This window comes from Cytobacillus solani, from assembly GCF_006704205.1.
In the GTDB taxonomy this organism is placed as follows: domain Bacteria; phylum Bacillota; class Bacilli; order Bacillales; family Cytobacillaceae; genus Cytobacillus; species Cytobacillus solani.
Genome location: NZ_CP041305.1, coordinates 1,095,759 through 1,153,429 on the forward strand (window position 1 = coordinate 1,095,759; position 57,671 = coordinate 1,153,429).

Consider the following 57,671-nt stretch of genomic DNA (forward strand, 5'->3'; position numbering starts at 1 on the left):
AAAAGGGTTTGATGATATTTTGCTCGGCTACCCTTGCTGGGACATGGATGCACTTATTAAAATTGCTAAAATCAATCAAACAGAAAAGAAAATTATTTTAATGGTAGATTCTTCTGAGCATATCGATCATTTACAAAGGATCGCTTTGGAGACAGACGGAAAATTCTACGTTTGTATTGATGTTGACATGAGTACTGCTTTTGCCAATCTGCATTTTGGCGTCAGACGATCCCCGCTAAATAATGAAGACGCAGTCTTACAGCTTGCAAAAAAAATTAAACAATCTACTAAGCTTGAGATTACAGGCATGATGGGATATGAAGCACAAATAGCCGGTGTGGGTGACCTCATGCCCTCACAATTCTTAAAGAACACATTCATTTCTTATTTGAAAAAGAAATCGATTCCTGAAATTGCTGTGCGTCGAACAAAGGTTATTCAGAAACTCATGGATGAAGACATCCCCTTATCACTTGTTAATGGCGGCGGAACAGGCAGTCTGCATACGACTTCATTGGAAGATTACGTAACAGAGGTAACAGTCGGGTCCGGCTTTTATTCCCCGCTTTTATTTGATTATTATCAAAGCTTTAGCTATAAGCCTTCCCTCTTCTTTGCCTTGCCTATTGTAAGAAAACCAGCCCCAAACATATATACATGTCTTGGCGGTGGCTATATAGCATCAGGAGCAGCTGGAAAAGACAAAATGCCAAAGCCTGTCTATCCCATGGGAGGAAAACTCTTGCCGTTAGAGGGAGCAGGCGAAGTGCAAACCCCAGTATATTATGAGAACTTATCCCTTGATATAGGGGATGCAATCGTCTTTCGGGCAGCAAAAGCCGGAGAGATTTGCGAGCGCTTTAAGGAAATTATTTGTATTTCCAATCAGCAGATTGTTTATCTCTTTAATACTTATCGCGGGGAAGGAGCATGCTTTCTATGATGAAAACAGAGCAAGGCCATACATTGAAAAACTGGGCACATACATTTGAGAGCCAGCCTGAAAAAATTTTTTACCCAACCTCTATAAATGAGGTTAGTGCCATTGTAAAAGAAGCTGTAATTGAGGGAAAAACCATTCGAGTTATCGGAGCTGGACATTCATTTACAAGACTTGTTGAATCAGATGAATGGCTCATTTCACTTGATTCTTTATCTGGGATTGAATCCATTGATAAAGACAAGGGCACTGTGACAGTCTTTGGCGGTACACGACTATATCAAGTAGGTGAAGAACTGGGAAGGAAAGGCTTTTCCCAAGAAAATCTGGGAGACATCAATGTACAAAGTATTGCTGGAGCGATTTCTACAGGAACACACGGTACAGGGCTTCAATTTGGCAATATTTCCACTCAAGTAACAAGAATATGGCTAGTTACAGCAACTGGAGAAGTCCTGCCTATATCCAAAACAGAAAATGCTCATTATTTTAATGCATGTCTTGTATCGTTAGGGACTTTAGGCATCATTGTAAAAGTTACCTTAAAAATAATCGAAAGCCCTATTTACGAATATATAAGTGATCAAGTAGAGTTTCCAATCCTCGAGAAGAATCTTACCCAATTAATCGAAACAAATCGTCACTTTGAGTTTTATCTATTCCCATATTCAGATTTAGTACAAATTAAGACGATGAATATTTCCAATCAAAAACCTAAAAGCTTACGTCTTCACCATTTTAAAAATCTTCTATTAGAAAACTATTTGTTCTTTATTCTCTCAGAAATTTGCCGATTATTTCCGAAAACCTGTCGTTTTATAAGCAGACTTTCTTCAAAAAGTGTTGGACGCACGTCAATTGCAGCACATAGTTATCAGCTATTTGCAACACCAAGAATCGTTAAATTTAGAGAAATTGAATATTGCATCCCCCTACAGCACCTCCTGCCAGCTATCCAAGAGATTCGGGAATGCATTGAGGTGCAAAAGCATAAAGTTCATTTTCCTATTGAATGCCGCATGGTCAAGGCTGATGATATATGGCTAAGTCCTTCCTACAAAAGAGAATCAGCCTATATTGCCTTTCACATGTATAAAGGTATGCCATATGAAGATTATTTTCATGATATGGAACAAATTATGAAAAAATACGATGGCAGACCCCATTGGGGAAAAATGCATAACCGCAGTAATAATGACCTGTACAATCTTTATCCTATGCTTACTGACTTTTTAACCATTAGAAATGAACTGGATCCATTTGGATTGTTTTTAAACGGCTATTTGAAGGATTTACTGACTGAAAAAGAATTAAATTATATGCAAGAAGTTCAATAGATAATATATAGATTAACAACCTAAAAACAGACTCCGAAAATTTTCAGAGTCTGTTTTTTTATTTCTTATTGTTTTACAACGTTAGCCGCTTGAGGTCCACGAGCGCCTTCTTCGATATCAAAAGAAACCTCTTGTCCTTCATCAAGTGATTTAAAGCCTTCGCCTTGAATCGCTGAAAAATGAACAAATACATCTTGTCCTTCTGAAGTTTCGATGAATCCAAATCCTTTTTCTGCATTAAACCATTTTACTTTACCTGTTGCCATTTCTGTTTCCTCCTTGTGTATACATACACATTTTGAAATTTACTATTCTTGCTCAAAGTCATATTCAGGCGAAAAGTATCAACTTATTCTTTCCTTTCAAACCGAACAAAAATAATTCTCTAGATAATACCAAATACAGGAAGGAAATGCAAATCGCTAGTTTTCCTTTCAATAAAACCATTCCGCAAAAAGAGACAAAAAGCTTATGTTTATTTTTACGTTTTGGACATATATTTGTACAAATGACCCAATGAACATAAATGAATTCATTTTCAGAGCTACTAACAGCCAATGGATAAACGTAAAAAGAAATGAGTGAGAACTTCACTTGAAATGGGAGGTTATCCTTTGCTTAGAAAAGTAAAAGTACGAAGGAGACGAAGTTTTAAAGGCCCTTTGCCATTTAAATATGTATTATTTATTTCTTTTATCATTTTTCTCTTATTAACGTTTGGAAGTTTAATCATTATTAACAAGAATATAGAACCGACCTTAATTGGCATTGCCGAATCAAGGGCTCGTCAATTTGCAGCCCAAGCGATCAATGATGCCATTGACAAGGATATTTCTGAAAGCATCGATATCAATGAATTAATTGTTAAGCATGAAAACGCAGGGGAACCAAGCTATAGCTTCAACCCACAAATCTATAATAAAGCCATATCCGAGTCCCAGAAAAGGGTTCAAAAGTATTTAAACTTAGTAGAGGCAGGAGATATGGAACAATTAGAAAACTTTAAAAACGATATTGAAATTGATGTAGACAAGACAAAAAATGAAACAGGCATCATTTATTACGTCCCACTTGGCATGGCCACAAAAATGACCTTACTTTCAAACTTAGGTCCTAAGATTCCAGTACGATTAGAAATTATCGGAGATGTAACATCTGACGTAGAAGCAAAAATGGCTGAGTCAGGTATCAATAATACATTTCTAGAAGTCTATATCAATGTAAAGGTTCATATGAATGTCATTATTCCACTTATCGAAAGTCCGATTGAAGTTTCTAATCAGGTGCGCATTGGTGATTTGTTTCATCCTGGCAAAGTGCCTCAATATTATAATGGCTCTGGCCAGGGAATTCCTGCGGTCATTCCGCCTCCACAATAAAGCCTGATCCCTTTTTTGAGATCAGGCTTTTGCTTTGAAGATTATTTGTTCCCTTTTCCTTGATTAGATTGATAATAAAATTTTGCTGTAATCGATCCATCTTTATTTTCAACGATGTCAGTTACATGGATACCAGAATCAGCAGGTGTTGAGTTTTGACCTTTCCAGAAGTAATACGAACCTGTATGAACTTTTCCAGAAACAGGTGTCAGCTTACTGCCTGTTTTGAAGAAGTCTCCTGCATCTCCGCGATTCACATTTTTCTCAAGGTCATATTTCCCATCCGCCTGAAGAATAGATAATCCATAGTGAGTCACAACCGTTCCGTCTGCAGCTGTTTCTGATTGATTGTATTGGAAGCGCTTGTTTTGCCAATTCTCCACATTGTTCGGACGGAATCCAGCTGTTTGATAGAGGTTAATAATATTTTCATCCACATGCCAGGCGACTAATCCATGTGCATCCTCCCCTTGACGAACTAACCCTTTATTAAACCCATCCTGTTGAATATTCTCAAATAAGAAATATTCTGTTCCGTTTGATCCCGGCACTTCCATTTTAACAATGCCATTTTGGCTATTTGCTTGATTAATAGGAGGAAGCGTAATTGTCTTTACTCCATCTTCCTCTGTAACTTCCATTGGTTCAGCCCAGCCTAAGAATACCTTTGAGAATGGATCAAAATGTGTTGGCGAATTTCCAGAATAAGCCGCATGATCCGGATATCGCATCCATGAACCGCCTGCCATCATTGAATAGTTCCCAACACCTTCAGAAGTGTAGACTGTATCATAAAAGTCAGGCAGCCCTAGAGCATGTCCAAATTCATGGGCGTAGACACCTGTTTGTGCAGGGAATGGTCCCGTTTTTAACGATTCATTATAGGAATTTGTTGCTGCATCATAACCAGCAACATTGCCTCCAATTCCAGGCTGGATATTGTAGTTATTCACAAGTACACCATCATAAGTCATCTCTTCAGCAATGGTTTTGTTAATCCACTCTTCCTCACTCAAACCAGAATATTCTGGAGCCGTTATGCCAGTTTCATAGTATTTTCCATAATATAAAGCACTTAATATATTCCACTTATGCGACCAAAATTGTGCTGGATCACGGCTGAATTCCGCTCCTGTTCCTTCATGTACAACGAACACATTTGGAACTTCCCCATTCTCTGCATACTTGGAAAAATCTACTTGATCATCAGCAGCTTTAAGCAAATCTCGAATAAATTCACCTGTATGTGCATCACCATTCACGTTGCCATTTACGTACTTGCCATTTTCAGCATATTTCCCCTCTTGATCCAAATAGTACGAAGCACCATGAGGCAATTCTACCCAAACAAATTCAGTATTTTCCTTACGTACGAGATTCACTTTCCCATTGCTTGATTCCTTGTAAGCATTCTGCATTGTACGATCTGTTGGAGCCTTGACCCCGTTATACTCCGCATACTGCTTAAATTCATCTAACTCGTACGGATTATATTCCGTACCAAAGATTAAATCTTCATAATAATGGGCAGGGACTTGTCCTTTCATATCCCCTATTGGCTCATCCCCATCCTTATACTTAGCTAAAATAACGAGGACAGGAACGTCCCCCAGTGCTTTTTTATAGGCAACATGATTATCCCCGGCCTGTTGAAACTTTTTCCCATGGTTTGCCACTTTTTCGGCTGGGTCTACTTTTGAAAGGTCAATGCCTAACCGTTTTGCCTGCTCAGCAAGCTCTGGTGATACCCCTACATGGTGGGCTAAATTAATATCATATGTACTTTTGTCTTTACTAGCAGAATCTGCGGTTTGAATGCCTGCAAAAATCGTACTGCCTGTTAACGCTAATGCTAATGCTGAACTAGATAGGACCTTTAACACATGCAACACCCCTTTAAAATAATTATTATTACAACCTAAATATTAATTAATTTTCAGTATTTTCTGAATAGGGAGGAAGCACTTATTTTTATTCATCAATCAAGCATGTCCAATGGCATATTTTTCTGGGTTTTTATAGAATTTATCCACTTCAAATGGATTCCTTTGAAATGTTTCTTAGCTCTTTCTTTACTTCTATTTCCCCCATCCACTCTCTACTATCAAGATGATCGCTTATCAATTATAATTAAATGTATAAACTATACATCAAAGGGAGTATTTATATATGATGGGACTTATTAGTGTACAAATCATTATTTCCGTTCTTTTCATCCTTTTGGGATGGGCGATTCGTTATAAGAAAGCGTATTGGCTTATTTCGGGTTTTGCCTCTAGGGCTGAACATGAAAAGGAGCAGCTAATTGCAAAGGGTTCACCGCAAAGAACAGGTATGCTGCTGTTATCAGCCGGTATCGGGATGCTAGTCTTGCTTCCACTTCTCTTTACATCTTTTACATATGCGGTTGAAGTTCAATTTGGTTTTATGCTCCTTTACTTACTGGGAGGACTGGTGTATTTATCAAAATATGAAATTCCAAGTAAACGGAAACGCAGTTATACAATAAGTACAATTCTATTTATTGTCGTTATTGGGTCATTAACAGCCCTAACTATTTCGAGCTATCAAGGTTATGAATTAATCATAAAGAAAGACCACTTCGAAATTACAGGTATGTATGGGGATGAATGGAATCTCAAAGAGATTAAACGAATTGAATTAATGGAAGAAATGCCTGAAGTTTTAGCAAGAACGAATGGTGTTGGGCTGCCTACTCTGTCAAAGGGACATTTTAAAGTAAAGGATTACGGAAAAAGTTTACTTTTTATTCAGAAAGGCTCATCGCCATATATCTATATTGAATTAACTAACAGAAAAATTTTTATTAATGATAAGGATCCAGAACAAACGAATAGATGGTATGAGGAATTACGAACAAAATGGAAAGTTATTAATTAATAAAGATTGCTCATACTTTGAAAATGGAATACTCCCGCTGAATTTAGAATAGATTTTCATGGAAAGCATCTTAAGAAAATGATTAAAAGGAGCGGGAATGAATGACATGTTTTAGACAACAAGTGGAAGTAAATGTACCGATACGTTTTGTTTGGGAATTCGTAAGTAACATAAATCATTGGGCACCACTTGTCCCAGGTTATATTGATCACAATATTATCAATAAAAAAGAGTCTACATGGTGCTTTAAAAGTGATATCGGAATTATGAAGAAAAAAATTGAATTAAAGGTTGATATTACTAGTTGGCAGGAGCCTTCTAAGGTGACCTTTAACTTGACTGGATTAAATGAAAAGTTTTCAGGGCATGGTTTTTTTACCGTTGAAGCCATTAATCAGCAGAAAAGTCTTATGACTGGTCACCTTGAAATGAAAGCCGAAGGAATAATGGCAAAAATGGCGAATGCTATTATACAGTCATCACTTCCCGAAACGACAGCTGAATTAACTGAGGCTGTCGCAGCCAAAATTCAAGATAATTATCTAATTCATACAACAAAATAACAACAAAGCCTGCCAGCACAATGAAAAAATTCATTGTGCTTTTTGTTTCTCACCAACTTTATTTTGTATATCGGTTTGCGTAACTGGATGCAACAAATGCATCTGGTTTTATTTTCGGCTCTACACCGATTGATTCCATTCTTGTCACCATCTCATTGACAAACTCCCTTGTCTTATTTCTTTTTCCCGCACCGATGTCTAGATGTCCCTCCATCGAAAAGGTTGCACCTTGATAAATATAAGGGAGCACAATATTAATCATCTCGTTTTTCCGCTCTGTCGTAAACAATGATACGATCTCTTCTGTGAGAGATGTCTCATAAGAAATGCGTTCATGTAAATGAAGCATTTTTCGTGGAACAATGTTTTTTCGTATACAAGCCCATGCCCCCTTCCCTTCATTTTGAATGACAATTCCTGTAATAAAAACGGTTCGGTTACAATGAACTTGAGAATCTGTCCCAACCATTAACCGGAAATTTCCCCGGGGATTTCTGTTCATAAACTTAAGGATCCGATTAAAGACATGCTCAAATGTCAAATGGCTCTCTTGTAGATTTTGAAACAAATACGTATGATTTTGATCAGTTTTCACCTGATATCACCACATTATGATTTGATTGGTAACAATAGCAGCATATGAACCCATTTATCTTCTTTAAAATCACCTTGGTACAATTAGTATATTGAGCCCAACCTTGCATGTTGTTTATTTTTTTCAATTCTTCGGAAAATGTATTTTTCACTGTAAGCATTTTTTAATGGATTCACCTTCGGTTATGCTACTATTAAGGGAATCTAATTAAGAAAGTAGGGGTCATATGAAAATAGAGGTATGGTCAGATTATGTTTGTCCGTTTTGTTATATTGGGAAGCGCAGATTAGAAAATGCACTAGCTCAATTTCCATATAAAGATCAAGTTGAGGTTGAATTCAAAAGCTTTGAGCTTGATCCAAATTCTCCTAAGTACAGTGGAAAAAATATTCACGAAGCACTTGCATCGAAGTATGGGATGAGTGTAGAACAAGCAAAGAAGACGAACGAAGGAATCGGACAGCATGCAGCTAGTGTTGGCTTAACGTTTAACTTTGATGACATGAAGCCAACAAATACCTTTGATGCACACCGCTTAGCGAAGTATGCAAAAGCAAAGGGAAAAGAGGCTGTTCTTACAGAGAAGCTTCTTCACGCTTATTTCACACAATCAAAGGAAATTAGTGAACATAATACATTGGCAGATATCGCAGAAGATGCTGGATTAGACCGTCAAGAAGCTTTAAATACGCTTCAAGATAAAAATGCTTTTGCTAATGATGTTCGCATTGATGAAGCTATTGCCCAGCAATATGGCATAAGTGGCGTTCCATATTTTATCATTAATCAGAAATATGCCATATCAGGAGCACAGACTCCAGAAACCTTCGCTAATGCACTGCAGAAAGTCTGGGAAGAAGAATCAGCGGCAGCACCTAAATTCCAAGATTTATCAGGAGCAGATGCAGAGGATGCAAGCTGTGTAGACGGGAACTGTGCGATACCGAGTAAAGATAAATAATGTAAAAATAAAAATGCAGATCACCTAAGTGATCTGCATTTTTATTCAGGTAAATTTTACAGAAAATTCGGAATTAAATATACATCAAATGGGTTTCTTTATTAAAAATAGGATCAAATACTTACTTTCACTGTTTTTAAGGTTAAAACGATACAAAATAAAATAAATTAAATATGGATTTTCTGTGACAAGGGTCACGCTTAATTGTGTCTAAATTTTGTATTCTAATATCGCCATAAATGGGGATATGGTGCAATTTATCTATAAAAAAGTGGAGTATTTGGGGGAGGTATTAGAAATGGTTCAAACAGTAGCATGGATTGTCAGTTTAATTTTTATGCTTTTAATCACAGCAGTTTTTGGATTTGTCGCCTTCAAATCAAAAGAAAAACGTGATTATGAGCCTATCAAAAAGAAGTGGTATAAGGCACGAACTTTTTATGGGGCAACATTAGTTGTAGTCATGCTTATTATTACAATTTATACCCTTCGCGAATTGCCGTATAACCAGCCTGTTTATGGGGCAGGAAATGATCCAACAATCGTGGATGTCGAAGCTATTCAATTCGGCTGGAAAATGAGTGAAACGGAATTTAAAGTGGGAGAACCGATAGAATTTCATGTCACAAGCACAGATGTCACTCACGGGTTTGGTATTTATGATTCAGAGTTGAATTTAATTGCTCAAACACAAGCAATGCCAGATTACACAAATAAAGTTTACATCACTTTTGATAAGCCAGGTACGTATGACGTTCTATGTTTAGAATATTGCGGATTAGCTCATCATTTAATGATCGGCAAAATCGTAATAACTGAATAAAAAGGTGGAGGTGTTGAAAAATGGTTACGACTATCAATAAAGGAGAATTTAAATCCAGAAATAATCTGATAGCGACTTATTTAATCATTGGTGGATTAGTGATTGCTGCTATGATGGTTTTTGGTATTTTAATGCTTTTGGCTCAAGGCGGCGTGCTGGATCTTCCCCCTGCAGCATTCTATCAATTCTTAACAATTCATGGAACCGGAATGATTGGGGGAGCAGCATTAGCCGCTTCAGCAGTTATGTGGTATTTCCTATCAAACTATGTTGAGTTGTCTAAAAAAGTATTCAAGTTAAATCTTATATTGTCTTTAATTGGCGTGGTTATGGTTATTATTGGTGTATTTTCTTTTAAATATGCAAGTGCATGGACATTCCTGTATCCGCTTCCAGCATTATCTGGAGGAGCTTGGGGTGTTACCGGCGCCCTATTATATCTTGTAGGTATGCTTATTCTTGGTGTTGGTTTCTTGCTTCTTTACATTGATACAGGCAGAGCCATTATTAAAAAACATGGAAGTTTAGGAAAAGGATTAGGATGGGATGTTATCTCTGGAAAAAGAGCAGAAAAAGATGCACCATCACCAACAGTTGTTGCAAGTACGATGGTAACGATTGTTAACGTATCAGCATTAACAGCTGGAGCAACAGTTTTGATAATGAATATTATTAATGTCGTTAATCCCGCTTTTACATTCGATCCACTATTAGCAAAAAACTTAACTTATGCTTTCGGCCATATTTTTGCTAACTCCATTATTTATATGGGCGTTATTGCAGTTTATGAAATTTTGCCGCGCTATACAAACCGTCCATGGAAATCTAATCGACCATTTCTAATTGCTTGGACGATGTCAACGGCATTTACATTAGTCATCTATACTCACCATATGCTAATGGATTCAGTCATGCCAAAATGGATGCTCATCATGGGACAAGTATTATCTTATGCAAACGGCTTGCCAGTTCTCGTTATTACTGCTTATGGCGCATTAATGATTGTTTATAAATCAGGAGTTAAATGGGATATGGCATCAGGTTTAATCTTCTTATCCATGTTTGGATGGGTTGTAGGTGTCGTTCCTGCAATAGTCGATGCAACGATTGTTGTCAATCATGTGATGCATAATACGAAGTGGGTACCTGGACATTTCCATATGTATATGGGGCTTGGTGCTGTCGTTATGATCTTTGGATTTATCTACTATTTGTCTAAAGTTGACAGCAGCTTACAAACGAATGGATTAGATAAGGTTGGTTTTATCAGCTATACACTTGGCATCATTAGTGTAAGTGTTGGCTTCTTGATTTCTGGAGCACTTAGCACGCCTAGAAGATGGGCAACACATTTTCCAGAGTGGATGGCACCTGCAGTATTTGGTGCAATTGGCGGTGTACTCGCCGTAGTGGGACTTACAATCTTTATTATCCATTTTATTCGCTATGTAAAAGTTAGAGGTACTGCAGGAAGCGATTTAAATGAGCAAAAATTGGCGTAATACAACAGCGATTTTTTTGACTGTTCTATTAGGTTGTGTATTGTTTTATGCTGGTACAGATGGGTTTCGGGCATTTACAGCAGAAAGTGCCCGGACCTACAAACTCCTTAAGGACAAACCAAAATTTCCTGACGTTACTTTGGAAGACAGCAAAGGACGCGTGTACTCTTTTTCAGAATTTGAAGGAAAGTACATTATGCTTACCTTTATTTATACGTCATGCTCAGATGTATGTCCAAAGCTAGAAATGAATTTAGCAGAGGTTTACAGCAAAGTACCGAAAGCATGGATTGGGGAAGATATATTATTTTTAAGCATCAGCTTTGACCCCGCTCGGGATGACGTTGATACATTAGAAAAATACAGAAAAGCTTTTGAAAGCGACGGGGAAACTTGGCGTATGGCAAGAATAGCTGACCAAGCCGAACTAGATCATTTACTGGAAGAATTCGGAGTCATTGTCATTCCAGATGGAGAGGGCGGCTTTACACATAATTCAGCCTTTTATTTAGTTGATAGAAAAGGCTATTTAGCTGAAGTAATGGATTTTACAAAAATTGATGAAGCAGCAAATACCGTTGTAACGACACTTAAGAATGATACGGGGGAGTAGCAGATGAAACAAACAGGGTTAGGTATTATCTTGTACGGGATATTAGTCATTCCTCCTGTTAAAGCTTATATAGAGTCCATCATGCTGCTCCATATGCTCGTCCAGCTGCCTCTTCTTATTCTGGCAGGCTGGTTCATTGGTGACATGCTAATAAAAAAATTCCATCCTTTTTTCACAGCTTGGAATACAGACGGAGTCCCTGGCATGATTCTTGTTGTTTTTATTACAATGTACTGGATGCTGCCGCGTGCTTTAGATGAAGCTGTCTCCATTTATTATATCGAACTCTTTAAGTTTATTAGTCTTCCATTCGTTGGATTATTTTTAAGAGACAGCTGGAAAAAGATGCAAACACTAGGAAAAAGCTTTATCTTTTTAAATTACTTATCTATGTTTGCTTTAATGGCATGGCTGTACATCGACTCACCGATTCAAATATGCAATAACTATTTAGAAACTCAACAAAAGGTATTAGGCTGGGGGTTCCTTGTTATTACCATTTGGATGATCTTATACTTGCTGCAAGCAGTTTTTACTGATCACTCAGAAAAAGCAGAGTAAAAATCGACAGGTGTGGAAACCTGCCGATTTTTTTCATATTTCTGCGGTGATTGTTTTTGGTTTATCTGCCTCTCTTAACGACTCAACCAAAATTCTCCTTTTAATATGATAAAGGATTAATATAATAATGCTCATTCCACAAATAGCCAACAATATCCAGACTGGCATTTTTTCCAGGAGGAAACCAAATATTATATAACCTAGCGGTGCCATTGCACTAGCTCCTGTTTCCAGCAAAGACATCACTCGCCCTCGATACTCATCTGGCGTGCTTTTTTGCAGAAGAACCATAATTGGCATATTTACAATCATTATGAATGATGAGAGCAGAAGAACCATTAGAATAAAATACGGAAAGAAAACGGCATTCGAAATGCCCAACATCCCTGGAAAATTCGGAAGCCCTAGTAAAATGAGAACTGTAGACATGGCTATTAAGCCGCCAAAAATGGTTACGTCTTTTCTTTTTATTTCTGGTCTTGTTGATAAAATAATAGCCATGAGCATCATACCGACGGAAAAGGTCCCTTCAATAACACCTAACTGTACTGGTTCCATTTTCCTGATAGTTAGGACTAGATATGGCATGGCTACAGGAAATACTGCGAACCAAAAATTTAGAAAGACACTTAAGAAAATTAAATTCTTAATAAAAACCTGATTTTTAACGAAAGCAAAACCAGATTTTAAATCTGTAAATATAGTGCTGTTTATTTCTTTTTCCTTTTTTTCAGCAAATAAATCATACTGGATAAAAATACTGGCAATTCCTGAAATTGTAAATGCGATGATGTTGATAATCATGAAGGTTGTTATTTGAAAGAGGCCAAAGAACATGCCGCCAAGAACAGGACCTAATATCGTTGAAAGTGAAGCAGCTGCCTGGTTCAATGACATAGCTTTTTGCAGAAAATCTGGGCCGATCATGTTGTAGATGGATGATGTGACCGCTGAAGAATAAAAAGTGTTGAGGATGCTTAAAACAGCTGTTGCAACATACAGAAGCCAAATTTCCGGATAAACATAAGTAAATAAAAGTAAAACGATCATTAGCCAGACTGCACAAGCAAAGTCTGATGTAATAATCATTTTCTTTCTGTTCCAACGATCGCTGAGCGTACCCGCAATCGGCGAAAGCAAGATTCTAGGCAAAACACTCAAAATTAATGTTACAGCAAAATTAAGGCTTGAGCCTGTTTCCGCCAAAATATATAGCCCTATCGCAAAGCCATAAATAGACGAACCTAGCACTGCAGTCATTTTTCCAAGCAGAAACAAAATCATATTCCTTTTTACTGCAATCGGCATTTATTCTTCCTCCTCTTCAAGAAACTTATCTAACTGCAGAGAAACTTGATAAGACGTACGAGTGACATCTTCTTTAACTGTTCTTTTCACATATTTCAATAAAAGATTATCAAAATCTGATTCAAATTCCTTCAACTCTTCATTTGTTAGTGACAGACTACTCCTCCTTGATCGTTTCTTTTCTAGATTTGGTGTATTTTTATCTCTTAATCTAAATTTTGTCGCTTTAGAACGATAATACTTTTCAATAATCCCTTTGTTTTCCTTCATCTCCTCAATTTCCAATATCCCGCCATTAAATAGCTGCTGGATATGATAATGAATACTGCCCGCCGTCTTCCCCATTTCATCAGCTACCTGTTTTGCTGTCATTGCCTGGCTATCCAGTAAATAAATAATTTTCACCCGTATCGGGCTTGAAATAAGCTTTTGCTGCTCCAGATTGATATCCATCGGTTTTTGGTTAAAATCCATAATAATCACCTTTCTAATTTCGCTTTTCATTTTAAAATTATTATATGTTCTAATTTTTTAGAACGCAATAAAAAAATGGGATATTTTAGATTTACTTATTAATGCTACTTCAGTAGGAAAGTTCATCCTATATACAATTGTTATTTTACAATTGCAAAGTTTTATACCACACGAAAAAGCGATCCCTTTTGGAGGATCGCTTTTGTTATTAACATTCTAAAGAGATCTGGATACTTCATAGCTACCGGTTTTCTTGTTCTCCGTGATTTCGGGCTTCATGAACAAACTATGATTCTCTTTGTACCCATATTGCTTTTGTATAGGCAATCTGCAATCCGGCTCTTTCCATATTATTCTGGCTTATGCTAGCATACTTCGCTTGGCCAACAGCTAGATCACATGCTTGAAAAGCTGCCTGTTGCAGCCGTTTGTCAATTAGTGCCTGATGTACTCCTTTATTTCTTAGATCAGGAATAGTCACTGATGCTGCATTCCCAAATTTCTCAATTTGTACATCCATCGGATTACCAGAAATTCCTTGGATCGCACTTAATCTTGAAGATAGAGCATCCACTTCTGATTGCTCAATACGATGGGCTAAATTTTTATCTAAAACCAGTGTCATTTTTTCCACATCCTTGTTGAATTTATTCGCTTTACTAATTCAATCATCTCCCCACTAATTCCTCCTTCTAAAAAAGCAGACCATGCAATGATCTGCTCATTTGCCAATCATTCTTCACTATTCGGATAATCGAACTCATAAATTAATTCTTTTCCATTCCATGTGATACTAACTACCTCATTCCCATCTACTGAAACAAATGTATGACTTTTTCCACCAAAGGCTTTCCTCTCCCAGCCCCTAGACGAAAGAATCGTTTCTATATATTTCGAATACGCCTTATCAGACCCTTCATCCCAATAATAGATTTCCTTATAGGAGGTAATTGAGTATGGCTTCAACCCAACTGGAAACAGCATGCTTCCATATCCATGATTGACATATAGCTGCTCATCATGACTATATGGCTTCTTTCCATCAAACGTCAATGTCGACATCGCATGAAAAATTTCTGCATATTCAAGCTTTGGATAATCAAAGGTGAAATAAATCCATTTCTCCTTGTCGGGAATAAAGAAATGGTATCTTTGTACCGTATCCATCATTTTTACATGCTCAATATACATCGTTGTTGGATAGGGGAAATGTTCAAGCTCCTTCTCGACAAACATTGGCAATTTTGCCGTGATTGTTTTCATTTCTTCTTCGGTTACTTCCTTAACTGTTCCAACTGGGACCGATTGCTTTTCCTGAAAAAGTTCCAAGCCTTCATCTGCTTTCTTACTATAGACATCCTCCAGCCCCCAACTAAAGTTCTCATAATCGATAGACGGATTTGCAGCCGTTTGCGGCTCTCCACTTTGTTGAAAAATCAGCCATAGGAAGCTTCCACAAATAAGAATAAGAAGACAAGTCGTTACGAGTCCTTTCAACGGAGGAAAAATTCTAGGCAATTTTTTAACAGGTTCTTCTCGAATCGTTTGCCAAATTCTCTGTTTTATTTGATCTTTTTCATAACTTGGAGGTTGAAATTGTTGGAGCTGCTTCCATTGGTCATCATAATGTTTGCCCAAACTGTCCACCCCCTTCTTCCTTTAGACTCATTTTTCTAAGTGAATGAAGTGCTCTTGATAATGTTTTGCGCACCTTTGCTTCAGACCAATCCAGAATGTCTGAGATTTCTTTTGTGGAGCAATCCTCAACCATCTTTAGAATAATTACCATCCGGTAGTTCGGCTTTAATTTTTGAATCTCACTCATCAACTCAATTACAGCTTCTTTATGCTCAAACAGTTGCTCCACATTCAAGGAAGATGGGATTTCCTTTTCAAATGGAAATAACTTTCTTCGCTTTCGTTTACGGATTTCATCTAAAACTAAATGCTTGGCAATGCTAAAAAGCCATGTTTTTACGCTGGAGCGCATATCAAATCGCTCTACTGCTGTATAAGCTCGAACAAACGTATCATGTACGAAATCCTCACAAAGCTGTTTGTCACCGAGCATAAATAAAATAAAACGATAAACATCATCATAATAAGATTCATACCAATCCATCACGAGATGCCTTCTCTCATTATCCAATTCCCACTCACCTACTTTTTAACTTTCATACCGATTAGTCGTACATGACGCATTTTTGTGACACTTTTTCAAAAAAATAAAAAACTGCCAAAACAAGTTTAGCAGTTCTTCCATCAAGTCTATTACAGCAAATAGCGATCTTTTACTATTCGGCGATGATGTCGTTCGTGGCCCGCTATAATATATGCAAGCGCACGGACTGAAACATCTACATCATTTGCACTGCCAATTCTAACCCAAACACTAGAATCCAAACCCTTCAACAATTGAATCGTTGATTGCCGCACAGCCCTTAAATTTTCAATATGCTCTTTAATAGGTAAGCGATCAAAAGAGGCATTAAGTACATATGGATTTTCATCAAAACCTGGCAGCGATACCGTTTCCCCACGAGCAATGCAAAGTAGACGATACGCCATAATCCGCTCTGTATCTGCTACATGCCCAATCACTTCCTTTACACTCCATTTTCCAGAAGCATATCGAAAAAGGCTCTGTTCTTCAGAGATTCCCTGTAGAAGTTGAATCGTTTCCTCCACTTGATCCGTTAATATATGTACGATATCCCCATCCGGAACTAAACTAACATATCCAGAATAATAATTCGCATATTCATTTTCCTTTGGTCTAGACTGCATATAAACCATCCTTTCATTAGAAAAAATTGAACGTCTAGTAATATTTCATTCTCTTACTTCCTGCTCTTTTCCTCCTTATATATATAATTTTTTTGAAATATAAGAAGGGGAAAGTACAAAAAGTTTTGTCCTTTCCCCCCTATATTTAAGACAATGGCTCACGATAACCAGTATTCGCTTTTACCTTTACCTCGGCATACCGTTTTGCATCCTGTTTACTGGAAACAAGCGTGCCAATAATCGACCCGATAAAGCCGATTGGAACAGACAACAAGGCAGGATTTGTTAATGGAAAAATAGGATTGCCTGTAAATAATGCTGCCCCTTCGACCGGAGAGATGACACTCGGACTAATAGCTACAAGTATAAGAGCAGACACAAGACCCGAGATCATTCCTGTCATTGCCCCCGCAGTATTAAAACGCTTCCAATATATTGTGAAAATAATAACAGGCAAATTTGCACTTGCAGCTACACAGAAAGCTAGAGAGACGAGAAATGCTACGTTTAAATTTTGAGCAAAAAGCGCTAGTAAAATAGAAAACACAGAAACACCTAATGAAGCATATTTTGCTGCCAGCATCTGTTCTTTCTCTGATGCTTTTCCTTTTTTAATGATTTGTCCATAAATATCATGAGCAAAAGCTGAAGCACCAGATAGAACTAGACCTGCAACAACAGCCAAAATCGTTGCAAAGGCTACCGCGGAAACAAATGACATTAAGATATCTCCGCCTAATACCTTCGCAAGTAATGGGGCCGCCATATTCCCAGCTGCATTACTTGCTTGAATAACATCCGCACCAACAAACGCTGCAGCTCCGAAGCCAAGGAATATTGTCATGACATAAAATATGCCAACAATCCAAGTAGCCCAAATAACGGAACTTCTTGCGGTTTTTGCATCTCTTACTGTGAAAAATCTCATTAGTATGTGTGGAAGACCCGCTGTTCCAAACACAAGCGCGATCATGAGGGAAAGAGTATCTAGTGGCACCTTGTATTTAACACCTGGATTTAAGTAGGCTTCGCCTAACGGTGTCGCTGTTTTCATGGTGGTAAACATTTCGAAAATATTGAAGTTGAAACGGGAAAGTACTAAAAAAGAAATAATAATGGTACCAAGCATTAACAGAACAGCCTTAATAATTTGCACCCAGCTTGTTGCTGTCATGCCTCCAAATAGAACATAGACCGTCATCATAACTCCGACAATTAATACTGCCAGCCAATAATCAATTCCAAACAATAACTTGATTAGAGCACCTGCACCAACTAATTGGGCAATCATATAAAATATAACAATTGTAATCGTATTTAGAGCAGCGGTAGCTCTTACTTTTTTAGCATCAAAACGTGAGTTAATCATATCAGCTAATGTGTATTTTCCGAGATTACGCAGCGGTTCGGCTACAATAAATAAAACGACTAAGTATGCAACAAGATAACCAATACTGAATAAGAATCCATCAAATCCGCTTAAAGCAATTGCACCCGCGATTCCAAGAAAAGAGGCTGCAGATAAATAGTCTCCAGAAATGGCCAAACCATTCTGCCACCCTGTTAATCCTCCCCCAGCCGTATAAAATTCATTTGCTGTATTTGTTCTTTTCGCTGCATAGTAAGTAATGGCCAAAGTCATTGCAACTATTAATAGAAATAAGACGACTACGGTAAGATTCACTTCGCTTCTCTCCTTTCCAACTCATCTTCCTTCCAGACCTTTTCCGCCATACGATCAAACATAGCAGATTTTTTCATATATATAGTTGCCATTACCCAAGTCATAACGAACAACAATAGGGCATATACCCATGCCCATGAAATATCCCCAATAGCGGTTTTGTCCAGTGCATCTGAATAGGAAATTAAAATTGGAAATAATAAGTACAGTCCTAGAAATAAAATAATTGATGGAACTAAAAATTTTTTCTTAGCAGCCATCAGTTCGTTAAATTGACTTGTACGAACCATTTTCTCAAAATCCTCACCCTTCCCCTTGCTTCGATTACTTTTTTGAACCGTTTTCCCCATTATTTCATCCCCCTTTGGTTCTATTATATTCTAAATAATTAGAATATAGATAAAATTTAATAAAATATAGGACAACTGTCAATTTTTATTTAGCAATTACATCTAAAGTCATGATACTTTCTAAATAGAGCTGAAACTTTCCTCGTATGTTATCCGTATAGTAAGGGAATAAAAACTTTCAAAGAGGTGATCAAATGGGACACATGTTATTATTTTCACTAATTATTGGATTAGCCTCTGCGCTTGTGTTAATCCCTTTTTCAAAAAATAAAAGTGAGGAAAAGAAACAGCCAAAATCAAAGTTTCTTATCGCAGTCATTATCCTTTTATTCCTTGGCGTGTTCGTCTTCTACTATGTTACAAATCTGGATCGGAACTTATCTTCGCTGTGGATATTAGCTGTCATTATTACAGCCGCAGGTGCAGTACTTGCAACTGGGAAAGAAAGAATAATTAAAGCAGTCTTATTTCTAGCAAGTCTTGCAATTGCGGTTATTTTTCTTTCTGCCTTTCTATTTAACGCGGGAGAAAAATATGAAATTGCAAAAATGGATGTGAAAACAGAAATTGAAACATTTGACGAAAATGAAACACCTGCAAGTGTTCCCCCACAATTTGCGCGGAATAAAATGAAGAAGGCATTTGGGCAAGTTCCAAATACTAGCTATTATGAGCTAGGGAATCTGCAGATTCAAAAAGTTAACGGGGAATATGTTTATATTGCACCTGTTGAATTTTCCGGATTTTTCAAGTGGCTGAACGGAGACGAGACACCAGGCTATTTTACAATCAGTGCAACTGATTCCTCTGCAAATCCCAAATTCATAAAAGCAGAGATGGTCTATACCCCTTCCTCTTATTTCAGTAAAAACATTGAACGCCGTATTCGGATGCAATATCCACAATATATTTTTCATGGGGATGTTCAGTTAGAAATTGATGATGAAGGAAAACCTCATTATATTCGTTCATACGGCGAATTTGTTTCAGCGCGAAATGGATTTGAGGTAAAAGGCATTGTTGCTGTCGATCCAAAAACGGGGAATACAAAGGACTATCCTTTAAAAGATGTACCGTCCTTCATTGACGGGGCCGTTTCACCAGAAGTAGTCAGCCTGCAAAATAGCTACTTTGGTAATTATATTCATGGATTTTGGAATAGCAAGTTTGGCAAAAAGGATGTAAAGCTTCCATCTGATGAGGGAACTGAAGCAAATGTCAGCCCCATTTTTGATGAAAACGGTGAGATGTTCTACTTCACAGATTTTACAAGTCCGAAAGAAGGGGTAGACTCAATGCTTGGGTATTCGTTAACAAACTCAAGAACAGGGGAAGCCACTTACTATACAGGAAATCTTGAAGAATCCTACATGGATTCACAGGGAGCTTTGCAGATTATCGAGAAAAAGTTTATTGAAAAGAAATGGGACGGAGAAATGCCTGTTCTCTATAATTTCTATGGGGAAGCAAGCTGGCTAACACCAGTATTGGATGCAAATGGCTTTTTGCAAAATTACTTTATTGTTTCAGCTGCTAATCCAGAAATTTCTGTTTATGCCTCGACTCCAAATGAAGCATTGAAGCTGTACAAAACCGCACTGCAACGGGGCGGCGGAACGGTTGATGGCAGTTCAAAGGCCGAGGAAAAGCAAATAAGCGGAACAGTCGTAAGAGTGTATAAAGAAAGGAATGGTGATTTCACATCGATTTCCTTCTTATTAAATAACCGCCAAAGCTATGTAATTTCTTCTGAAATTAGCCCAATGGCTATATACTTGCAGGAGGGTGATCTTGTTAAAGTTAAATATCTCGATACAGGTGAATCATTCTTGCCTGCAAAGGAATTAGTGATTGAAGGATTAGAATAAATTATTAAGAAAAACACGATGGTGCTTTAATAGGCATCCATCGTGTTTTTTTACTGTCTGCCGGAAAAACATTTTTTTCACAATCACTACTAGGCAACCGTTTAGTTCTGGAAGCTTCCAAGCATATGGAAAAATTCAATTATAAATTCGTGAAATAGCTTAGCAGTAGGCAGCATTTCTCTGTCGGTTGGGATAATAATGCCGACGGTTCGAGTAACTTGAGGATCAACAACGGGAATCTTAACAGTTTGGCGCGGCAAGCTATCGATTAATGTAATTTCAGGAATAACAGTCACACCTAGTCCAGCTGAAACCAATCCCTTAATGGCATCAATATCCTCTCCTTCAAACGAAACATTTGGCTGAAAGCCTTGCTGATGGCAGGCATTCATAATAATTTCACGCAAAATATACCCGTTAGGAAATAGAACGAAGGAATCGTCGCGCAGCTGACTTAAATTTATTGATTTCTTATCCGTATGCTTATGTCTATTTGGCAACAAAGCTACCATTTTTTCAGTAAATAAAATATGCCCATGCACCTTTTTTTCTTCCTTTGGCACTGGGCCAAGAAGAGCCATATCCATTTCACCTTTGATAACCCCATCAATAAGAGAATGGTAGGATCCCTGCCGAAGCTGATATTTCACATCTGGATGCTTCCTGCTAAAGGCAGAAATTACAGTCGGCAAAGTATATGCAGCTAAACTGCTAGGAAACCCAATGCGAATCGTCCCCTTTTCTGGATCTAAATACTCGTCGACTTCTCTCCGGGCATTCTCGATAACTGTCATCGCTTCTTCCATATGCTCCAGAAATATCTTTCCAATCGGGGTTAAGCGGACATTTCTTCCCTCCCGAAAAAATAAATCAACCCCTAATTCCAGTTCAAGATTAAAGATTTGCCTGCTGACAGCTGATTGTGCAACATGTAAGGCAACGGCAGCCTCTGTCACATGCTCCCTTTTTGCAACTTCCATAAAATATTGAATCTGTCGTAATTCCAAAACATCCCCCTCTTTCTCCATTCATCTCATGCAGGCATTGATCATATCTATTATTCATATTGTTCAGATTATTTTTCTATTATAAAATTTTCTTATTAGAAAATCCAACCATTTGAGTAATTATACAGTTTCATTTTTATATTGGGGGCTTGATCAACTATGCAAACATTGGAAGAAGTGAAGAACAGCGAAACAAAAACTGCACTGGATTATGTAAATAATGTGTTTGAAGTAGTCAAAATGCGTAATCCCTTCGAATATGAATTTCATCAAGCAGTAGAGGAGATATTCGATTCACTTGTACCTGTATTCTCTAAACATCCTAAATACATGAATCATGGAATCCTCGAAAGAATCGTGGAGCCCGAAAGAGTGATTACCTTTCGTGTACCTTGGACGGATGATACCGGTAAAGTCCAGGTAAACCGCGGATTTAGAGTCCAATACAGCAGCACGATTGGGCCGTATAAAGGTGGCATCCGCTTCCACCCTTCAGTAAATTCCAGCATCATTAAATTCCTCGGTTTTGAACAAATCTTCAAAAACTCCTTAACTGGCCAGCCAATCGGCGGTGGAAAAGGAGGAGCCGATTTTGATCCTAAGGGTAAGTCTGATGGAGAAATCATGCGTTTTACACAAAGCTTTATGACAGAGCTAAGTAAATACATTGGTCCAGATATCGATGTTCCAGCAGGTGATATCGGAGTCGGTGCAAGAGAGATCGGTTATATGTTCGGACAATACAAAAGGCTTCGCGGTGCCTATGAAGCTGGTGTCCTAACAGGCAAAGGAATCGGCTATGGAGGCAGTTTAGGACGAAAAGAAGCAACCGGCTATGGCACCATTTATTTCGTTGAAGAGATGTTGGCTGATAAATGCCTAAGTTTTGAGGGAAGCACCGTCATTGTTTCAGGATCTGGCAATGTTTCTATTTATGCAATGGAAAAGGCCATTCACTTGGGTGCAAAGGTTGTTGCCTGCAGTGATTCAAACGGTTATGTTTATGATGAAAATGGGATTAACCTTGAAACAGTGAAACGTTTAAAGGAATTGGAAGGAAAACGTATTTATGAGTATGCCCTTGAGCATCCGAACGCCCAATATATTGAAGGCTGTTCCGGCATTTGGTCCATTCCATGTGACATTGCCCTTCCATGTGCAACACAAAATGAAATTGATGAATATTCGGCAAAAATACTTGTTGCCAACGGAGTAAAGGCTCTTGGAGAAGGTGCAAATATGCCATCTACATTAGCAGCCATTAATGTGTTCCTGAAAAACGATGTCCTTTTTGCACCTGCAAAAGCAGCCAATGCTGGCGGTGTTGCTGTGTCCTCCTTAGAAATGGCACAAAATAGCGCAAGATTATCATGGACCTTTGAGGAAGTAGATGAAAAACTTCGTGAAATTATGACTACTATTTACCGTAATAGTATGAAAGCAGCAGAAGAATATGGCTATCAGGGCAATCTTGTTGTCGGTGCAAATATCGCAGGATTCATCCGAGTGGCTGACGCGATGATCGTACAAGGGGTTGTATAAGAAAAGCGCAAGCGCCTTGGTCATCGCCGTACAAACTGGAAGGACCGCAACTGAGATAAAGGAAACACGGTGAGCGAGAGCGAACCGATGTTGACGCAATCATTGCGGAGGGGGCCTGAAGTTTGATAGGCGATAGGACGCTTGCGCTAGACAACTCTCTAACTCCAAAGTTATACTTTCTTTTCTTTTAAAATATCAGAATGAAAGGTGCAAGCTTTTAAGCCTGCACCTTTCTTCTTGCTTATAAATAAAACTCATGATAGCTTCTTGATAATAGCAACTTTAAGATAATCCCCTTCTTTGAATTCCTTCAGTACCTTAAAATCCTCAGGAAGACTATATTCCTCAAGGATTTTATATTTTCCGCCTGTTACTCTAAAGGCCTTATCAATAAAGTCTTTAAATTTTCTCATATCAAATGTACTGCAATTAGAAGAAGCCACAATAATCCCATTGTTTGCTGTAATTTGAATGGCTTGCTCGAGTAAGGCAGGATAATCCTTCCCCGCGCTAAATGTATGCTTTTTTGAACGGGCAAAGCTTGGCGGGTCAAGAATGACCATATCAAATGAAAGCTGCTTGCGAACTGCGTATTTAAAATAATTGAAAACATCCTCAACGATGATGTCATGTGCTTCATAATCAATTCCATTGACACTGAACTGTTCAATTGTCTTGCTTTTACTGCGATTAGCAAGGTCGACACTTGTTGTCTTCGAAGCACCGCCTAGTGCGGCTGCTATAGAGAAAGCCCCTGTGTACGAAAAGGTATTCAACACGGTTTTTCCTTCCGCATATTTGTCCCGAATAACCTTTCGTACATTCCGCTGATCCAAGAATACTCCGACCATTGCCCCATCATTTAAATAGACAGCGAAGTTTATGCCATTTTCCTTCACAATCAATGGAAAATTAGCCCGCTCCCCAGTCACGAAGTCATCATCATCAATGTAAGTACCCTTAACAGCAAAACGTTTCTTCTCATATACCCCTTTCACATCAGCCACGTTTATTAGTGCTTGAATAATAGCACCCTTAAAATGATAGATTCCTTCACTATACCAGGTCACTAAATAATAGCCAGTAAAGTAGTCAATTGTTAAACCACCAACTCCATCGCCTTCCCCATTAAAAATCCGGAATGCGGTCGTATCTTCATCTTTAAAAAGAGTCTTCCGGTTATCTATTGCCATTTTAATTTTCTTTTCAAAAAAGCTTTGATCAATCACTTCCTGCTGATTTCTGCTTAAAATCCAGCCTCTTCCTTTATTTTGTTTCCCATAATACCCTTTAGCGAGGAAACGATTCTTCTCATCAAAAAGATCAAGAAGTGTTCCTTCTTTTATCCCATTCGGAAATTGTGCGATTGCATTCTCAGTTACAAGCGGATAGCCTGCCTGATATCCTTTACTATGTGCAGATTTTACTTTTAGCTTAATAGCATTATTCATATGTTCACCCGATCTACTATTTTCATCTATAAAGTCATACTTCATCATATCAATAAATACCATAAGAGTAAAAACTTCTGAGAAGAAGTTTTTCAAAAAAAGGAACAAATTTACAATTAATCTCCCTCACATAATTATATAAAAATAATAATATAACCATCAGATTCTATGCTGGATTTATGTTTCTTTCATGAAATCTTAGTGTTTAATAACATAAGATTATGCATAATAAAACATATATTTGATTACAAAGATCACGAAAAATCAGTAAATCAAGGGTCTTATCGAAAAAAATATGTATTTTTTATTAACTTTTACCATCGCATTTTTCGACAATGGATGTTAGAATATTTATAGTTTTAATTCTATTCTAGTTATAGTTTATCTTTTAGTCCAAAGGGGGAAATGCAAATGACAGATTCAGGTCTTCAATTAATCTCTATCGGTATTTATATGGTCGCTATGTTATTAATCGGCTGGTATGCATACCGAAAAACAAGCAATTTAACCGATTACATGCTCGGCGGCCGTTCATTAGGTCCAGCAGTAACTGCCTTGAGTGCTGGGGCAGCAGACATGAGTGGATGGCTATTAATGGGATTACCCGGCGGGATCTATGTAAGCGGTTTAGCCGATGCTTGGATTGCCATTGGGTTAACGCTTGGTGCTTATGCCAACTGGTTTTTTGTTGCACCGCGTCTGCGAAGCTATACTCAAGTTGCAAACGATTCCATCACGATTCCAGGCTATTTAGAAAACCGTTTTAAAGATTCTACGAAATTATTAAGAATTGTATCTGGTATCGTTATTCTTGTTTTCTTTACTTTCTATGTTTCTTCAGGAATGGTATCTGGTGCGGTATTCTTTGAAAGTTCTTTTAACGTAAACTATCATCTTGGACTGCTAATTGTATCTGGTGTTGTTGTTGCCTACACATTATTTGGCGGATTCTTGGCTGTTAGTTACACAGATTTCATTCAAGGACTAATGATGCTGATCGCTTTAATTCTAGTACCAGCTTTAGCACTTTCACATACAGGTGGGTTCAGTGGTACTTTTGAATCGATCCGAGCAATTGATCCTACATTACTTGATTTCTTTAAAGGAACGACAACATTCGGAATTATTTCTGCTCTTGCATGGGGACTTGGCTATTTTGGTCAGCCGCATATAATCGTTCGCTTTATGGCGATTACATCGGTTAAAGAAACGAAAAGCGCTCGCCGCATTGGGATGGGCTGGATGATTTTCTCATTATTAGGTGCAGTATTTATGGCGTTAATTGGACTTGCCTTTTTCTACCAGAATACTCAGTATACATTAGACAATCCGGAAGCTGTCTTCCTAGTATTAGGGCAAATCGTATTCCATCCATTATTTGCAGGATTCCTATTAGCTGCAGTACTTGCTGCCATTATGAGCACCGTTTCTTCACAATTAATTGTTACGTCAAGCGCATTAACAGAGGATCTATACAAAACATTATTTAAGAAAAATGCTTCTGATAAAGAGCTTGTATTCTTTGGACGTATGGCTGTTTTAGTAGTTGCAGTGGTTGCAGCACTATTAGCATTAAAGCAAGATAATACCATCTTAAGCCTTGTAGCTTATGCTTGGGCAGGATTTGGAGCTTCATTTGGTCCAGTTATTCTTCTAAGCTTATTCTGGAGGAAGATGACTAGTTGGGGTGCACTCGTTGGGATGATCGCTGGAGCAATTACTGTTATCATTTGGAAGCAGGTTGGACTTGGCGACACGCTTTATGAAATCGTGCCTGGCTTTGCAATCAACTTAATTCTCTCTGTCATTGTCAGCTTAATCACATATCGTCATAATCCAGCAATTGAAAAAGAATTTGATGAAAGTGTTAGACTGCTAAAAAGCGATTCCTAATTGATTTATAAGAAAGAGCATGGGGAAAATCATTCTCCATGCTCATTTTATATGGGGTTAGTGTCATTACACTTCTAAAAAGTTTTCAATCTCATACTCTTCAAACTTCTCATCCAGCCATGTTGGATATTCCGTTTCCATCTTTGAATCAAAAAGTGCTGTTTTAATATCCTCTTTTACTTCCTCAAAGACAGCGTCTTTCGCTTCCTTTTTATCGGAAACTTTAATGATGTGGTATCCATGTTCTGTTTTGACTGGAGCACTGATTTTCCCTACCTCTAAAGCGAAGGCAGCGTCTTCAAACTCTTGAACCATTTCTCCGCGTGCGAAATAGCCAAGATCTCCTCCTGCCTCACTGTTAGATGCATCCGTTGAATATTCTGCAGCTAATTCAGCGAAATCTTTCCCTTCATCAAGCTTTTTGTGGACCTCATTAGCAGTGGCTTCATCTTTCACTAGAATATGGCTTGCCTGAACCTGTTCAGCCTGTGCGTAACTTTCCTTATTATCTTCAAAGTACTCTTTCATTTCCTTATCAGTAATATTGATTCTTGGTTCAAGCAGTTTCTTTGTTATTAAGTAATTCTCAATATTATTTTCAATAGCAGACATTTTTACTCCACTGCTTGCAAGGATTTCCTGAAAGGCGTCTTTCCCACCATATGACTCGATATAAGCAGTCATTTCTTCCTCAAGTTCTTCCTTGCTTACTTTAATCTTTTCCTTTTTCTTTTCTTGATTAATAATTTTTTCTGTTATTAATGAATCTAATGCTTCTGATCCATACTGAGAAACGAGCAGCTCTTTCAGCTCTTTTTCGCTAATTTTTTCTCCATTTACACTCGCTACATTCTTTTCGGACAAAGAAATAAAAATAACTAAAAGAGCAATGGCTACAATAGCAGATCCTGATATCCAAATTATTTTCTTCATTCTCTTCTCCTTTTAATCGATTAGTTCGGAGTTGAGTTACCGGTTAAAGTAATTTCAACGGTTTCCAACTTTCCTTGTCGGTAAAATTCAATTTTCACCCTGTCACCAATGGAATATTTAGTGTATAAATACTTCCTTAATTCATTTGCGTTGGCAATTTCATTGCCCCCTATCGAAACAAGAATATCCTCTGCTTGAAGTCCCGCTTTCCCTGCAGCTGAATTTGGATCAATATTTGTGACAATAACTCCTTGTTTTACATCACTAGGAATATTTTGTAAATAATATGGAGGGATTTCTTCAAAGTTGGCTAGCCCTACACCTAAATACGGGCGGGTTACTTGTCCCTTTTCAATCAATTCTTTAATAATTGTTTGTACTTCATTGCTCGGAATGGCAAACCCTAGCCCTTCTACCCCACTTTCAGAAATCTTCAAACTATTAATTCCAACTAATTCACCAGATGCATTTATAAGTGCTCCACCACTGTTTCCAGGATTGATGGCTGCATCCGTTTGAATGACATCTAAATCCCATTCCCCTGCTGATGTTGAAACGGCTATGGTTCGATCAACCGCACTTACTATTCCTTGTGTGACTGTTCTTGATAAATCAAGTCCAAGCGGATTTCCAATCGCTAACACTTGATCCCCCGCCCTCAGTTGTGAGGAATCGCCAAATGCCAATGTCTCCACTTTTACATCACCAGCAATTTTCAAGACGGCAATGTCTGTTAATGGATCTGTTCCAATCAATTCAGCCTTTACCTTTTTCCCATCATGGAGAGATACTTCAAGTTCATTGGCATTCTCAATGACATGATTATTTGTAACAATATATGCGGTATCACTCGTCTTCTTAAAAATTACTCCAGACCCAGTACCTCTACCTACTGCCTCACTTGTTTGATTAAACCGGTTGGTTTGCTGCTGCATATTCTCAATGCCAACAATCGCCTTCGATGCCTGCTCAACCATATCTGCAATGGAATTAGCAGATACTTGCTGCACATTCAATTTACCGCTTGTTTGCGTCTCCGTATGTTCCTCTGAAACGATTGCTTTTGGCGCATCCTCGCTCGCATTTGAATTTGATAAGTACGGCAGTGCTGTCAGTGTTAAAGCAGATCCGATCATTCCAGCCAAAACAGTTGATACAGCACCCTTTAATTTGGACCTCTTCACCTGTTTCACTTCTGTACGGCTTTCTTCATTAAATTGGTCTTGTCCATTCATTGTGAACCCTTCTTTCATTTGTATTTAATCAAGTTTTTCAACTTTCGATAATATGTTTTATATGCCTTACAAGACATACTTTAGGGGATCAATGTGTCAGGAAGATGTCAGGAATTTTTTCGAAACAAAAAAACGACTGGATATTTCTATCCAATCGTTTTTATATTCATCTATTTTTTCATGCCAGCGTAAATATGAATGGCATCTCTTAAAAACTCCGCCGTCCCTGGCTGTTCCTTATCATAATAGGCAGTAAATCTCTCGTCATCCACATACATTTGTGCAAGACCTGCATGTGCCTCCTTGCTGTATTCATTCCAATAGAAGCATAGCCACTGCTTGTGCAGCTCTGCCGCCTTTAGGGCAATGTCACTGGCAGGATCACCTAGAGCAAATGCTTGAGCCAAAGTTTCTTTGACTTGCTTCTCAAGGCTTGTAACTTTATCATAATCCTCTTGCGACATATTCATCACTTTTGCATTTGATTTTTCTACCGTATCTTCCCCATACTTTTCGCGAATTTCTTTCCCATATTTTTCTTCATTTTCATCAATCATCATCTTCTTAAACCCTTCAAACTTTTCTTTATTAGACATTTTCATTCTCCCTTCTGTTAAAGCGATTGTTTTATCCACATTCGTAATTAATACATCCAATTGTTTCTTTTTTTCAAGGAGTTTTTCGCGATGCTCCCTAAGTGCCATAGCCCCATCAAAAGAAGGCGCAGTTACGATTTTTTTGATGCTGTCTAGACCAACACCTAGCTCCCTGTAAAATAAAATTTGCTGCAATCGATCGACTTCTGCTTGGCCATATATCCGGTATCCCGATGAATTTATTCTTGCCGGCTTAAGAATATTAATTTCATCATAATACCTAAGGGTTCTCGCACTTACTCCTGCTAATTGAGCTAATTTCTGCACAGTATATTCCATTCGCTCACCTCCATGAGTTAACCTTACACCTTTACGCAACGTGAAGGTCAATTGTTTTTCAGCTATTTTTTAATTAATCGAAGAAAATTATTTTCAAAAATAAGATGCCCGCTCATATAGAGCAAGCATCTTATTTTTGCATTATTAAAATATCGCAGATTAACGCGCTGTAAGCCCCCTCGTTCAAGACGTTGAGAGAACAAAAAATTCTAAGTGGGGGATCAACAGCCCGTAAATGCCCGATTAATTCAGCTAACAATCAGTGGGGGATGAAGAAAACCCCCACTGATTGAAGTTTCACTTTATCTAACTCATCATTGGCAAGGTAATGCGAAATGTCGTACCAGATGAAGAGCTATCTATGAGCACTAGATCCCCTCCTAGTGATTGAGCGATCATTTTACTGAATGGCAATCCGAGTCCAAGTCCTCTAATTTTATACTTTTTCCCTTCCCCTCTAAAAAATCGTTCGAAGATTAGGTCTTGTTCATCAGAAGGAATTCCACTGCCTGAATCCTTTATATCAAGGGTAAGCTCATTGTTCGTTTCAGCAAGGGTCACATTTATTCTTCCCTTTCCTTCAATAGCATGTCTCGCATTATTAAGCAGGTTCGTCATGATCTGCTGAAGTCGAATGGGATCAATCTGTACCATACGGTCCTTCTTAAGAGGAATAAATACCAAATCAATCGTTTCATCCTCCTGAATAACCTCCCATTGATGGATAAAATCATCCATAAACTCATTGATCGAATGTTTTTCTTTATTTACCGGGATTGCATTTGCAGCAAATGAATTAAAGGCTAGTAAATCTTCTACCATCTTTTTCATTTTGGTCGTTTCATTTAATGATAACGCCAAAAATTCCTTAGCATCCTCCCCAGTAACGACATCATCATTAAGTGCCTGCAATAGCCCGCTAATCGATGTAACAGGTGTTTTCAATTCATGTGTCACACCTGCCAGCAATTCTGTACGGAGAGTTTCCAATGTTTGCAGACGGTTAGACATTTCCTTAAATGATTGAACAAGGTCATATACTTCCTGCTCCTTCATGTCGTCCGGAAGATGAATATTATAATCCCCTGCTTGAACTTGTTTAGCGGCACTTGCAACATCTTTAATCGGATTGGCCAGCCTGCGTGAGAGAAAATAAATTGCTGCCCAGCCTAACAGGGCAAGGCTAATAATCATGATTGCCAACTGTCGGTATTCTTGATTTACACGCGTTAAGTTATCCTCTAATTCAATAATGACAACCCAGCCAAAAGAATAATCCTGTGTGACAATCGGTGCCTTCACTACATAAAAATCTCGCCCAGTTTCCTCCAATCTTAACTTTTGAACATTCTCTTCATTTTGCAATATGACACGGGGAAACTGCTGAAATACTTGCTTAGACGATCGATTGCTCGAAAGAATGGTACCTGCCGTATCAACAATATAAATAGAAGGATCACTTTCGATATTCATAAACCTTCCTCGATCGGTAAGGGATCCCGGCACATCTCCTTTAGAAATCGGACGCCCCTCACTAATATCAACAAACCGATCTGCGATTTCCTGTGCCATCAACTTAGTCATATCTAATCGGTTTTCAAGTGTTGTATGCCGAATCCATAAAGCTGAAATGATGGCAATAACAACTAAACCAATACAAAGCGTAATTAAATAACGGCTCGTCCAATATCGCAGCAATGAGATTCGCTTATTGTTTTTTATTAACACAAAATTGATACCCCAATCCTCGAAGTGTTTTAATTTCACCATCTGACTCAGGCCATTTATAAAGTGATTTTCTCAATCTCTTAATCGCTAAATCAACAGCACGATCACTGCCGTCATATTCCCAGCCCCACACATGCTCAATCAACTGATCTCTTGTAAACGTTTGATTAGGGTTCTCTGCCAAAAACAGCAGCAAGGATAAGTCACGCGGGGTCAATTCAACCTCTTCTTCATTAATGGTTACCCGATGTGACTTGAGGTCAATTTGTAATTGACCAAAGCTTTTTACTGGTCCGTCATTCGTTTGTGAGCGTCTTAAAACGGCGTTCACTCTCGCAACAACTTCTTCCGCAATAAAAGGTTTGGAAATGTAATCATCTGCCCCATCATTTAATCCAGTTAGCCGGTAATTGACATCACCTAGTGCAGTAAGCATAATGATGGGACAATCACTTTGCTGGCGAATTTCTTTTAAGATCGCCCAGCCATCCTTTTCAGGAAGCATCACATCTAATAGAACAAGTGCTGGTTTATGTTCTTTAAATTTTTCTATTGCTTCATTTCCCTCAAATGCCTGTACTGTCTTGAAATTAGCTTTTTGTAAATATACTTTTAGCACTTGGCTAATCGGGATTTCATCTTCAATAATTAAAATTGTTTTCACAATTTCATCTCCTCACATTTAGAAAAGTGAAGTTTGTAAGTATACTATTTATGATAACTCCTGCAAATCACTATTGTCTATTGACCCTTTTCTTTTATCATAACGAGAAAATAAGTCAGCCAAATGTCAAAGGAAGAAAAAAAGACCGTCATAAGACGATCTTATCTGTTTTAGCTACATTGCTGCTGCCTATTGATTATTTAGTAATACCTCAAGAATTTCTTCAGAAACAAAAGCAGCATCATTAATAACAGCAGGTACAGCTTCAAATGATCTTAAGCTGCGATTAAGGCTATATTTCTCTTTTCCAATATAGATTTGAATAGTCTGGTTTTGTTTGCCTAATTCTACTGTAGCGTTTTTGCTATCCCATTTCACTTTATATCCTAAGTGCTCTCCAACCTTTTTAATTGGCAATAGCTTCATTCCATTTTTAATATAATAATCATCGCCAACAACCTCTTGTACTTGCTCAAATAATTTGTCTCGATTATCCCATACGATTATTTTCTTCGGTGTCGTTTGAGCTGGGATGCTTCTGGTTGAGATGTCGTAAAAGACGATTAGTTCTTTCCCCTGAAGCTCCTCTTTCTTAATTTCATCCCCTTGTTTATTAAGGAGAATCGTTTCATCAGCAATATTTAATTTAAGTTCATTATCAAGACTAACATACTGATCATCGAACTTTGAAACTTTAACTTGCCCCAGTTCTTTTCCATTTACAACAATTAATTCAGGTGTAATCCTTGGAGGATAAATCATCGTCATCGGTTTGTTTTTATCATAGTAAGCAGTGATTGTAAATCCTTTAGCTAATTCATCCTTATCAAAAGCCTTAGCTGTGTCACTATTAAACAAAAGTACCTTGTCAGATAGGGGAAAATGCATCTCTGAGTCATTTTCTTGATTTTTAACAATCAAGGTAAGCGATTCTTTATCCTTCTTCACATCTGTAATAAGCCCAGAAAATTTCATGAAATCGGTAGAATCAACAGATTGGATATCGTCTTGCTCTGTTATGCTTTTATTGTTTTCTTTTGACAATTGACTAGTTGCAAAAGCTGAACCTGTACTTATCACTAATCCAGTGATTAAAGTTGCTGTTACTAGCACTGATAGTTTTTTCATTTTTAACCCACCTTCAATTATTTTGTTTCATTGAAGTAGGCGAATAAAAAAAGAAAAAGTTACACTTTTTGTTAGATTTTATCATGATTTCTAATAGATTCTGGACGTTTTAAAAAAAGCTCCCTACAATCCAGCGAATTTTTCATTGATTGAATCACATTTTTAAGCGGCTGGCTATAAACGTAAGGATAATCTATTTCATCTAATTCACCTCGGATTGGATAAGCAAGTTTTTCAGGACTTATGCTAAATTCTGAATAAACTCCTGCTTTATTGCCGCGAGGATCCACTCGAAACCATTGATCCACATCCTCAAGATAAAGAGCATTTAAACCATGCAAAGCATAACCGGATTCACTTGTTCCTTTTCTAGTCACACGCTGATAGCAAAAACCAGCAGGTATATTCATTCCTCTTAATAATGCCGCAAGCAAATGTGCCTTAGCAAAGCATATGCCCTCTATTTTCTCTAATGTTTCCGATGCTGAAATCGTAATCTCTGTACTGTCAATATCAAAGGAATGTTGAATAGTATCCCTCACAAAAAGAAATGCCATTTCTGCTAGTTCTATTTTCGTTTTACCTACATGCTGAAATTCTGCAATCTTCTCTTGAATTAACGGATGCCGAAAATTAATAATTTTGGTTTCTTCTAAATACAACTTTTGAACTTCTTCGGTAATGATTAAATGCATACAGATCCCCCTGATTACAATTTTTGTTCATTATATATTGATAGACTGAAAAGTTCTGTGATTAGCATCAAGTGCGATTCAATGCATATTAGTTGAAAACTGTTTATTTTACTAGTATTATACATCCATAACCATAACGTTATAGTTTGGAGGGTTTACATTGGGACTGCAAAATTAAAAATTGGTGAATTAGCTGAGATAACAGGTATGACAAAGAGAACAATAGACCATTATACAAATCTTGGCTTATTAAAAGCAGAACGTTCCAGCACAAATTATCGTTATTATGATCATTCGTCAATTGAACGCTTAAACTTTATTGAACGATGTAAAAAGGAAAGTATGCCATTAGTTGAGATAAAGAAAAAAATCTTAGAAAAAGACGCAGAGGAAATTGATATTCAAGAACTCAGACTAAAAATGAAAGGATTAGAAAAAGATGTATCTGAGGTTTTAGCATCCCTTGATAAAGGGGATATAAAGAAACTTGAATTTGTCAAAAAGAATATTTCACATGAAAGTCTATCATTAATTCAGACATTACTTTTACTGTTAAACTAACTTTTCAAAATACTAGGAGGTGTACGTCTTACGAGGGTAAGACTACATATTGACAACTATTAACCTACTATTAATTGTAATTTTAATTGCTTTAACTGCTTTTTTCGTAGCAACCGAATTTGCTATCGTAAAAGTACGTACTTCAAGATTAGATCAACTGATTTCGGAAGGAAAAAAAGGGGCAGCTGCAGCTAAAAAGGTTGTCACTCACCTGGATGAATATTTATCTGCCTGCCAGCTAGGTATCACAGTTACAGCACTTGGTATTGGCTGGTTAGGTGAACCTACAATCGAAAAGCTTTTGCATCCTATTTTCGAACAATTAAACTTAAATGAATCTGTTTCACATATCTTATCATTTGCCATTGCATTTTCTATCGTAACTTTTTTGCATGTAGTAGTGGGAGAGCTTGCTCCTAAAACAGTGGCCATTCAAAAAGCAGAAACCATTACGATTCTTTTCGCTACTCCGATCATTTGGTTTTACCGGATCATGTATCCATTTATCTGGTTCTTAAATGGCTCTGCCCGTGTACTAGTTGGAATCTTCGGATTAAAGCCTGCATCAGAACATGAAGTCGCACATTCAGAAGAAGAACTGCGTATCTTGTTATCTGAAAGCTATAAAAGCGGTGAGATTAATAAGAACGAGTTAAAGTATGTAAACAACATCTTTGAATTCGATGAAAGAATTGCAAAAGAAATTATGGTTCCACGAACCGAAATCATTAGTATATCTATTAATGATACGATAAAAGATGTCGTAAATATCATTACAACTGAGAATTATACAAGATACCCAGTAATTGATGGAGATAAAGACAATATTCTTGGCTTCATGAATGTGAAGGAATTATTATCATCTATCTTGATGAATAAAGATCCCCATTTGAGAATGGAAACATTTATTAATCCCATCATTCGTGTGATTGAAACAATTCCAATCCATGACTTATTATTAAAAATGCAAAAAGAACGAATCCATATTGCTATCCTTATGGATGAATATGGCGGAACATCTGGATTAGTTACCGTTGAAGATATTATCGAAGAAATCGTCGGAGAAATACGAGATGAATTCGATGAAGACGAAATTCCAAATATACGTAAATTAAAAGAAGATCATTACATTATTGATGCAAAGTTACTAATTGGTGATGCGAACCACCTGCTTGGTACAGCGATATCCAATGAAGAAATAGATACAATTGGCGGCTGGTTTCTTACTCAAGACATCGATGCCCAAATTGGAACAGAAATAGAATTAGAAGGATATGTGTTTAAAGTCAGTGAAATCGATGGACATCATATTCAATATTTAGAAGTTAAAAAAATAATATAATAAAAATCCGATTGAACGAGCAACAGTTGTTCAATCGGATTTTTTAGTTATTTACTTTTCACACCGGAATGGCCACCCAGTGTCCATTCGATATTTCTACTAGCTTAGAATTTTTTAATTGATATTTATCTTCCTCGGTTTGCTCTTCCATTAATACTCGTTTCTTCCGTTTTTCAACCTTAGGATCTGGGATTGGGATGGCTGAAAGCAGCGATTTCGTATATGCATGCTGCGGATTGGCATAAAGCTCTTCACTTGCAGCCAACTCCACAATTTTCCCTGCATACATCACCGCTACACGGTCACTAATATGCTTAACCATTGAAAGATCATGCGCAATAAATAGGTACGTCAGTCCCAGCCGATGCTGTAAATCTTCTAAAAGCTTAACTACCTGTGATTGAATAGAAACATCGAGTGCAGACAATGGCTCATCACATACAATAAATTTCGGTTCTACTGCAAGCGCACGGGCAATACCAATTCGCTGGCGCTGGCCACCGGAAAACTCATGCGGATAGCGTTCAGCATGAGCAGCCTCAAGTCCAACCATTTCAAGTAATTCTTCCACTCTCCTCTTCCGTTCTCCCCTGCTGCTGCTAAGCTTATGGACATCCAAAGCTTGGCCAACAATATCAAGTACTTTAAATCGCGGGTTGAGGGAAGCATATGGATCCTGAAAAATCATCTGCATATGACGGCGCATTAATTTCATCTCGCTTTTTGACAAACGGTTTACAGGCATCCCCTGATATAATACATCCCCGCCCGTAGGCTCATAAAGTCGCAAAATCGCACGCCCTGTCGTTGACTTACCAGAACCTGATTCACCTACAAGTCCAAGGGTTTCTCCTTCACGAATGTGGAAGCTGATATCATCAACTGCCTTTAACACATTTCCTTTGCCCATATCAAAATGCTGCCTCAATGATTTTACTTCAAGGAGCGGCTTGTTCAAATCTGTTCCTGGCAAAATAAGCGGAGCGGGCTTTTGCTTCTTCTTCTCATCAAGACGCGGCAAAGCATGCAAGAGCTTCTTTGTATATGGATGCTTTGGGTTTTCAAATATCTCTTCCGTAGTACCGGTTTCAACAATTTCTCCTCTCTTCATGACTGCTACCCGATCACACATGCCAGCTACGACACCGAGGTCATGCGTAATTAAGATGATAGAGGTGCCAAAGCGCTCCTGCATATCCTTCATCAAATTCAATATTTGTGCTTGAATGGTCACGTCAAGCGCTGTCGTCGGTTCATCCGCAATAAGGAGTGTAGGACGGCAGGCAAGTGCAATCGCAATCATCACCCGCTGCCTCATGCCACCGGAAAATTCATGCGGATATTGATTATAGCGCACCTCGCTATTACGTATTCCCACAAGCTTCAGAATGTCTATGGCTTGCTTTTTCGCTTCTTTCTTAGACAGCTTTTGATGCTTCATCAAGCTCTCAGCAATTTGCTTACCAATTCGGATTGTCGGATTAAGAGAGGTCATTGGATCCTGAAAAATCATTCCGATATCACGGCCGCGAATCCCCTCCATCTCTTTCTCCGTTTTATCTGCAAGATTGTCACCAAGAAAAGTAATTTCCCCTTCTTTTAAATAGGAAGGAGGAGATGGAAGAAGGCGCATAATTGAACGTGCGGTTACACTTTTCCCGCTGCCCGATTCCCCGACAATTCCTAAAGTCTCTCCCTTTTTCACTTCAAAGCTCACTCCTCGAACAGCCTCAAACTCATGATCTCGAGAAAGAAAGGATACACGTAAATCTTTCACCTGTAAAATAGTTTCCACAACTCACACCTGCCAATTATTTAAATTAATACAAATAAACGAATTTCATCATGCATATATTTTCTAAAAAACGCTTGGTTAAATATATTATGAAAAATTTTCAATTAAAACTACTTATTGACTTTTATATCATCCTAGAAATAAAATATACTATACAGGTCGGAATAATGCAATTTAAAATGAAAGGAGGAAATTAGTAGCTTATGGATGCAGTGAATACAAGCCATTCACAAAAGAGGTTCAATCTATCAGCAATCATTTGCCAGTCATATAGTAAAATACAGCAGCATCCATCCTATAAATATTTGATTTTACTATTGGGATTACCAGTTCTTCTGATTGTCTTGTTAGTCTATCTTTCTAAGAAAAAGAATGATTCTTACACTTCTTTACTTATGGAAATGAAGAAAGCCTTGCTAATATCTGGATATAAAGAAGAATTGATGCTGGAATATAAAGAGCAAATCCTGCGAAAGCAGGCTTTTTTTGGAGAGAAAGCAGGTGAAAAGGATTCAGACAAAATAGCAAAGCAATGGGCAGAAGAGCAGTTCCAGAAAACACTAGTTGAAAAGACGAATTCGCAGCTTGAACAGCTAGGCGAGAAAAGAATCACTTTTGAAGATACCTTTCAAACTCTCGTACGAAACCCGCTTTTCTTAGTTATTACTTTTATCCCGGGCTTGCCTATGTATCTATTTATTCTTTTGTATAGCAACGCTTACCTTAAATACATTTTCGATCGATTAATTATGAGTCTGTTTGTCATTATCGGGGTTGTATTTCTTGTATTTACCATCTTGCACTTATCACCATTTGATCCTGCAGCAAACATTCTTGGTGAAACAGCAACAAAAGAACAAATAGCTGCCTTTAATCATTTGTATGGTCTTGATCAGTCTTATTTTTCTCAATTATGGAATGCCTTGAAAGGAATTGCGACATTTGATCTTGGAACATCCTTTACAGGAAACGAAGATGTTGCTTCAAGTATTGCAAGGAAATTCCCGATCACACTAACCCTAGCCCTGATCTCACTCGCTATGGCTATCCTTATTGCCATTCCAGTTGGAATTATTTCTGCAACAAAGCCAAATTCGTTTTTAGATTACACATTTATGTTTATTGCGCTTATTGGATTATCGATACCAAACTTTTGGCAAGGACTTATTTTCATATTAAACTTCTCCATTAAACTAAAATGGCTTCCGGCAACATTTAGTCCTGAAAATTGGTTATCTATTATTATGCCAGCTGTTGTATTAGGAACGGGATTAACAGCATCGATCGCTCGAATGATGCGCTCATCTACACTTGAAGTAATTAACGAGGATTACATTATTACGGCTAAATCGAAAGGACTAGCTCAGCGACAAGTACTTTGGAAGCATGCAGTTGGAAATGCGATGATTCCAGTTATCACCGTCATTGGTCTCCTGTTTGGAGGGATGCTCGGTGGTGCAGCTGTGACCGAGAAGGTCTTTAATATTAGTGGGATTGGAAGCTACATCGTAGATAAGCAATTTGTACCCGATATTCCTAGTATTTTGGGCGGAGTTGTGTATATTGCCATTACGATTTCTTTAGTCAACTTATTCGTTGATATCTTGTATGCGTTCTTCGATCCTCGCATCCGTTCGAAAATGAAACAATATTAAAGCAGGTGGAATGATGTCCAAGATAAAGGAATTACCTAATTATCAAAAAAAACATGCACGAAAGTTGTCATCAGAATATATGCAAGCAAGCTTTACTTCCATTGTTTCGCTTGTACTCACAGTGATTCTATTACTATCAAGCTATGATTTTTCAATACAAACGGTGAAACCTTTTGTGTTCGGCGCTTTCGCAGCATATGCACTATTTACCTGCATACAGATCGTCATCACCTTTTTGATAAAAAAAGATCTTCAACAATTTGGCTATCTGCAATCTAGAACAAGAAAATGGGGGTATATCCAGCTGCTAAGTATAGCAACCGGGAACCTCTTCATTGTAACTGCTGCCTCTCAATTGGTTAAGGAGAAAAAGACAACCGAATACACGATTGCCGTATATATGCTGATCACGCAATTCTTTATTATTGGCGTATCCGCCCTTAATCTGTTTAAGCCCTATGTAGCGGATACGTTTCTTTTAGGCATGTTTGGTCTTATTGGAATGGCCATTTTTCAACTGATCACTCTTATTCTAGTGACCAAATATATTACGGAAGGGAATCTTATTCCCAGAAGGATGGTATATATCACTATCCCGCTTATGCTGACTGCTATAACAGGAAATCTCTTTGCACTTTTGCTTGGCTGGAACCTGATTAGCAAAATCAAGAATAGCAACAAAGAAAGCACAGGGCAATGGATTATTATTTGGGAGAAAATCTCAAGGAATACAACATCCATGTTAAGTCTCTTTTTTATTGTTTTTGTATTTTCTATCTCTATATGCAGCTATTTAACTTTTGACTATTCAATGGCGGTGGAGAATAGTTACAGCGCAACACTTCAATCTCCAAGCCTTGCCTACCCGCTCGGAACCGATAATTTCGGAAGAGATTTATTTTCAAGAATCGTCTTCGGGGCTCGAATCTCCCTCATTGTAGGGGTAATTTCTACAGCAATTCCTTTCGTAATCGGCGGAATCCTTGGAGCCATTTCCGGTTACTATGGCCAACGCACAGATAATATCATTATGCGATTGCTTGATGTTTTGTACGCTATTCCAGGAATTTTATTGGCAATCGTTATTATCGCTGCTTTTGGATCAAATACAGTAACGTTGATTCTTGCACTCAGTGTTGGTTCCATTCCAACTTATGCGAGAACCATGCGTGCAAATGTCTTAATGGTATCAAATTATGAATATGTTGATTCTGCTCGTGCACTTGGTACGAGTACGGGATCCATCATTTTCAAGCATGTTGTGCCAAATTCAATGGCACCAATGATTGTAAAATCCACTTTGACGATTGGAAGTGCAGTCATCGCCACGAGCAGCTTAAGCTACCTCGGTCTTGGAATTGAGCCTCATATTCCGGAGTGGGGAAACATTTTAAAACTTGGAAGCACATATCTTGAGTCTCATTCCTATCTAGCAATCTATCCGGGTCTTGCCATTATTGCACTCGTTCTCTCCTTTAATTTTCTAGGAGATGGATTACGAGATGCACTTGATCCAAAAATAGACTAAGTAAGAGCAAAGCTATATTAGCTTCTAAATATTAATAGAACCATATAGGAGGAACCTATTGTGAAAAAAACATTTATCCCCCTTCTTCTTGCTTTCGTTCTAATGTTAGCGGGCTGTGTAAACACAAAGTCAGATGTTGAAGAAGGAAAAAAGTCTAAAAATGACGGTGTCACTAATGATGATAAAGTTAAGATTGAAATCCTTGGGATGAGCAGCGGAGAAGATGACATTAACATTGTCCGTGACCAGCTTGTGAAAAATGGCTTTGATGTAAAACTGAACCTTCAGCCGGATTACGGCAGCTTTAAAGCTCAGCAGGATGCAGGAAATTATGATGTTGCATTATCTAGCTGGACAACGGTAACTGGAAACCCTGATTATGCAGTCCGCTCTCTTTTCAAATCTGGCGGTGATTACAGTATCATGGCTGATGAAGAAGTCGATAAACTCATTGATTTAGCAAGCACACAAACACCTGAGGAATATGTAGATACTTACAAGCAATTAGAACAGCGTCTTGTTTTTGATAAAGCTTATATTGCTCCTCTATATATCTCATATAAGGCACAAGGAATAAATAAAGATGTTTTAAATATAGATACAGTCAGACTTTCAAAGTCACGCGCACTTGCTTGGGAAACAATCGATTTTAATGATACAGCGAAGCGCGAAACAGATCCGCTTATTTTACAGCAATCGATTTCCACCCTAACATCACTTGATCCGATTAAAGGAAACGATGGTTCAATCAATACAATTAATACAAACATGTATGTACGTCTAATTAACTTAACAGATGACGATAAAATTACTTCCGAAGGATCATTATCACATAACCATAGCATTGCAGAAGGAAACTCAGAGTACTACTTCTTGTTAAGAGATGATATTCATTTTGCAAAAATCACAGATAAAAAAGCTGTTGATACAGGAGAACGTGTCGGTGCAGATGATGTCATCTTCTCATTAAATCGTGCAAAAGATAAAAACTCTGTTCCAGATCACCGCACATACAGTCTGCACGAGCATATTAAAGATGCAGAAGTCGTTACAGATCTTAATGCACTTGATGTGAAGCAATCTGGCAGCGACAAAACTGTAAGAGAAACACTTGAAGATGGACTTGGTGTAAAAATTTCCGAGCTTGTAGCTGATAAAACACAAGCAAATAATAAAGAAGGAAAATACCAAGTTGTTAAAATGACAACAACAGAGCCTTTCCCTCAAGTATTAAACTATTTAGCACACCAATCTGCTGGAATTGTATCTAAGAAACAGGTTGAAAGCATCAATACGTATGATGTCGATTCATTTGATGTAAACAAAGACATTCCATATGGTGACCAAAATACGGTTACTGAAGGGGATAAATACAACAATTCACTATATGCAAGCGGTCCATACATCTTATCTTATAAAAACGATTATGAAGCTGTATTTTACAAGAATCCTGCATATATGATAGGAACAGAAAACGAGCCTAAAATTTCAAACATTACCGTTCGTTTCATCCAAGATACAGATAGTGCTCTGTCCGCACTTCGCAACGGAGAAATTTATATGTACTATGGGGTTCCTGAAACAAAATACGACGTTGTCGAGAATGACAGCAAGCTGCACCTGCAACGAATTGAAAGCAACGGGGTCAGCTACTTACTTTTCAACACAGCAAATCGTGAAGTCGCAATAAGTGATGATTTAAGAAAAGCAGTTCTATATTCCATCAACCAAGATGAAATTTTAAGCTATTACCAAAACAATAAAATTAAAGCTGTTTCTACTGTAAGCCCAATCGTAAATACAGGAAATGAGCTTAAGGCTGATCCTGCGAAAGCACAGGAGTTTTTAAATAAATATAAGGCCAGCAAATAATATGATTAAAGGGTAGCCGCTTCGGCTACCCTTTCTTGTTACAAGACAATTAATAAACCTTATCTCCATTAAAGATAGAATTCTTCACAACCACATAATCCACATTGCGAATCGCTTCCAGCTTGTTACCTCCAGCATAAGAGATTGAAGATTGAAGATCCTGCTCCATTTCAATTAATGTATCTTCCAACAAACCTTTATGCTCAACAAACATTTTTTTGCCTTCTACATTCTTCTTTTCACCTTTTTGGAATTCAGAAGCTGAACCAAAATATTCTTTAAAAAGCTTCCCATCTTTTTCAATGGTTTCACCTGGAGATTCTTCATGCCCAGCAAATAATGATCCGATCATAACCATCGTTGCACCAAATCTTACAGACTTCGCGATATCTCCATGTGTACGAATGCCGCCGTCTGCAATAATTGGTTTACTTGCTGCTTTTGCACACCAGCGAAGCGCCGCTAATTGCCATCCGCCAGTCCCGAATCCAGTTTTAATTTTTGTGATGCACACCTTCCCTGGTCCAATGCCAACCTTTGTTGCATCTGCACCAGCATGCTCTAATTCTCTTACTGCTTCAGGTGTTCCCACATTTCCAGCAATAACAAAGCTTTCTGGCAAATGCTTCTTAATATGTTTAATCATCTCAATCACTGCATTTGAATGACCATGAGCGATATCGATTGTAATATAATCTGGTATTAGCTGTTCCTCAGCTAATTGTTGGATAAAGCGATATTCTTCCTCTTTTACACCAACACTTATAGATGCAATAAGTCCACGTGATTTCATATCTTGAATAAATAATATTCTTTTTTCCGGTTCAAAACGATGCATGACATAAAAATAACCATTTTCAGCCAAATATACTGAAATTTTTTCGTCAATAATTGTTTGCATATTAGCTGGAACGACTGGCAGCTTAAATGTATGCTTGCCTAACTTAACAGTTGTATCACATTCAGAACGGCTATTCACAATACATTTCGCCGGAATTAATTGAATATCTTCGTAATCAAACACATTTTCCATCTATTACACCCCTAAACACGAATATTATATTTCATTCGAATAAAAACGTTCGTACAATAGGTAATTTACATGATTATTATTCGTATGTCAAAGCTTTTTTATGTTTGCTAAGAGGATAATGTTTCCTAGCGATTGAAAAATGGTAAAAATCATTATCCTTCTCTTAATCAATGAGTCTGTATAGCTAAAGATATGGGTTAATTCAGAATATTCTTTTTAGTCATTCTAACAAATGGTAACTAAATGAGCATATTTTTATAGGGGGAGTTAAAAATGAAGGCTATTTCCAGTGAAGTTGGCATCACAAATACTATTATTATTCATGTACCATTAAGTTTAGTTTGGCATGCTTGGACCATTTCCGAACGTGTTTCCCAATGGTTTGCACCGGAGACAGTAATTGAAGCTAAGGAAGGCGGCGCATTTGAGCTATACTTTGTTCCAGGGAATCGAACAGGAATGAATACTAGAGGGTGTAAAATTATTAAGATGGTTGATCAAGAAGAGCTACAGTTCAGCTGGAAAGGACCAGACCAATTCGAAGAAATAATGAAGAATTAAAGTCTGTAAAAGTAAATCTTGTAGCGATGGATGAGGGGGCAACAAAAGTCATTATCGAACATACTGGATTTAAGAATGAAGATCGTTGGTCAGAAGCAATCAAGTGGCATCAAATGGCATGGTCAGGGGTTTTAAACAGTTTAAAATCAGCACTCGAAAAGGGCGAAGGAGAATTATGCTGCCAGCCTAACTAGAATAAATGATTTATATTAGAATCCCAGCATAGCTGGGATTTCGTTGCATAATCACTTCTTCTCTTTATCTACATTAAATAAGAAATAGGAGATTCCTCCAGATAATATGGCAGCACCTGCAGAGATAATTATTCTAATTTGCAGATCAATCTCGGAATAATCCTTTGCAAGCATCCACATAGCTAATACAGCTACAAGAACCATAATAGGGATAACAAATGTGAACTTATTCAAAATATATCTTCCCTTCACTATTCATTCTACAATAAGCATACTCCACTGTTAAATTATAATAAAATTATCCGTTTACCACTTATTTTACTATAATTTAAAAATGCGATCTTCTTTACTTACTGAAGAATCGCATTTTCATCTATTTACATACTTTTCATTAATCTCTTTGTTATCCGCAGGGACTTTGAAGAACCAATTGTGAAAGACACGTGAAATATAATAAGTAACCCATATCGATGAAAAACTCCAGTACCAACCCCATTTATTGTATGTAATCAATTTTGTATACTTCTCAATAAAAAATTCAAGGACTGTAAGTAAGGATGTATTTGCAAAATAGTAGAGAAATTTAATCCCTCTATTCCTATTCTCAGGATAGTATAAATTAAACAACGCACATAAAGATGGATAAACAAAATACTCAAAAGTAAAGCTCGATTTAGTCGCATTTTTAAAGAAAAGTCGGAATGGATATTTTATTTTACCTGTTTCGACGACCATGAGCCCAAAGAACCAAGTCATAAATTGTTTAAATAAAAATAATGGAACTGCCTCACGAAGCCTTTTTCTTGGCAAAAATAGAAGCAATAATATTGATGTGATTACCCACGTTGAAATTTCAATTCTCTTTTCGATTTTGTACCCCATAACAGTCCCTCCCCGCTATGGTTAATTTCCCCAATAAAGCTCCGAATCATGTATAAAAAAATGAACTTACAAAAAATTGGTCAGCCAAATAGGTAGACTCTTTGAGACTGCCACTGGATGTAAGTTCATTTCGTGAATCTCTATTACTCCACCCGCTTTACGTAGATTGCCAGTGAAGAGCTAGCTTTGATACAGCCAACTAAATCTGACTCTTTTAGTAATCCTAAATTTAATGCGGCCTTTATTTTCTCCTCATCCGGTTTCTTTTGGATTAAATCAAGGAAATTTAATTTTTCTAGGCGATTAACAGTGTCCTCTTGTTCATATTTTTCTGTCACTCTTACTTGCCTTTGTAATTTATAATCACCAATGGCTATGTCTCCTCTTGTGTCCTTTCCTACAGCCATGTCAAAATATTGATTAAATGCCTTCTTTAGCTCATTCAATTCTGTTTCAATCTCTTTTTTCTTAAGATTTAACTCATGATAATTAGCCAGCATTTCTTTCGTAATTAAAGAACCCACATTATTTTTCAGCATGATCCCCTCATTCCATTAATGATAGTTCATCATATTGTGTAATAAGAAAAAATATTCCCTTAAATTGGTCCCAGGTCCCTCTATGAAACAAAGTAGCAGGTAACGTTCGTTATACAGAAACACTTAACCATAAAAAAACTACCTCTTCTCGATAAGGTAGTTTCTCTTCGTAACAATTTAAGAGCTCATGCACTTAATGTATTCGCTTTTGATCCTTCTTTATTTTTCACAAAGGATAATATGATAATTGTACTTATAATACATAATGTCCCTAGCCACTCTTCGTGCCCAAAAGATACATGAAGCCAAACAACTGATAAAAATGCAGCTGATAACGGCTCAACACTGGCTAAGATACTTGTTTCTGAAGCGCTAATATATTTTAGGCTTTCTAAATAGCAATAAAAAGCAATAAGTGTTCCAAAAATGATGATAAATAGTACGGCTAAAAAGGCGTTTAACGACCATTGCCCAACAAATTTCCAAGGTGGATGAATAAGGCTAAATGATAATCCCCCTATCAACATCCCCCAGCCAATGACAAGGGCTGATCCCCATTTTGCAAGAAGCCTTAGAGGCTGCAATGTGTAGTAAGCTAAGGCCACTGCAGAAGCCAGTCCCCAAAATAAGGCAATACCTGAAATAGATAAACTGCTCATGCTTCCCTTTGTCACTAAAAGGAAGGTTCCCAAAAGTGCTAAAACAACTGCAATCAATTCTTTTATAGTCGGAAGCCTCTTTGCTCTTAGAGCTATGAAGCATGAAATCATCGCTGGAGCTAAATACTGTAAGACAGTAGCTGTAGCTGCATTAGAATGTTCAATGGCTGCAAAAAAGGTATACTGAACGGCGAGCATTCCAAAAATACTAAATAGTACTAGGCTTGACACATCCTTTTTATCTTTCCAGATGTCCCATATTCTCTGATTGCCCTTTAAACTTGCCAAGCATAAGAGAATGGTCCCAGAAACGAGCAACCGAACAACAACCAGCCATTCTGGGCTAAATCTACTGTATTGAAATAAATATTGGGCAACTGTACCAGATACCCCCCATAAAACGGCCCCTATCAAAACCATCATGATTCCCTTTGTTCTCGCAGAAGAGACCATCAATTTTTGTCCATACATAAGCTTCCCTCTAAAAAATGACTTTTAACTTTTCAGTTTGATTAATATGTAGTATATCACATCTTTTCATTTCATCTACCACAATTTTCAAGTAGCTAGATTGCACCCACAATGAAAAAAGCACCATATTTGTTTGCTCTAAACAGGCTCTTTTAAAATGAAAAAGCCAGAAGAACTTTCCTTCTGGCAATAGTTGAATTACTTATTAATTAAATGATTCATTAATTTTCTAATTTTCTCCACTAAGTTCAGCTTTATCGAATCTTCTATTTCCATTTCATTTATTGTTTCTTCCATTGTGCGCATCCAGATTCCAGCTCGCTCTGGTGTTGTTTGGAACGGGTGTCTTTCATTTACTTGTTTAACATTCTTTTCATCGTCCGCCGGTGAATCATCCGTAACCAAGCGGCTTATAAATGAACGCTGCCTGCTCTTAAGCAGTTCAATATCCACCCCTCTCTCAGCGAACATTGCACTGTAATAAGAATCCTTTATTAACTTACTATAAAAACGGTCAACTAATTCACCAATTTTTTCTTGTTCTAATGTGTTCGACATATATAATACTCCCCTATTCTTATTCGCATTTTCAATGTTATTATAGTGAATACACAAATAATATACTGTGAGATAAAACACACATTGAGCTTTAACATAGCCTAAATAAAAAGACCCTTTGTTTTTCAGCAAAGAGTCTAAATAGAAATCAAGGGGAACTTTTCCCACCTATTTTCTTAAGTTCTAGTTTACATTTTCGACAATTAATTAAATGAATGTCTCTAAAAAGAATAGATCTATATAGAACTTTCCGATTAGTTAGCGCTTCATCACGATATTGCGCTCCACAAATGCAGGCAGATTCATTCCTAACACCATGAACTTTTCCCCTTTTACATATAACAGTCGGATATATCATTATTATCCCTTCTTTATTCCAATCTACTAGCTACAGTATTAGACGTGGATTAAGAGTAAAAGGTTTCCCTCCGAAAAAAGTAAGTATTAATATTATTATAACCTTAAACTATCTCAATATTATTAATAAAAACTAGCAATTAGTATCGCAGCAGGGTAAATCAAAATTTGGCCAATTAATGTTCCAAGAAGCTTTGTTCCGATTAACATAACTACAAGTGCTTTAACATCCCCATATGGCCGTTTTTTTCTTAAAGCTTGGTCTGTAATAATTGCAGACTGCGGGTCTACCAACAACGTTAATAATATGGTGGCAACACCGTTAATCATTCCAGAAGAGCCCGCAGCGGCTAATAGAAATTCTTCGTCTACAAAGTAAGCTGCATAATAGGCAGAAATCACCCCTATTGTATAAATAGCTGTAATTACTGTGTTTAGAATTAAAAGCCGTTTTGGAATTTCTCTATAACGCAAGCTATAAAACATCTTTTTACGCGGTTTCGTTGTCTTTTTTAACATACGCTTAATGTTCGAAACGCTTAATGCCTCTACTACAATGGAAGGAACTGAACCCTTTGTTTCAAGTCTATTTACAGCGATCGCAAATAGTTTAAGAAAAGTAGGTATGAATAGGATCCCTATAAGCGTACCAATTGTTGCCGAGAAAATGACCAGTCGAATATCTTTTAAAGGATCTATCTCTTTCGCAATGCTAATTCCTATAAGTGTACCGATCAATGGTGCTTGAAACATATTGGCGGTCCTAGATACAAGAACAAAAATATTAAATAAAGACATGGAAAGTGCAAATTTTCCGCTCTTCACGGAATTTAACCGCACGGAGTAAGACAGTGTATCAACTAAATGAATTAATACTGTTAGCACCATTAACCCTAGGAGCATTTCCATTCACCCCAATTGTAAATTTCGACTCGGATTTAATAGATTCTCTTTTGATATTAAGCTATTTTTACCCTTTGCTAGTCGAGGTTTTGTATGTACGTTTTCTGCTGCGACTTTCTTGATACCTCTGGAAGAACCAAATCACCATACCAAGCCAGCACCCACTTGCAAAATAGCCAGCAATTATATCACTTGGATAATGCACCCCTAAATAAATACGACTTATTCCAATGGAAAAAATCATTAATGCACTGATAATGATTAATGTTGTTCGACCAGCTCTTGAAGGGATATGCCGCCATAGCAGAAAAGATATGACAGTATATACTGTAAATGCGTTCATCGCATGCCCGCTCGGAAAACTGTAGCTCTCGATCTCAATTAGCCGATGTAGTTCAGGGCGAGCCCGTTGAAAAGAGTACTTTAATAGTTGATTCAGCATAGCTGATCCTATTATTGCTACAATAAATAAAATCAATTCTATTCGATGTTTAAGAACTACGTATAAGAAAATAATTACAAGTATCGATAGAACAATAACTGCTTTTGTATCTCCAATAAATGTAAAAACTTTCATAACAACGGTTAAGGCTGAATTTTCCAATCCTTGTACAAATGAAATAACCGTACTATCAAATTGAATGATTTTATTAACGCGAACAATAAATGCCATGAAGCTGAACGCTAAAAGAGAGAGTATACTTATAATAATAGGGATTGAAAGCTGAGATTTATCATTCATCCTAACAAAGTCACCTCAAATATTTATTTCATATCTATAGGGTGACAATTATCGGGTCTTTTATTTATGGCACACCTAAATTCTATTAAAAAAGTGTGCTAGTCCTTATTGTTTAACACACAATTTCATTTTCTAACATAACCCGATCATTGAACAACAGGCAATATCACTTCTACCTGTGTTCCCCTATTCAGTTCACTTTCAATCTTTATTTCTCCTTGATGGTCTTCGATTATTTTTTTCGTAACGATAAGCCCAAGACCAGTTCCATCACCTTTTGTTGTATAAAATGGAGTAAACAGCTTATTCAGCTCAGATTGATTTATGCCACAGCCTTGATCGATAAAGCTAATCGAGATTTCATTCTTTAATTCATGCTTTAAAAGAATCTTGAACATTCCACCGTTATCCATTGAATCTAGGCCATTTTTTATAAGGTTAATACACACCTGCTTAATCTGATTTTCTACACATTCAATCAATGGAATCGACTCATCCATTTCTACTGATAACGAAATATTTTTTTCATTAGCCTGTTGTTTCGTTATCGATATCACATAGAAAATAATCTCTTTCAAACAACTCTTTTGGAATTGAGTGTTTTTTGGCTTTCCAAGCAGCAAGAGATCATTTACGATTAAATCTATCCGCTCAATTTCTTGCTCCATAATTGAAAAATACTTCTGATCCTGAACATATTTTTCTTTTTGCAGCTGTGTAAACCCTTTTAATGAAGCAAGAGGATTTCGGATTTCATGTCCAATCGAAGTTGCCATTTGACCGATAAATGCCAGCTTTTCCTTATGCCTTAATTCCTCATTTGCAGAGGTTAATGCATAAATATAAGAATTGAATCGATTTAATAAAATGTAGGTAATCACAGAAAAAATAATGATTAAAGCAATCGGGATAACCACTACCATTGAATGAATAAGTAAACCTACAATAAAATATCTGGAAATAGAAACAATCGTAACAACCCAATAGAAACATTTATTAATAAAAAGGGGCGAAAATAATATTAGGATTAATTCTGCCGCATTCCCGCTTGCATATTCGCCAGATTCACTCGAAAATAGAATGATGTCACTTAGTGCCGTAAGTATCATATAAACAAGAATGTAAATATATTTTATTGCGTGCTGTTTTTCCTTTCTAACTAATAATAAGCAACTGGAATTAATCCAAAGATGATCACATAATTCCAATAGCCTAACGGGCTATTTATCCCTGTTTCTGAATGCAGAATATACTTTGGATACAAGTAGTAGTAAAAAAAATCATATAAAACTAAGGTTATATAAAAGGTGATTAAATACATTTTAAGTGCCCGCTTCTCTTCATGAAGCAGCCAAGTATGGATATTCTGTTTTTTCATACATTTCCTCACAAAAATAGATTATATTTATTATAACCCTTAAGTGAGGAAAATCGACAAATCCCTACTTTTATCCCACATTTTTTTCTATTTCGAAAATTCTTTTTTCGTCTTGACAATTCCAATTATTAGATGTAGGGTAGGTATAAATAAATTAAATATGCAATTTTTCTTATCCAGAGAGGTGGAGGGACTGGCCCATTGATACCTCAGCAACAGACGATAATGTACTGTGCTAATTCCAGAAGCGTCATGCTTGAAGATAAGAAGAGCCGAAAGCGTGAATGCCAAACCTCTTCTTGTTTAAAGAAGGGGTTTTTTATTTTTAATAAAAGCCCCATCATCTAATTCTAATGAGGTGATCTGTATGTCAAATGAGTTAACGAAAGTATCAAACGAATTACTCCAAGCCATTCAACTATTAAAGGAAAAAGAATGGGTTGATTTAACCCATACATTCGGTCCTGGTTCACCGCATTTCTCAGCATTTGATTCAGCAGAATTCCAGACTTTATTTAATCATGATGATGGATTTTTCGCACAAAGCTTTAAATTTGCTGGACAGTACGGCACACATATTGATGCACCGATCCATTTCGTCCGGAATACGAGGTATCTAGATGAAGTAGGATTAAAAGAATTAGTTTTGCCGCTAGTTGTCATCGATCGATCAAAGGAAGCCGCTTTAAATAACGACTTTACTTTAACTGTCGATGATATTTATGGTTTTGAAGAGGTGTATGGGAAGATTGAAGAAGGGTCATTTGTTGCCCTGCGTACGGATTGGAGCAAACGCTGGCCGGATAGAGAAGCATTTGAAAACAAAGACGATGATGGTCAAAACCATGCCCCTGGCTGGTCAGTCGATGCATTGAGGTTTTTAATAGAGGAAAGAAAAATTAAAGCCATTGGCCATGAAACGTTTGACACTGATTCAAGCATAGACTATCAAAAAAACGGAAAACTCTTAGCTGAATATTACATTCTTGAACAGGATACGTATCAAATTGAATTATTAACAAACTTAGACAAAATACCTGCTAAAGGAGCAGTCATCTTCAATATTGTCCCAAAACCGGAAAAAGCCTCTGGATTTCCTGTCAGGTCTTTCGCCATCTTGCCTTAAGAGAGAATAGTAAAAGGGCAATGCTAAGGACAGCATGGCCCTTCAGGTTTTCCTATTATTCATTCGTATCATAATCGTAAATACTGCAACAATTAACATAACAAAGGTCAATACGATAATGACATTCTCCAGCCAATGCTTAGGTGCTTCATGAACATAATCAGCTTTATACCATTTACTTTCTTCTACCTCAACTGCAATCGCTATTTTCGGGGAAATGCCTTTGATTTCATAATACTTCGTGCCTTTTGGATACATATTTGATGCGTCACCAAAATATTCTCCAGTCATTTCATCCGTGCCTCTTTTTACTTTACCTATGACGTCTCCGATATCAGATACCTCTTCATCGGTTACTTCATATACATTTCCTTTCCATACAACGAAAGGATACGCCCAGCTAAGTGCTTGAACAGATAACTGACTTGTAAAAATGAAACACAATAGAAATAAGATGAGCTTTCTCAAATACATCCCCCCTCCCTTGCCTATTCCACCTCTAAAGCAAAAGCATAGAAAGCGTCCCCGTTGGATACATTTTCTTGCTTTTCATCCATCCACCATACTCCGTAGGAAAAATAATAGATTCCCTTTTGTGCAGGTGCCGTAAACTCATGATCCTTAACTAATATCTCCACTTCTTCCTTTTCCTCATTTATTTGTAAGAGATGTATACTATTTGGCTTTGGCTCATAATCCATTACAAGATTAATCTTCTCACCAGGTTTTACTTTTACTGGCGCTTTCCCTTCTAACATTTCCACTGGTCCCGCAGTATCGATGCACGAATTCCCCCAGCAGTATGTACCTAATTTTGTATCATATTTCTCATTGGCAATTTCAATGAAAACTTCTGGTGGTTTTGATGAAAGTAAATTACCGTTCGCGCAGCCTGCAAGGATAAAGAATACGGAAGTAATTGAAAAATATAACCATTTTTTCATATCGATTCCTCCTATTTTATAAATAGACGTTCTTTTCTAAATAAAGTTGCTTATTCACAATAAAAACAACCCATGCTAAATTTTTATTATTAGAATATAACAAATAATTATTGTTGATTCCATGCTAATAATCAGTTTCATTTCAAAATATTCACTATCGAAAAAGAGGGAAAGCAGATGAATGGAAAATTTCAAAGTAAACACTTTAAACTTGAAGAAGTGAGCAATAGTATTTATGCAGTATTAGCAAAAGAAGGTGGAGGGGCTGCGGCAAATGCAGGTTTTGTAGATTTAGGAGGAAAAGTAATCGTTTTTGATACATTTAACACACAACAAGCATCTCAAGATTTAAAGCATATTGCGGAATCAATCACAAATCACCCTGTTACATAGGTGATTAATAGTCATTGGCATGGTGACCATATTAGGGGGAACCAAATATTTAAGGATCGGATTATTATTTCAAGCCAGTACACATACTCAAAAATGAAAGACATTCACCCCTCAAGGATTGCAGCCCAGAAAAATGATATAAGTGATTTAACAAGTTATATCCAATCCTTAAAAGACCAGCTTGTTCAAAAAACCGATACTCCATTACAATATCAGGTTTTCCGCAGAATCTAAAAATAGTAGAAGATTTATAAAACAAGTGATGAAGGGAACTCCTATCTTGCGAAGTTCCCTTTTTGCAATCTAAATGAACAACATTAGCTTAATGTTGAACCATAGAATCATCTTACCTGTTTATCCCTTCATTCCGTTAATAAAATCCGCTAATCTGTCTAATGATTTAATATTTTGATTGCATTTTTGACTATCTTGGCAAATATAATTACCTCTCTTTATATATGTTCCTTGTTCTGATCCTCTCATTTCCATGATAAACATGCCTAATTCTTCATGGCCATGACAAATTGTGCAAATTCCTTTTTTGCTAACATTTTTAAAAGAACCATGAAGCCCAACTAATTTATCATTTTGCTCAGCAACAATATATTTTTTATTTGAGCCTGTATCATTCCATCCTAAATAAGATATTTCATATCGATCTATCTGATCTAGTGAGGGGACTTTTAACTTCTTTGCCTTTGGGAATAATTTTTTTATTGAATGTTCGGTTATATCTTTAAAAGGAATCACATACTGCTTTAATTGTGATAAAAATACCTCTGCTTGATCTCTCTCTCTAATTTCAACGATCGGATTGAATATTTGTCTTTGCTCTCCACTTAGATCATCGAACAAATGTATTATCTTTTCATCCGTAAGGGTTTTCAATGCATTAAGAACCCCTTTATCATTGACGGTTGTATATCCATTGATGAGTATTTGTATTTGATTTTTAATATAGTTATATTGATCACTTCTAATGAAAGGCTCCATTCTTTTTTCACTCCTGTAATAAACATATTTCCATTTAACATTATAAGGTACGCAATATGGATTCAATGGAAAAATTGGTTAGGAATTAAAAAAGCCATATAAAATAACATTGATACAACTGTTTATTTAAAGTGAAAGTGTGTCTCTTAATAACATTTTTTTTAATTCATAACAATTACTAATTGGTAAATAATATTCCAAGAGGTGATATTGTGGATGGGAATAAACTAAAACTCACATCCTCCGAAATAGGAACGTTATGGGGAGAGTATGTGAACGGCACAATGATAGATGTGGTAAATAGATATATGTATTCTATTATTGAAGACGAGCAAATAAAATCCATTTTCGACAGTGCTATTAACACATTTGGAAAACAAAAAAAAGAAATTGTAACCTTTTTTGAGGAAGAAGGGTTTCCAGTTCCAATTGGCTTTACCGAATCTGATCTCTTTAAAGGTAAACAAAGATTGTTCACAGATATATTTTGCTTGAATTATTTACATATCATGACCTTACATGGTTTGCTCGGACATACCACTTCATTAGCGGTTTCTGTTAGAAAAGACTTGAGGGAATTTTACGATTCATGCGATAATGATGCGAAAAAAATGTATCATCAAACCATTGAGCTTTTACTTGAAAAAGGAAGTTTTCAAAGAGACCCTTTATTTTATCCAGCCAAAAACCCTGAGTTTATTTCCAGCCAAGATTTCACAGATGGATTTTTCGGAAAGGGCAGAAAGTTAGCTGCTACAGAGATCATTAGTATTTCTTTCAACCTCAAAAAAAGTATTATGGCTAAAACCCTTTCTATTGCATTCAGTCAAGTTGCTCAAACAAAAGAAGTAAGAAAGTTTCTTACGGATTCCGAAAAAACGGCTGATGGGCAAATAAAATCATTTTCAAAAATAATGCAGGCGGATAATTTGCCTGTTCCGAAATCCTGGGAAACAGAAGTGACAACTTCAACAGACTCCCCTTTTTCTGAAAAGTTAATGTTGTATCATATAGGTTTCTTATTTCAAGCCGCACAAAATTATCATGGGGCAGGTCTTGCATCCGCCATGCGAACAGACCTAGTAGCAGCTTATGAAGGGACCATTCTGAAAAATCTTTTAGTAACAAAGAAATGGTTTAATATAATGGTACAAAATAAATGGTTAGAACAACCGCCACTTGCTCCTAATAGAAATGAAATTGCAAAAGAAGTGTAGAGTGTGTTTACTAAATAATGTAAAAAACAGTGGGAAGCAATCATTTCCCACTGTTTTGGACTCAATCATTTAGAATATACGATTTTTTTAATCGTTTCGGATGAGAGATAATATTCTTCAGCTAATTGATCAATGGTTATTCCACCTTTAAACGCAGTTCTTATAGCAGAATTTCTTTCATCAATCGCCTTTCTCGTACCAGACCGCGTTCCCCATTTACGATGGGATGCTTTCTTTTTCGGGATATAAATCGTCTCACCTTGAATATATTTTTGAATTTCTATAATTAAACTTTCAGGTAAAATTGCGTTTGCTTTTACATTTTTCATTTCTGGTTAGCCCCTCATTTATTTTTTTAAAATAAGGTGCAAAGCCAAATGAATTAGAAAAGCGTACTTGGGCGATTTTTAAATTCAAAGTCTACCCCATGCAAAGTATCGCCTTTCCAAAACTAGGCTTTGCATGAGATGCTACAGAATCTGGCCTTCTTATCGCCAATTCGATCACCTCCTATACTTACTTTTAATCCCATTATAATAAAAGAACGCTCTTTATGGCTAATGGAACATTTTGATCAAAGCATTTCTGCCTATTTTTCCTTAATCAGTTCAATTACTTTTTCTAACTGAATATCTTTATTTGAAATAATTGATTCTCTTGTTTTTTGAACTAAATAGTCTGGATAAATCGCGTCTTTGTAGGTCTTGGAAAGGATATATTCTTTTGTTGATAAAGACAAATTTATCTGACTATTCGAAAGTACTCCACTGATCACCTCTCCGAATGCAAAAGGGGAATTTCCGGTAGGTTCACCAATAAGTATACCGATATTATTTTCTTGTATGACGCTCGCAAACATATTAGCTGAACTAAAAGTATTATTACTTATAAGCACAAAAGTGTTTCCTGTAAAATTCGAGTAATTATTAATGTTTGAAGGTTGTATACGATTTATAAAAGCATCAATAACTGCAGAATTCCCCCCTGCATTTTGCCGTAAATCAATAACAATATTCCCTATACCATCCCTTTTGACTTCCTTAAAAAAGTTACTTACACTTTTCCGGTACTCCCTTGTATCAATACATGCATGTAAATAATAGTATCCAATATTATTTTCGTGGTCTAAGGACCAGCCAAATGTATTTGAATCGTTGTATCGTTTATACCAACTATACCAGCTATCCTCTGCCTCTGCATTAGTCATTTGCGAATCAGCTACATCTTTCTTTACAAGGGGAATTCTTACCTTCCTTCTTTTCCCCTGTATGTTTTCTACAGTTACTACTACATGGTTATGTTTAATCAACGAGAGCTTCTTCAAATAATATTCATCTCTAATTAGAAAATTTGCTCGAAACTTTTTCCAGTAGGGGTTCTCCGCCGAAAATGAATCCTCCTAAATCCTTAACAATTTCTTCAACTTCCATTCCACCTAGACTGACAATAAGATCCCCTTTTTCAACACCATATCCACTCTCTAAAACTGTCCACCCCTCTTCCGTCCAATCAAGAAGTAATGGCAGCCTTTTTCGATCATCTAGCATCACTAGACCCGTATGAGCATCCTCCATTTCCGCGATAAATTCTTGAAGAATAAAATAAAAGTCCGCTGCACTTTTTTCTGAATCTAATTCATTCTTTATTTCATCTATACGCTTATCCCAAACTTCCTTTGTCATATTCCTTGCAGGATCGGGATGTCTAGCTAGGATCCTATCTATTAAAAATTGAAAGTCCTCCTGCATTTCATCTGGCTTTAGCATTACAGCTGGATTTACTTCCTTTTGCCCCCATATATACCAGCTCAAAATAATAAGAAAGAATAATATACCTATTCCTGCAGAAATTCGGCTCTTATTTAGGATGCTTTCTATTTTCACCGCATCCACCCCTTAAATACACATATTCCTAATTATACCAGGGGATATCACGCAATTTTCTAACTTATATGACAAAAAATCGACTGTTCAAAATCAACAGTCGATTAATAAACATTATTATTTACTTTGTTCAGGCAAAGGAATTATTTCTCTTCTAATAAAGTTTGCAGAAACTGGCTTCTTTCCGATTTCTCTTGCCCAGACTGAAATTTGACCAATATGATGAAT

60 protein-coding genes, 1 pseudogene and 1 riboswitch (2 of these 62 cut by a window edge) are annotated in these 57,671 nt (G+C 37.0%); of the genes and pseudogenes, 23 read left to right on the top strand and 38 right to left on the bottom strand.

The window, feature by feature from the left end:
- Together FI644_RS05570 and FI644_RS05575 are read left to right on the top strand one after the other, a co-directional pair.
- Window positions 1–943, top strand: the 3' portion of a protein-coding gene (locus FI644_RS05570; RefSeq protein ID WP_053479120.1) for an amino acid deaminase/aldolase. It extends 230 nt beyond the left edge of the window; 943 of the gene's 1,173 nt are visible here — the last part of the coding sequence; the start codon falls outside the window, past its left edge; the stop codon is at window positions 941–943.
- Window positions 943–2,277: a D-arabinono-1,4-lactone oxidase gene (locus FI644_RS05575; RefSeq protein WP_142108997.1), complete on the top strand. Its 1,335-nt coding sequence runs from the start codon at window positions 943–945 to the stop codon at window positions 2,275–2,277. Before FI644_RS05570 ends, FI644_RS05575 begins: the two co-directional genes overlap by 1 nt.
- 65 nt (window positions 2,278–2,342) lie before the next feature.
- Here FI644_RS05575 and FI644_RS05580 read toward each other — a convergent pair whose 3' ends face one another.
- Window positions 2,343–2,543, bottom strand: coding sequence for a cold-shock protein (locus FI644_RS05580; RefSeq protein ID WP_053479122.1), 201 nt, complete (start codon window positions 2,541–2,543; stop codon window positions 2,343–2,345).
- A 348-nt stretch (window positions 2,544–2,891) separates the two neighbouring features.
- On the opposite strand from FI644_RS05580, the gene yunB reads away from it, so the two are divergent.
- Window positions 2,892–3,656, top strand: coding sequence for a sporulation protein YunB (gene yunB / locus FI644_RS05585; RefSeq protein WP_053479123.1), 765 nt, complete (start codon window positions 2,892–2,894; stop codon window positions 3,654–3,656).
- 41 nt (window positions 3,657–3,697) lie between these two features.
- On the opposite strand, the gene FI644_RS05590 is transcribed toward yunB, so the two are convergent.
- Window positions 3,698–5,539: a M6 family metalloprotease domain-containing protein gene (locus FI644_RS05590; RefSeq protein WP_056682513.1), complete on the bottom strand. Its 1,842-nt coding sequence runs from the start codon at window positions 5,537–5,539 to the stop codon at window positions 3,698–3,700.
- Window positions 5,540–5,825: 286 nt separating this feature from the next.
- On the opposite strand from FI644_RS05590, the gene FI644_RS05595 reads away from it, so the two are divergent.
- Window positions 5,826–6,557, top strand: a complete 732-nt coding sequence (locus FI644_RS05595) for a DUF3784 domain-containing protein (protein WP_053479125.1) — start codon at window positions 5,826–5,828, stop codon at window positions 6,555–6,557.
- A gap of 101 nt (window positions 6,558–6,658) precedes the next feature.
- On the top strand, window positions 6,659–7,120 hold the full coding sequence (locus FI644_RS05600) for an SRPBCC family protein (protein ID WP_053479126.1): 462 nt from the start codon (window positions 6,659–6,661) through the stop codon (window positions 7,118–7,120).
- A gap of 58 nt (window positions 7,121–7,178) precedes the next feature.
- Here FI644_RS05600 and FI644_RS05605 read toward each other — a convergent pair whose 3' ends face one another.
- The gene (locus FI644_RS05605; protein ID WP_053479127.1) at window positions 7,179–7,715 is read right to left on the bottom strand and encodes a ribonuclease H-like YkuK family protein; all 537 of its coding nucleotides are present in this window, start codon (window positions 7,713–7,715) and stop codon (window positions 7,179–7,181) included.
- Window positions 7,716–7,941: 226 nt separating this feature from the next.
- Between FI644_RS05605 and FI644_RS05610 the strand changes: the two genes are divergently transcribed.
- From FI644_RS05610 to FI644_RS05630, 5 genes are all read left to right on the top strand, one after another.
- Complete coding sequence (locus tag FI644_RS05610; protein ID WP_053479128.1) at window positions 7,942–8,676, top strand: DsbA family oxidoreductase; 735 nt, start codon at window positions 7,942–7,944, stop codon at window positions 8,674–8,676.
- Between the two features lie 298 nt (window positions 8,677–8,974).
- Entirely contained in the window at window positions 8,975–9,499 is a 525-nt protein-coding gene (locus tag FI644_RS05615; RefSeq protein WP_053479129.1) for a cupredoxin domain-containing protein, read from the top strand.
- A 20-nt stretch (window positions 9,500–9,519) separates the two neighbouring features.
- On the top strand, window positions 9,520–11,001 hold the full coding sequence (locus tag FI644_RS05620) for a cbb3-type cytochrome c oxidase subunit I (RefSeq protein ID WP_053479130.1): 1,482 nt from the start codon (window positions 9,520–9,522) through the stop codon (window positions 10,999–11,001).
- Window positions 10,982–11,614: an SCO family protein gene (locus tag FI644_RS05625; RefSeq protein WP_053479131.1), complete on the top strand. Its 633-nt coding sequence runs from the start codon at window positions 10,982–10,984 to the stop codon at window positions 11,612–11,614. The genes FI644_RS05620 and FI644_RS05625 overlap by 20 nt, the downstream gene beginning before the upstream one ends.
- A gap of 3 nt (window positions 11,615–11,617) precedes the next feature.
- Entirely contained in the window at window positions 11,618–12,175 is a 558-nt protein-coding gene (locus FI644_RS05630; RefSeq protein ID WP_053479132.1) for a hypothetical protein, read from the top strand.
- Window positions 12,176–12,208: 33 nt separating this feature from the next.
- On the opposite strand, the gene FI644_RS05635 is transcribed toward FI644_RS05630, so the two are convergent.
- The 8 genes from FI644_RS05635 to FI644_RS05670 form a co-directional block, all read right to left on the bottom strand.
- Window positions 12,209–13,483, bottom strand: coding sequence for an MFS transporter (locus FI644_RS05635; protein WP_053479133.1), 1,275 nt, complete (start codon window positions 13,481–13,483; stop codon window positions 12,209–12,211).
- On the bottom strand, window positions 13,484–13,957 hold the full coding sequence (locus FI644_RS05640; protein WP_231690194.1) for an ArsR/SmtB family transcription factor: 474 nt from the start codon (window positions 13,955–13,957) through the stop codon (window positions 13,484–13,486).
- A 286-nt stretch (window positions 13,958–14,243) separates the two neighbouring features.
- Entirely contained in the window at window positions 14,244–14,582 is a 339-nt protein-coding gene (locus FI644_RS05645; protein WP_053479134.1) for a hypothetical protein, read from the bottom strand.
- Between the two features lie 107 nt (window positions 14,583–14,689).
- A complete protein-coding gene (locus tag FI644_RS05650; RefSeq protein ID WP_053479135.1) occupies window positions 14,690–15,595 on the bottom strand; it encodes a hypothetical protein in 906 nt (301 codons plus the stop codon).
- Window positions 15,579–16,106, bottom strand: coding sequence for an RNA polymerase sigma factor (locus FI644_RS05655; RefSeq protein ID WP_053479136.1), 528 nt, complete (start codon window positions 16,104–16,106; stop codon window positions 15,579–15,581). The genes FI644_RS05650 and FI644_RS05655 overlap by 17 nt, the downstream gene beginning before the upstream one ends.
- A gap of 122 nt (window positions 16,107–16,228) precedes the next feature.
- Window positions 16,229–16,744: a DinB family protein gene (locus tag FI644_RS05660; protein ID WP_053479137.1), complete on the bottom strand. Its 516-nt coding sequence runs from the start codon at window positions 16,742–16,744 to the stop codon at window positions 16,229–16,231.
- A 145-nt stretch (window positions 16,745–16,889) separates the two neighbouring features.
- A complete protein-coding gene (locus FI644_RS05665; protein ID WP_053479138.1) occupies window positions 16,890–18,428 on the bottom strand; it encodes a solute symporter family protein in 1,539 nt (512 codons plus the stop codon).
- Window positions 18,425–18,778 (bottom strand): DUF485 domain-containing protein, encoded by a 354-nt coding sequence (locus tag FI644_RS05670; protein WP_075209080.1) that lies wholly within the window; start codon window positions 18,776–18,778, stop codon window positions 18,425–18,427. Before FI644_RS05670 ends, FI644_RS05665 begins: the two co-directional genes overlap by 4 nt.
- 194 nt (window positions 18,779–18,972) lie before the next feature.
- On the opposite strand from FI644_RS05670, the gene FI644_RS05675 reads away from it, so the two are divergent.
- Entirely contained in the window at window positions 18,973–20,646 is a 1,674-nt protein-coding gene (locus tag FI644_RS05675; protein ID WP_142108137.1) for an MFS transporter, read from the top strand.
- Window positions 20,647–20,747: 101 nt separating this feature from the next.
- Here FI644_RS05675 and gltC read toward each other — a convergent pair whose 3' ends face one another.
- Entirely contained in the window at window positions 20,748–21,653 is a 906-nt protein-coding gene (gene gltC, locus FI644_RS05680) for a glutamate biosynthesis transcriptional regulator GltC (RefSeq protein ID WP_053479141.1), read from the bottom strand.
- A 159-nt stretch (window positions 21,654–21,812) separates the two neighbouring features.
- Here gltC and gdhA point away from each other — a divergent pair, with 159 nt between their 5' ends.
- Window positions 21,813–23,195, top strand: a complete 1,383-nt coding sequence (gene gdhA, locus FI644_RS05685) for an NADP-specific glutamate dehydrogenase (RefSeq protein ID WP_053479142.1) — start codon at window positions 21,813–21,815, stop codon at window positions 23,193–23,195.
- Window positions 23,196–23,449: 254 nt separating this feature from the next.
- Here gdhA and FI644_RS05690 read toward each other — a convergent pair whose 3' ends face one another.
- Window positions 23,450–24,646, bottom strand: a complete 1,197-nt coding sequence (locus FI644_RS05690) for a class I SAM-dependent rRNA methyltransferase (RefSeq protein WP_053479315.1) — start codon at window positions 24,644–24,646, stop codon at window positions 23,450–23,452.
- A gap of 411 nt (window positions 24,647–25,057) precedes the next feature.
- Between FI644_RS05690 and putP the strand changes: the two genes are divergently transcribed.
- A complete protein-coding gene (gene putP, locus FI644_RS05695; protein ID WP_056682506.1) occupies window positions 25,058–26,539 on the top strand; it encodes a sodium/proline symporter PutP in 1,482 nt (493 codons plus the stop codon).
- A gap of 66 nt (window positions 26,540–26,605) precedes the next feature.
- Here putP and FI644_RS05700 read toward each other — a convergent pair whose 3' ends face one another.
- The 7 genes from FI644_RS05700 to FI644_RS05730 form a co-directional block, all read right to left on the bottom strand.
- Window positions 26,606–27,472 (bottom strand): foldase protein PrsA, encoded by an 867-nt coding sequence (locus FI644_RS05700; RefSeq protein ID WP_142108138.1) that lies wholly within the window; start codon window positions 27,470–27,472, stop codon window positions 26,606–26,608.
- Between the two features lie 20 nt (window positions 27,473–27,492).
- Window positions 27,493–28,707 (bottom strand): S1C family serine protease, encoded by a 1,215-nt coding sequence (locus tag FI644_RS05705; protein ID WP_056682500.1) that lies wholly within the window; start codon window positions 28,705–28,707, stop codon window positions 27,493–27,495.
- 170 nt (window positions 28,708–28,877) lie between these two features.
- Window positions 28,878–29,642, bottom strand: coding sequence for a MerR family transcriptional regulator (locus FI644_RS05710; protein ID WP_056682497.1), 765 nt, complete (start codon window positions 29,640–29,642; stop codon window positions 28,878–28,880).
- 306 nt (window positions 29,643–29,948) lie between these two features.
- A complete protein-coding gene (locus tag FI644_RS05715; protein WP_246067030.1) occupies window positions 29,949–31,370 on the bottom strand; it encodes a HAMP domain-containing sensor histidine kinase in 1,422 nt (473 codons plus the stop codon).
- Window positions 31,351–32,034: a response regulator transcription factor gene (locus FI644_RS05720; protein ID WP_053479148.1), complete on the bottom strand. Its 684-nt coding sequence runs from the start codon at window positions 32,032–32,034 to the stop codon at window positions 31,351–31,353. Before FI644_RS05720 ends, FI644_RS05715 begins: the two co-directional genes overlap by 20 nt.
- A gap of 189 nt (window positions 32,035–32,223) precedes the next feature.
- A complete protein-coding gene (locus FI644_RS05725) occupies window positions 32,224–33,162 on the bottom strand; it encodes a copper amine oxidase N-terminal domain-containing protein (protein ID WP_053479149.1) in 939 nt (312 codons plus the stop codon).
- Window positions 33,163–33,233: 71 nt separating this feature from the next.
- The gene (locus tag FI644_RS05730) at window positions 33,234–33,857 is read right to left on the bottom strand and encodes a transglutaminase domain-containing protein (protein ID WP_053479150.1); all 624 of its coding nucleotides are present in this window, start codon (window positions 33,855–33,857) and stop codon (window positions 33,234–33,236) included.
- A 207-nt stretch (window positions 33,858–34,064) separates the two neighbouring features.
- On the opposite strand from FI644_RS05730, the gene FI644_RS05735 reads away from it, so the two are divergent.
- Window positions 34,065–34,418, top strand: a complete 354-nt coding sequence (locus tag FI644_RS05735; protein WP_053479151.1) for a MerR family transcriptional regulator — start codon at window positions 34,065–34,067, stop codon at window positions 34,416–34,418.
- Window positions 34,419–34,467: 49 nt separating this feature from the next.
- Entirely contained in the window at window positions 34,468–35,760 is a 1,293-nt protein-coding gene (locus tag FI644_RS05740) for a hemolysin family protein (RefSeq protein ID WP_053479152.1), read from the top strand.
- 58 nt (window positions 35,761–35,818) lie between these two features.
- On the opposite strand, the gene FI644_RS27230 is transcribed toward FI644_RS05740, so the two are convergent.
- A complete protein-coding gene (locus tag FI644_RS27230) occupies window positions 35,819–37,555 on the bottom strand; it encodes an ABC transporter ATP-binding protein (RefSeq protein WP_142108140.1) in 1,737 nt (578 codons plus the stop codon).
- A 203-nt stretch (window positions 37,556–37,758) separates the two neighbouring features.
- On the opposite strand from FI644_RS27230, the gene FI644_RS05750 reads away from it, so the two are divergent.
- The 3 genes from FI644_RS05750 to FI644_RS05760 all read left to right on the top strand — a co-directional run bounded on the left by FI644_RS05750 (window position 37,759) and on the right by FI644_RS05760 (window position 42,610).
- On the top strand, window positions 37,759–39,210 hold the full coding sequence (locus tag FI644_RS05750) for an ABC transporter permease (RefSeq protein ID WP_056682487.1): 1,452 nt from the start codon (window positions 37,759–37,761) through the stop codon (window positions 39,208–39,210).
- Between the two features lie 13 nt (window positions 39,211–39,223).
- Complete coding sequence (locus FI644_RS05755; RefSeq protein ID WP_142108141.1) at window positions 39,224–40,738, top strand: ABC transporter permease; 1,515 nt, start codon at window positions 39,224–39,226, stop codon at window positions 40,736–40,738.
- Window positions 40,739–40,840: 102 nt separating this feature from the next.
- Window positions 40,841–42,610, top strand: coding sequence for an ABC transporter substrate-binding protein (locus FI644_RS05760; protein WP_379998559.1), 1,770 nt, complete (start codon window positions 40,841–40,843; stop codon window positions 42,608–42,610).
- 49 nt (window positions 42,611–42,659) lie between these two features.
- On the opposite strand, the gene guaC is transcribed toward FI644_RS05760, so the two are convergent.
- A complete protein-coding gene (gene guaC / locus FI644_RS05765) occupies window positions 42,660–43,643 on the bottom strand; it encodes a GMP reductase (protein ID WP_053479157.1) in 984 nt (327 codons plus the stop codon).
- A gap of 273 nt (window positions 43,644–43,916) precedes the next feature.
- Between guaC and FI644_RS26750 the strand changes: the two genes are divergently transcribed.
- Both FI644_RS26750 and FI644_RS26755 read left to right on the top strand, forming a co-directional pair.
- Window positions 43,917–44,204, top strand: coding sequence for an SRPBCC family protein (locus FI644_RS26750; RefSeq protein WP_245637758.1), 288 nt, complete (start codon window positions 43,917–43,919; stop codon window positions 44,202–44,204).
- Between the two features lie 26 nt (window positions 44,205–44,230).
- Window positions 44,231–44,398 (top strand): SRPBCC family protein, encoded by a 168-nt coding sequence (locus tag FI644_RS26755; RefSeq protein WP_245637757.1) that lies wholly within the window; start codon window positions 44,231–44,233, stop codon window positions 44,396–44,398.
- A gap of 51 nt (window positions 44,399–44,449) precedes the next feature.
- Here FI644_RS26755 and FI644_RS05775 read toward each other — a convergent pair whose 3' ends face one another.
- The 9 genes and pseudogenes from FI644_RS05775 to FI644_RS27315 form a co-directional block, all read right to left on the bottom strand.
- Window positions 44,450–44,632 carry a histidine kinase gene (locus FI644_RS05775; protein WP_231690196.1) on the bottom strand — a complete coding sequence of 61 codons (183 nt, stop codon included), beginning with the start codon at window positions 44,630–44,632 and terminating at the stop codon, window positions 44,450–44,452.
- A gap of 135 nt (window positions 44,633–44,767) precedes the next feature.
- Window positions 44,768–45,280 carry a CBO0543 family protein gene (locus FI644_RS05780; RefSeq protein WP_053479159.1) on the bottom strand — a complete coding sequence of 171 codons (513 nt, stop codon included), beginning with the start codon at window positions 45,278–45,280 and terminating at the stop codon, window positions 44,768–44,770.
- Window positions 45,281–45,423: 143 nt separating this feature from the next.
- Complete coding sequence (locus tag FI644_RS05785) at window positions 45,424–45,819, bottom strand: hypothetical protein (protein ID WP_056682477.1); 396 nt, start codon at window positions 45,817–45,819, stop codon at window positions 45,424–45,426.
- 185 nt (window positions 45,820–46,004) lie between these two features.
- A complete protein-coding gene (locus tag FI644_RS05790) occupies window positions 46,005–46,949 on the bottom strand; it encodes an EamA family transporter (protein WP_142108142.1) in 945 nt (314 codons plus the stop codon).
- Between the two features lie 198 nt (window positions 46,950–47,147).
- Window positions 47,148–47,507, bottom strand: a complete 360-nt coding sequence (locus tag FI644_RS05795) for a protoglobin domain-containing protein (RefSeq protein ID WP_053479161.1) — start codon at window positions 47,505–47,507, stop codon at window positions 47,148–47,150.
- Window positions 47,508–47,987: 480 nt separating this feature from the next.
- Window positions 47,988–48,767 carry a lipid II flippase Amj family protein gene (locus FI644_RS05800; protein WP_212139249.1) on the bottom strand — a complete coding sequence of 260 codons (780 nt, stop codon included), beginning with the start codon at window positions 48,765–48,767 and terminating at the stop codon, window positions 47,988–47,990.
- 67 nt (window positions 48,768–48,834) lie between these two features.
- Window positions 48,835–49,509, bottom strand: coding sequence for a phosphatase PAP2 family protein (locus FI644_RS05805; RefSeq protein WP_142108143.1), 675 nt, complete (start codon window positions 49,507–49,509; stop codon window positions 48,835–48,837).
- 146 nt (window positions 49,510–49,655) lie between these two features.
- The gene (locus tag FI644_RS05810; RefSeq protein WP_369692292.1) at window positions 49,656–50,432 is read right to left on the bottom strand and encodes an ATP-binding protein; all 777 of its coding nucleotides are present in this window, start codon (window positions 50,430–50,432) and stop codon (window positions 49,656–49,658) included.
- Window positions 50,430–50,887: pseudogene (locus FI644_RS27315) on the bottom strand (HD-GYP domain-containing protein); the annotation flags it as partial. The pseudogene FI644_RS27315 and the gene FI644_RS05810, both read right to left, overlap by 3 nt.
- A 169-nt stretch (window positions 50,888–51,056) precedes the next feature.
- A riboswitch (SAM riboswitch) is annotated at window positions 51,057–51,156 on the top strand.
- A gap of 98 nt (window positions 51,157–51,254) precedes the next feature.
- On the opposite strand from FI644_RS27315, the gene FI644_RS05820 reads away from it, so the two are divergent.
- Window positions 51,255–52,013, top strand: coding sequence for a cyclase family protein (locus tag FI644_RS05820; RefSeq protein ID WP_056682467.1), 759 nt, complete (start codon window positions 51,255–51,257; stop codon window positions 52,011–52,013).
- Between the two features lie 42 nt (window positions 52,014–52,055).
- Here the strand turns inward: FI644_RS05820 and FI644_RS05825 are convergent, their stop codons facing one another.
- Complete coding sequence (locus FI644_RS05825) at window positions 52,056–52,481, bottom strand: hypothetical protein (protein ID WP_053479166.1); 426 nt, start codon at window positions 52,479–52,481, stop codon at window positions 52,056–52,058.
- Window positions 52,482–52,501: 20 nt separating this feature from the next.
- Entirely contained in the window at window positions 52,502–52,957 is a 456-nt protein-coding gene (locus FI644_RS05830; RefSeq protein ID WP_056682464.1) for a hypothetical protein, read from the bottom strand.
- A 177-nt stretch (window positions 52,958–53,134) separates the two neighbouring features.
- On the opposite strand from FI644_RS05830, the gene FI644_RS05835 reads away from it, so the two are divergent.
- Window positions 53,135–53,350 carry a hypothetical protein gene (locus tag FI644_RS05835; protein ID WP_053479167.1) on the top strand — a complete coding sequence of 72 codons (216 nt, stop codon included), beginning with the start codon at window positions 53,135–53,137 and terminating at the stop codon, window positions 53,348–53,350.
- Between the two features lie 354 nt (window positions 53,351–53,704).
- On the opposite strand, the gene FI644_RS05840 is transcribed toward FI644_RS05835, so the two are convergent.
- The gene (locus FI644_RS05840) at window positions 53,705–54,343 is read right to left on the bottom strand and encodes a FusB/FusC family EF-G-binding protein (RefSeq protein WP_053479168.1); all 639 of its coding nucleotides are present in this window, start codon (window positions 54,341–54,343) and stop codon (window positions 53,705–53,707) included.
- Between the two features lie 212 nt (window positions 54,344–54,555).
- On the opposite strand from FI644_RS05840, the gene FI644_RS05845 reads away from it, so the two are divergent.
- Window positions 54,556–55,560 carry a DUF3231 family protein gene (locus tag FI644_RS05845; RefSeq protein ID WP_172797687.1) on the top strand — a complete coding sequence of 335 codons (1,005 nt, stop codon included), beginning with the start codon at window positions 54,556–54,558 and terminating at the stop codon, window positions 55,558–55,560.
- 65 nt (window positions 55,561–55,625) lie between these two features.
- On the opposite strand, the gene FI644_RS05850 is transcribed toward FI644_RS05845, so the two are convergent.
- The 4 genes from FI644_RS05850 to FI644_RS05865 all read right to left on the bottom strand — a co-directional run.
- Entirely contained in the window at window positions 55,626–55,889 is a 264-nt protein-coding gene (locus tag FI644_RS05850; protein WP_053479169.1) for a CD3324 family protein, read from the bottom strand.
- A gap of 260 nt (window positions 55,890–56,149) precedes the next feature.
- Entirely contained in the window at window positions 56,150–56,869 is a 720-nt protein-coding gene (locus FI644_RS05855) for a S41 family peptidase (protein ID WP_142108147.1), read from the bottom strand.
- Between the two features lie 28 nt (window positions 56,870–56,897).
- Window positions 56,898–57,443 (bottom strand): hypothetical protein, encoded by a 546-nt coding sequence (locus tag FI644_RS05860; protein WP_142108148.1) that lies wholly within the window; start codon window positions 57,441–57,443, stop codon window positions 56,898–56,900.
- Between the two features lie 117 nt (window positions 57,444–57,560).
- Window positions 57,561–57,671: the 3' portion of a DinB family protein gene (locus FI644_RS05865; RefSeq protein WP_053479171.1), read on the bottom strand. The gene runs 381 nt beyond the window's last position; 111 of the gene's 492 nt are visible here — the last part of the coding sequence; its start codon lies off the right edge, out of view — the gene reads right to left on this strand; the stop codon is at window positions 57,561–57,563.

Bases quoted from the DNA above. Each gene is read 5' to 3' on its own strand.
- FI644_RS05575 (WP_142108997.1), top strand. From the start codon at position 943: ATGAAAACAGAGCAAGGCCATACATTGAAAAACTGGGCACATACATTT.
- FI644_RS05580 (WP_053479122.1), bottom strand. From the start codon at position 2,543: ATGGCAACAGGTAAAGTAAAATGGTTTAATGCAGAAAAAGGATTTGGA.
- FI644_RS05595 (WP_053479125.1), top strand. From the start codon at position 5,826: ATGATGGGACTTATTAGTGTACAAATCATTATTTCCGTTCTTTTCATC.
- FI644_RS05600 (WP_053479126.1), top strand. From the start codon at position 6,659: ATGACATGTTTTAGACAACAAGTGGAAGTAAATGTACCGATACGTTTT.
- FI644_RS05610 (WP_053479128.1), top strand. From the start codon at position 7,942: ATGAAAATAGAGGTATGGTCAGATTATGTTTGTCCGTTTTGTTATATT.
- FI644_RS05615 (WP_053479129.1), top strand. From the start codon at position 8,975: ATGGTTCAAACAGTAGCATGGATTGTCAGTTTAATTTTTATGCTTTTA.
- FI644_RS05620 (WP_053479130.1), top strand. From the start codon at position 9,520: ATGGTTACGACTATCAATAAAGGAGAATTTAAATCCAGAAATAATCTG.
- FI644_RS05625 (WP_053479131.1), top strand. From the start codon at position 10,982: ATGAGCAAAAATTGGCGTAATACAACAGCGATTTTTTTGACTGTTCTA.
- FI644_RS05630 (WP_053479132.1), top strand. From the start codon at position 11,618: ATGAAACAAACAGGGTTAGGTATTATCTTGTACGGGATATTAGTCATT.
- FI644_RS05635 (WP_053479133.1), bottom strand. From the start codon at position 13,483: ATGCCGATTGCAGTAAAAAGGAATATGATTTTGTTTCTGCTTGGAAAA.
- FI644_RS05640 (WP_231690194.1), bottom strand. From the start codon at position 13,957: ATGGATTTTAACCAAAAACCGATGGATATCAATCTGGAGCAGCAAAAG.
- FI644_RS05645 (WP_053479134.1), bottom strand. From the start codon at position 14,582: ATGACACTGGTTTTAGATAAAAATTTAGCCCATCGTATTGAGCAATCA.
- FI644_RS05660 (WP_053479137.1), bottom strand. From the start codon at position 16,744: ATGCAGTCTAGACCAAAGGAAAATGAATATGCGAATTATTATTCTGGA.
- FI644_RS05670 (WP_075209080.1), bottom strand. From the start codon at position 18,778: ATGGGGAAAACGGTTCAAAAAAGTAATCGAAGCAAGGGGAAGGGTGAG.
- FI644_RS05675 (WP_142108137.1), top strand. From the start codon at position 18,973: ATGGGACACATGTTATTATTTTCACTAATTATTGGATTAGCCTCTGCG.
- gdhA (WP_053479142.1), top strand. From the start codon at position 21,813: ATGCAAACATTGGAAGAAGTGAAGAACAGCGAAACAAAAACTGCACTG.
- FI644_RS05690 (WP_053479315.1), bottom strand. From the start codon at position 24,646: ATGAATAATGCTATTAAGCTAAAAGTAAAATCTGCACATAGTAAAGGA.
- putP (WP_056682506.1), top strand. From the start codon at position 25,058: ATGACAGATTCAGGTCTTCAATTAATCTCTATCGGTATTTATATGGTC.
- FI644_RS05700 (WP_142108138.1), bottom strand. From the start codon at position 27,472: ATGAAGAAAATAATTTGGATATCAGGATCTGCTATTGTAGCCATTGCT.
- FI644_RS05705 (WP_056682500.1), bottom strand. From the start codon at position 28,707: ATGAATGGACAAGACCAATTTAATGAAGAAAGCCGTACAGAAGTGAAA.
- FI644_RS05710 (WP_056682497.1), bottom strand. From the start codon at position 29,642: ATGGAATATACTGTGCAGAAATTAGCTCAATTAGCAGGAGTAAGTGCG.
- FI644_RS05725 (WP_053479149.1), bottom strand. From the start codon at position 33,162: ATGAAAAAACTATCAGTGCTAGTAACAGCAACTTTAATCACTGGATTA.
- FI644_RS05730 (WP_053479150.1), bottom strand. From the start codon at position 33,857: ATGCATTTAATCATTACCGAAGAAGTTCAAAAGTTGTATTTAGAAGAA.
- FI644_RS05735 (WP_053479151.1), top strand. From the start codon at position 34,065: ATGACAAAGAGAACAATAGACCATTATACAAATCTTGGCTTATTAAAA.
- FI644_RS05750 (WP_056682487.1), top strand. From the start codon at position 37,759: ATGGATGCAGTGAATACAAGCCATTCACAAAAGAGGTTCAATCTATCA.
- FI644_RS05755 (WP_142108141.1), top strand. From the start codon at position 39,224: ATGTCCAAGATAAAGGAATTACCTAATTATCAAAAAAAACATGCACGA.
- FI644_RS05760 (WP_379998559.1), top strand. From the start codon at position 40,841: ATGTTAGCGGGCTGTGTAAACACAAAGTCAGATGTTGAAGAAGGAAAA.
- guaC (WP_053479157.1), bottom strand. From the start codon at position 43,643: ATGGAAAATGTGTTTGATTACGAAGATATTCAATTAATTCCGGCGAAA.
- FI644_RS26750 (WP_245637758.1), top strand. From the start codon at position 43,917: ATGAAGGCTATTTCCAGTGAAGTTGGCATCACAAATACTATTATTATT.
- FI644_RS26755 (WP_245637757.1), top strand. From the start codon at position 44,231: ATGGATGAGGGGGCAACAAAAGTCATTATCGAACATACTGGATTTAAG.
- FI644_RS05780 (WP_053479159.1), bottom strand. From the start codon at position 45,280: ATGGGGTACAAAATCGAAAAGAGAATTGAAATTTCAACGTGGGTAATC.
- FI644_RS05785 (WP_056682477.1), bottom strand. From the start codon at position 45,819: ATGCTGAAAAATAATGTGGGTTCTTTAATTACGAAAGAAATGCTGGCT.
- FI644_RS05790 (WP_142108142.1), bottom strand. From the start codon at position 46,949: ATGTATGGACAAAAATTGATGGTCTCTTCTGCGAGAACAAAGGGAATC.
- FI644_RS05795 (WP_053479161.1), bottom strand. From the start codon at position 47,507: ATGTCGAACACATTAGAACAAGAAAAAATTGGTGAATTAGTTGACCGT.
- FI644_RS05800 (WP_212139249.1), bottom strand. From the start codon at position 48,767: ATGCTCCTAGGGTTAATGGTGCTAACAGTATTAATTCATTTAGTTGAT.
- FI644_RS05805 (WP_142108143.1), bottom strand. From the start codon at position 49,509: ATGAATGATAAATCTCAGCTTTCAATCCCTATTATTATAAGTATACTC.
- FI644_RS05810 (WP_369692292.1), bottom strand. From the start codon at position 50,432: ATGGTAGTGGTTATCCCGATTGCTTTAATCATTATTTTTTCTGTGATT.
- FI644_RS05820 (WP_056682467.1), top strand. From the start codon at position 51,255: ATGTCAAATGAGTTAACGAAAGTATCAAACGAATTACTCCAAGCCATT.
- FI644_RS05830 (WP_056682464.1), bottom strand. From the start codon at position 52,957: ATGAAAAAATGGTTATATTTTTCAATTACTTCCGTATTCTTTATCCTT.
- FI644_RS05835 (WP_053479167.1), top strand. From the start codon at position 53,135: ATGAATGGAAAATTTCAAAGTAAACACTTTAAACTTGAAGAAGTGAGC.
- FI644_RS05840 (WP_053479168.1), bottom strand. From the start codon at position 54,343: ATGGAGCCTTTCATTAGAAGTGATCAATATAACTATATTAAAAATCAA.
- FI644_RS05850 (WP_053479169.1), bottom strand. From the start codon at position 55,889: ATGAAAAATGTAAAAGCAAACGCAATTTTACCTGAAAGTTTAATTATA.